Origin of the sequence: Blastococcus haudaquaticus (assembly GCF_900230285.1) — a bacterium.
GTDB lineage: Bacteria > Actinomycetota > Actinomycetes > Mycobacteriales > Geodermatophilaceae > Blastococcus_B > Blastococcus_B haudaquaticus.
The window spans coordinates 55,489-111,645 of the sequence record NZ_OCNK01000004.1 but is presented as its reverse complement, the minus strand read 5'-3'; the positions used below and the strand labels follow the sequence as shown (position 1 = coordinate 111,645).

The window sequence follows — 56,157 nt, the reverse complement described above, 5'->3', positions numbered from 1 at the left end:
GGACGAGGGCGCCGACCGGCTCGTCTCGATCCACCTCTCCTCGGAGCTGTCGGGCACCTGGGATGCCGCTCGACTGGCCGCCTCCCAGGTCGGGGAGCACATCGTGACCGTCGTGGACACCCGCTCGGCGGCCATGGGAGCCGGGTTCGCCGTCCTCGCCGCGGCCCGGTCGGCGTCGTCCGGGGCCGACGCGGCCGGGGTGGCGCGGTCGGCCCTGGAGACCGCGGCGGCGACCAGGACGCTGTTCGTGGTCGACACCCTCGAGCACCTGCGCCGGGGCGGTCGCATCGGATCGGCCGCCGCCGTCCTCGGGTCGGCCCTGGCGGTCAAGCCGGTGCTGCACGTCCAGGACGGGCGGGTGGTTCCCCTCGAGAAGGTGCGGACGTCCGGCCGGGCGCTCAACCGGCTCGTCCAGCGGGCCGTGGAGGCGGCCGGACAGGGGCCGGTCTCCATCGCGGTCCACCACCTGGCCGCGCCGGAGAAGGCCGAGCGTCTCGCCGCCGAGATCCGGGACCGGCTGCCGCAGCTGCGGGAGCTGCACGTCAGCGAGCTGGGGGCAGCGATCGGCGCGCACGTCGGGCCCGGAGCCGTGGGCATCGTCGTCGCGCCGTTCTGGCAGGAGCACGACGACGAGACGGGCGCAGACCGCGCGGAGGGCTGAACGCCAGGACCGGGAAGGCGCGGGCGGATCGTGACGGCCGTCCGCTCCTGCGTGCCGTCGACCGTCCACAGCGGGCAGGTCCGTCCACAGTTCCCCTGACGGGCCCTTTGCGGTGAGCGTCCGTCCCTAGCGTCCCGTCGGTGCGCTTCCCCTCTCGCCGCATCGACGACGACGCCGACGTGATCCGTGCGCGCCTGCGCCGGCTGCTGGACGAACGGGCCGGCTCCGGCGGCTGGGTGCCGGACGAGATCGACGACGAGGACCCGGCGGGCCGGCACGACGTCGGCGCGGACCGCGACTGGGCCGGAGAGGACTCGGCCACCGGCCCGATCCCCGCCGTCGACGCACGCGCCGAGCTGCCGGGCGGGGTAGGGCGCCATCGTGCTCCCGGGAGCGAGCAGCGCTGGGATCCCGGGCGCCCCGGAGCGCGGTCCCTCTGGATCGCGGGTGTCCTCGCCGCGCTGCTGCTGGTCGGCTGGACCTGGCTGCAACGTCCGCAGGTGGAGCGGGTCGACGGTGCGCCGGCTGCCTCCAGCGCTCCGTCGACCCCGCCGGTGGGCACGGTCGCGGAGGCGTCGGCGACCGTCGTCGTCTCGGTCGTCGGCCAGGTCGCCGCCCCGGGGCTGGTCTCGCTCCCTCCCGGCTCCCGGGTCGCCGATGCGATCGCCGCGGCCGGCGGTCTCCTTCCCGGAGCCGACCCCGCCTCGGTGAACCTCGCAGCGCCGGTGACCGACGGCGAGCAGTTGACGGTCGGCCTGCCCGCGGCCGCCGCGGAGGCGGATCCGGCAGGTGCCGGCGGTGCCCCTGAGCCCTCCGGCCGGGTCGACCTCAACCGCGCGGGGGTGACCGAACTCGACGCGTTGCCGGGCATCGGGCCCGTCCTGGCGCAGCGGATCGTGGAGCACCGCGACCGGCAGGGCCCGTTCCGGAGCGTGGAGGAGCTCGACGACGTGCCGGGGATCGGTCCGGCGATCGCGGCGGAACTGGCTGACCTGGTGACGGTGTGAGCCGCCCGGAGGGGCGCTGGACCTGGGTGGACGTCCGTCTCGCGCCGGCCGCCGCCGGTGTGTGGGCGACGACCCTGCTCGGCCCCGTGGCCGCGCCGTCGGCGCTCGGCTGGGTCTGCGTGGCCGCGTCGCTCCTGGCCGCGGTCCTCGCCCGGCGGCGGAGCCGGTCGACAGCCCTGGTCCTGACCCTGCTGGCCGGGGTGGCGGTCGCGTCGGCCACGGCGGCGGTCAGGAGCGCGGCACGCGAGGACTCGCCGCTGCGAGCGGTCGCCGCGGACCAGCGGACGGTGTCGGTGGTCCTGGAGCTCGACGGCGACCCCCACGTCCTCGGTGGCGCGGGGGCGCAGCGCGTCGTCCTGGACGCCACGGTGCAGCGCCTCGTCGACGGCGACACCACGTACCGCATCCGGGACGCCGTCGTGCTGTTCGGGATGGTGGAGGACTGGCGGCAGCTGCTCCCCGGGCAGCAGGTCCGCGTCCGGGTCGGAGTCTCGGAACCCCGGCCCGGCGAGCAGACGGTCGCGGTGCTCAGCGCCCGTGGATCACCCACGCCCGTCGGTGGCGCCGGACCCCTCCAGCAGACCGCAGGGAGCCTTCGCGGCGCGCTGCGCGACTCGGCGCACCGGGTGCTCGAACCCGCGGCGGCCGGGCTGCTGCCAGGACTCGTCGTCGGCGACACCACGACCATGGACCCGGTGCTGGAGGAGGACTTCCGGTCGGCCGGACTGGCGCACCTCACCGCGGTGTCCGGCGCGAACGTCGCGATCGTCCTCGCCGGCGTCCTCCGGCCCCTCCGCCGCCGGGCTGTCGACCGACGTGTGCAGGCGCTGGTCGCGGCCGTCGTCCTCGTCGGGTTCGTGGTACTGGCCCGCCCCAGCCCCAGCGTCGTCCGCGCTGCGGCCATGGGTGCGGTGACGCTGGTCGCGCTCGCCTCGGGGCGGCCCCGGGCCGCCGTTCCGGCGCTGTGCGCTGCGATCTGGGTGCTGCTGCTCGTCGATCCGGCACTGGCCACGGATCCCGGCTTCGCGCTGTCCGTCGCCGCCACGGCCGGCATCGTGCTGCTCGCTCCCGGCTGGTCGCGTCGCCTGCGCGGGCGCGGCTGCTGGGCGGTGCTCGCGGACGCGGTGGCCGTGAGCGCGGCGGCCGGAGTGGTGACGGCGCCGATCGTCGCGGGCCTCTCCGGAACGGTCAGCCTGATCTCGCTGCCGGCCAACCTGCTGGCCGCGCCGGCCGTCCCGGCCGCGACGGTCCTCGGACTGCTGGCGGCTCTCGTGGGCGTCCCCCTGCCGGTCGTCGCGGACGCCCTGGTCTGGGGTGCGGGGTGGCCCACCCGGTGGCTCGTCCTCGTGGCCGAGCGCGCGGCGGGCGTACCGGACGGCACCACCAGCTGGCCGGCGGGGACTCCAGGCGCGGTGCTGCTGACCGTCCTCCTGATCGCCCTCGGCTGGGCGCTGTGGCGCTTCGGGCGGCTGCGCGCGCTGGCGCTGGCAGTGCTCGTCGGGCTCGTCGTCGTCGGGTGGCCCGTGCGCCAGGCGGTCCGGGGCTGGCCGCCGGCCGGGACCGTCGCCGTCGGCTGCGACGTGGGTCAGGGTGACGCCTTCGTGCTGCCGACGGGTCCCGGAGCCGGAGTGCTGCTCGACGCCGGCCCGGACGTCGCGGCGATCGACCGCTGCCTCGACCGGCTCGGCATCGACGCGCTGCCGCTGGTCCTCATCTCCCACCTCGACGCCGACCACGTCGGCGGGCTCGCCGGCGCGCTCGGTGGCCGGGACGTCGGCATCGTGGCGACCGGCACCCTGTCGCCGGCCGACGACCGCCAGGCGGCCTTCGCGCACGACGTCCGGGCGGCCGGCGGCCGGCACGTCGTCGTGGTGCCGGGGGACCGACGCACCGAGGCCGGGGTCTCCGTCGAGGTCCTGGCGCCCGCCCCGGAGCGGGCGACGGCCGCGGCGGAGCCCAACGACCTGTCCCTGGTCGTCCGCGTGACGGTGGCCGGCCTGCGGATCCTCTTCACCGGCGACCTCGGGGCGGAGGCGGAGGCCCGGCTGGTGCGGGACCAGGTCGACCTGCGCGCCGACGTGTTCAAGGTGCCGCACCACGGCAGCGGGGACGCCGATCCGGCGTTCCTGTCGGCCAGTGGTGCGCGCGTGGCGCTGATCTCCGTGGGTGCCGACAACACCCACGGACATCCGACCGGGCGGTTGCTCGGCTGGCTGGCCAAGGCGGGCATGCGGGTGCACCGCACCGACCGGGAGGGCGACCTGGCCGTCGTCGGTACCGCGGACGAGTGGGGCGTCGCCGCCCGGGGGAGCGGAGAGGCCCCGGCCGCGGCGGACCGGTTCGAATGGCCGGCGGGGACGGCGCGGGGCAGGTCGCCAGGCCGGGGGAGTCCGCCCTCCGTGACACGATGCACCGGTGCCGGCCGAACCCGTGGAACCCACCTCCCGGCTCCGCGTCGTCATGGGCGAGGAGGAGCTGCTGCGCTCACGGGCTGTCGGCGCCGTCCGCACCGCCGTGCTCGCCCGCCACCCGGACGCCGAGGTCCACGAGCTGACCGCGGCGGGCCTGCCGACCGGCCAGCTCGCCGACGTCCTGGCGCCGTCCTTGTTCGGCGAGCACCGGCTCGTGGTGGTCCTGGGGGTGCAGGAGGCGGCCGGCGCGCTGTCCGACGCCCTGGTCGGATACGCCAAGGAGCCCGACCCCGACCTCACGCTGGTGATCGTCCACTTCGGTGGCAAGCGCAACGAGGCGCTGGTGAAGGCGTTCACCGGGGCCGGGGCGGCGCTCGACGAGTGCCCGAAGCTCAAGTCACCCGGCGACCTGGCAGGCTTCGCCCGCAACGAGGTCCGGCAGTTCGGCGGACGCATCACCGCGGACGCCGTCACCGCGCTCGTCGACGCCATCGGGAACGACCTGCGGCAGTTGTCGGCCGCGGCGAGCCAGCTGGTGTCGGACTTCGGCGGCACGATCGACGGCGACGCCGTGGCGCGCTTCCACCGCGGGCAGGCCGAGGTCACCGGCTTCACCGTGGCCGAGCGCGTGCTGGTGGGCGACCGCGCCGGCTCGATCGAGATGCTCCGCTGGGCGCTCGAACGGGGCGTGCCCCACGTGCTCATCGCCGATGCGATCGCCGACGGCGTTCGGACGGCGGCCCGCGTCGCCTCGCTGAGCACGACGAACCCGGGGGAGCTGGCCCGGACGCTGAAGATGCCGCCGTGGAAGATCAAGAAGGCGCAGGCGCAGTCCCGCGGCTGGAGCATCGACGGGCTGCAGCAGGCGATCGGCGTCGCCGCCGACCTCAACGCCGACGTCAAGGGCGCAGCGGCCAGCGCCGACTACGCGCTCGAACGTGCCGTCCGGCGGATCGTCACGATCCGGGCCGAGACCGGCCGGGGCGGACGCGCCGCGTACACCGGTCGCTGACCGCCCCAGGGCCGGAGAACGCGACGAGCCCCCGTCCCGCGGGGGGAAGGGGGCTCGTTCGCCGCGCGCCGGAGCGCGCGCACCGGCTCAGAGGCCGGCGACCTGCTTGGCCAGACCCGACTTGCGGTTGGCCGCCTGGTTCTTGTGGATGACGCCCTTGCTGGCGGCCTTGTCCAGCTCCTTGGCGGCCACCTGGAAGGCGGTCGCGGCGGCCGCGGCGTCGCCGGACTCCGCGGCGGTGCGGACGCGCCGGACGGCGGTCTTCAGGGCGGACCGGACGGCGACGTTGCGCTGACGCGCCTTCTCGTTGGTCTTGATCCGCTTGAGCTGGGACTTGATGTTCGCCACGCGTGAGCCTCGGTGTCTCGACAGGAGGGAGTTCTTCTGACAGTCGTTCGTGCGTCCGGGCGGCGAGCGCCACAGGACCGGCCTGCGAGATTACCAGCGTCGGAGCCCCGACCCCAACCCGGCGTCCGGCGACCCTCGGCACACCGGATTCCCGGCACGTGCCCGGACCGGGCGGGAGGCGTGGGACGATGGCGGCACTGTGACGACTCCTGCCACCACCGATCCGGCCCTCATCCGGAACTTCTGCATCATCGCCCACATCGACCACGGCAAGTCGACGCTGGCCGACCGGATGCTCGAGGTCACCGGACTCGTCGAGGGCCGGCACATGCGCGCCCAGTACCTCGACCGCATGGACATCGAGCGCGAGCGCGGCATCACCATCAAGGCGCAGAACGTGCGGCTGCCCTGGACCCCGCGGTCCGGCGCGCACACCGGCACCGAGTACGTCCTCGACATGATCGACACCCCCGGGCACGTCGACTTCACCTACGAGGTGTCGAGGTCGCTCGCCGCCTGCGAGGGCGCGGTCCTGCTGGTCGACGCCGCCCAGGGCATCGAGGCGCAGACGCTGGCCAACCTGTACCTGGCGCTGGAGAACGACCTCACGATCATCCCCGTCCTCAACAAGATCGACCTGCCGGCCGCGCAGCCCGAGCGGTACGCGGAGGAGATCGCACACATCATCGGCTGCGAGCCCGGCGACGTGCTGCGGGTCAGCGGCAAGACCGGCGTGGGCGTCCCGGAGCTGCTCGACCTGATCGTCGACCGCATCCCGGCACCCACCGGAGAGGCCGCGGGTCCCGCCCGGGCGATGATCTTCGACTCGGTCTACGACATCTACCGCGGCGTCATCACCTACGTCCGCGTCGTCGACGGACGGATCTCCGCCCGCGACAAGATCAAGATGATGTCGACCGGCGCCACGCACGAGCTGCTCGAGATCGGCGTCATCTCGCCCGAGCCCAAGCCGGTCGAGAGCCTCGGCGTCGGCGAGGTCGGCTACTTCATCACCGGCGTGAAGGACGTCCGCCAGTCCCGCGTCGGCGACACGGTCACGCTGCAGCACAAGCCGGCCGCCGAGTCGATCGGCGGCTACCGCGACCCCAAGCCGATGGTCTACTCCGGCCTGTATCCCATCGACGGCAGCGAGTACCCGCTGCTGCGCGAGGCCCTGGACAAGCTGCTGCTCAACGACGCCGCGCTGACCTACGAGCCCGAGACGTCGGCGGCGCTCGGCTTCGGCTTCCGCGTCGGCTTCCTCGGCCTGCTGCACCTGGAGATCGTCCGCGAGCGGCTGGAGCGCGAGGCGGGCATCAGCCTCATCTCCACCGCACCGAACGTCGTCTACCGCGTGGTCATGGAGGACGGCACCGAGATCACCGTGACCAACCCGAGCGACTGGCCCGAGGGCAAGATCTCCGCGATCTACGAGCCGATCGTCAACGCCACGATCATCGCGCCCAGTGACTACACCGGCGCGATCATGGAGCTCTGCCAGGGCCGTCGCGGCCAGCTGGGCGGCATGGACTACCTGAGCGAGTCGCGGGTGGAGCTCCGCTACGTGCTGCCGCTCGGCGAGATCATCTTCGACTTCTTCGACGCCCTGAAGTCGCGCACCCGCGGCTACGCATCCCTCGACTACTCCGAGGGCGGCGAGCAGGAGTCGAAGCTGGTGAAGGTGGACATCCTCCTGCAGGGCGAGGCCGTCGACGCCTTCAGCGCGATCGTGCACAAGGACAAGGCATACAGCTACGGCGTGATGATGGCCGGCAAGCTCCGCGAGCTCATCCCGCGCCAGCAGTTCGAGGTGCCGATCCAGGCCGCCGTCGGCTCCCGGGTCATCGCCCGCGAGACGGTGCGCGCCATCCGCAAGGACGTCCTCGCCAAGTGCTACGGCGGTGACATCACCCGCAAGCGGAAGCTGCTGGAGAAGCAGAAGGAGGGCAAGAAGCGGATGAAGATGGTCGGCCGCGTCGAGGTCCCCCAGGAGGCGTTCGTCGCCGCGCTCTCCACCAACGAGTCGACCGCCAGCAAGAAGTGAACGGCCGGATCGACGCGGTCTGCGTCTCCGGGCCGCGGCCGATCCGCCTCCCGCGGGCCGGGGACACCCAGAGCGCCATCGACAAGCGGCCGGTCGACGGCCGGGTCGCCGTCCAGCCGCTCGGCCTGGACGGCGACGTGCAGGTCAACCGCAAGTGGCACGGCGGCGAGGGGCAGGCGGTCTACGCCTATGCGCAGGAGGACGCCGACTGGTGGGCCGCCGAGCTCGACCGCGACCTGCCGGCCGGCCGGTTCGGCGAGAACCTGCGCACCAGCGGCCTCGACCTGACGCACGCCGTGCTGGGTGAGCGCTGGCGCATCGGAGACGTGCTCGTCGAGGTCACCGCGCCGCGCACGCCCTGTGCGAAGCTCCAGGCCCACTGGGGCGTCCCGCGGCTGATCAAGCGGTTCACCGAGCGCGGTGCGAGCGGCGCCTACCTCCGGGTCCTGGAGACCGGCGACCTCGGCGCCGGAGACGTCATCGAGGTCGTCGAGCGCCCCGACCACGACGTGACGATCGGCATGGCGTTCCGCGCCTTCACGACCGAGCAGCACCGGCTGGCCGACCTGGCCCCGGCGCGCGCCGCCCTGCCGCTGCGGAACCGACCCAAGGTCGATGCCGCCGTCGCCGAACGGGCCGGCACCCCGGCCTGACGACGGCGGCGCGCTACTGTCCGCCGCGGTACGCCGGTCGCTCCCGCCCCGGCCCACGGGAGGTCCACATGCGCCGCACGCTCGCCCCGGTGCTCGCCCTCGCGCTGCTCGCCGTCCCGGCGCTGACCGCCTGCACCAGCGACGGGGGGAGCGACGGGGAGTCGGCGACCGAGCTGCTCGCGGACGCCAAGCGCACCCTCGACGGGACCGACAGCCTGCACTTCGTCCTCAGCAGCGAGAACGCCCCGGAGACCGGGTCGGAGCTCGTCGGCGGCGAGGGTGACATCGCGCGGCCGGCGTCCTTCCAGGGAACCCTGCAGGTGCTCGCCATGGGGTCGACGCTCGACCTCGCGGTGATCTCGGTCGACGGCACCGTCTACGCCCAGCTGCCCTTCACGTCCGGCTACAGCGTCGTCGACCCGGCCCAGTTCGGCTTCGGCGATCCGGGCGCACTGATCGACCCCGGGACCGGCATCTCCCAGCTCCTGTCCGAGGCCGAGAACGCCGAGCTGGGGGAGGAGCGCCGGGTCGACGGCGAAGTCGTCCGCGAGGTGACCGCCGAGCTGCCGGGCGCGCTGGTGGAGCAGCTCCTCACCAGCGAGGACCCGAGCCGTGCCGTGCAGGCCCGCTTCTCCGTCGCCGTGGAGAGCGGGGAGCTGCTGCGCGCCGAGCTCACCGGCCCGTTCTTCGCCGCCACGGACGACGCGTCGTACATCCTCGAGCTGAGCGACTTCGGGGCCGATGTCGAGATCACCGCACCGGCCACCGGCTGAGCACCCGCCGGGCGCGCGGCCGGCGCCCGGGCTGCCGCTCGTCGTCCTCGCCACCCTGGCCGTGCTCGTCACGGCGGCCGATACCTACGTCGTCGTCCTGGCGCTCCCCGACATCCTCACCGGGGTCGGCGTCGGCCTCGACGAGCTGCAGCGGGCCACGCCCATCGTCGGTGGCTTCCTGCTCGGGTACACGGCGACGCTGCCGCTGCTGGGCCGCCTGGCCGACCTGCGCGGACGGGTGCCGGTGCTGGTGGGCTGCCTGCTGCTGTTCGCCCTCGGCTCGCTGCTCACGGCGACCGCGGACACCCTCGGTCCCGCCGTCCTCGGCCGGGGGCTGCAGGGCGTCGGTGCCGGGGGACTGGTGCCGGCGACCCTCGCCCTGGTCGCCGACCGCTGGCCGCCCGAGAGGCGGGCCCTGCCCCTCGGCGTCGTCGGGGCGGTGCAGGAGGCCGGCGCGGTGCTCGGTCCGCTCGCCGGTGCCGCGGTCCTGGCGTTCGCCGACTGGCGGGCCATCTTCTGGCTCAACCTGCTGCTCGGCCTGGCCCTGGCGGTGGGGGCCGTCGTCGCCGGGCAGGTCCGGCGACCGGATCCGATCGGCCTCGTCCTCGCGGTGCTGACCGCAGGTGCGGTCGGCCTGCACCTCGCCTCGCCGGCGGCGCTGGCGGAGGACGTCACGCTGGGGCTGGCCTACGTCCCGGTGGTCGAGTCCCTGGAGTGGACCACGCCGCTGCTCCTCGGCGCTCTGGTCGCCGGCGCCGCGCTGGTCTGGCGCAGCATCGCCCGCCCCCACGGCGCGGTCCTGCCCCTGCGCGGGCTGCGGCAGCTCGCCGGGGAGGTCGACGTGGTCGGCTCCACCCTGGCCGTGGTCGCCCTCGGCAGCCTCGTCTGGGCCTTCGCCGCGGCCGACCCGGCCACCCAGGTCGTCGCGCACGGAGCGGTGCTGCTGCCCCTCGCCGTCGTGGCCGGCGTCGCCTTCGTCCTGCACGAACGCCGCACCCCGGAGCCGGTGCTGCCCCTGTCGGCGCTCCGGCCGGTGGGCGCCTGGGGGGCGCTGCTGGTGAACCTGCTGGTCGGTGCGGCGCTGGTCGCGGCCCTGGTCGACATCCCGCTGTTCGCCCGCAACACCACGACGCCCGGCGACCAGCTCGGCGCCGCCCTCGTCCTGCTGCGCCTGCTCGTCGCCGTGCCGGTCGGCGCCGTCGTCGGCGGCTGGCTGTGCCGCACGGTGCCGGCCCGGCTCGTCGCCGCGGGCGGCATGGCCCTCACCGCGGTGGCCTTCGTCGCGATGACCCGGTGGGACGCCGGATCGCTGGACGGCGCCCTGTCGACCGTGGTGCTGGCCGCCGCCGGCCTGGGGTTCGGGCTGGCGATCGCTCCGGTCAACGCGGTGCTGCTCGCCGTCACCGAGGCCGCGGTGCACGGCAGCGCCAGCGCGCTGGCGGTCGTCGCCCGGACCGTCGGCATGCTCGCCGGACTGTCGCTGCTGACCGCCGTCGCCCTGCGCCGGTTCACCGCCGAGGTCGACGCGATCGGAACACCGTTCGAGCTCTGCCCGGACACCCCCGCCGACTGCGCGGTCTACGACGCCGCCACCGACGCGGCGGTCCTCACCCAGCTGCACACCGTCTTCGCGGGCGCGGCCGTCGCGGCCGGGCTGGCGGCGGTCGCCGCGCTGGTCCTGCTGCGGGAGGGCAGGTCCCGCCTCGTGAGACCCTGAGCAGGAGCCGCGAACCGGCTCCCGGACGAGGGGTGCCGTACCCGGACTGCGACAAGACGGCCCGCTGGAGGTCCGCGATGTCCTGGCTCGTCCTCGTCCTGTCCGGTGTCCTCGAGGCGGTGTGGGCCACGGCCCTCGACCGCTCCCAGGGGTTCACCCGGCTGGGCCCCTCGCTCCTGTTCGGCGGTGCCCTCGTGCTCAGCATGGCCGGGCTCGCCTACGCGATGCGCGAGCTCCCCGTGGGCACGTCGTACGCCGTCTGGGTGGGCATCGGTGCGGTGCTCACCGTCGTCTACGCGATGATCACCGGCGCAGAGTCGGCGTCCCTCGTCAAGCTGCTGCTGCTCGGCGGGATCGTCGGCTGCGTGGTGGGGCTCAAGCTCGTGCACTGACCGCTCCACGGGGCCCGGTTCCTCGTCTACCGTCCCCGCGAGGGGAGGCCGCGTGGACGCCGGACAGCTGCGGATCAGCCTGCTGGGCGCCTGCACGGCCTCGTCCGGGGACACGCCCCTCGACCTCGGCGGACGGCGGCAGCGCGCCGTCCTCGTCGTCCTGCTGCTGGCCCGCGGCGAGGTCGTGCCCGTCGAGCGGCTCACCGAGGCGGTGTGGGGTGACCACCCGCCGGCCGACGCCGCCGGTGCGCTGCAGGCCTACGTGTCCCACCTCCGTCGCCGGCTGCAGCCGGGCAGTGCGGCCCGGACCCGCTCGTCGATCATCGTCAGCGAGGGACGCGGATACGCCGCGCGGCTGTCGCCGGACGCCGTCGACGTCTGGCGCTTCGAGCGGCTGCTCGACCGGTCAGGGACGGCGTCGGCCAGGGAAACCGCACAGCTCGTCGGCGAGGCGCTCGCTCTCTGGCGCGGCCCGCCGCTCGCGGAGTGGGCCGACGAGCCGTGGGCCGAGGCGGAGATCGCCCGCCTGGCCGAACTGCGGGCGGTGGCCCGGGAACGCCTGATGGCCGCCCGGCTGGCGCTCGGGGAGGCGGCCCTGCTCGTCCCCGACCTGGAGTCGATGGCCGCGGAGGAGCCGCTGCGGGAGGAACGGTGGCGGCTCCTCGCGCTCGCTCTCTACCGGGCGAGCCGGCAGGCCGATGCCCTCGGCGCCCTCCGCCGTGCCCGCACCACCCTCGCCGAGGAGCTGGGCGTCGACCCGGGGCCGGCCCTGCGGGAGCTGGAGCAGCAGGTGCTGGCCCAGTCGCCCGCGCTCGCCGTCCCCGTGCAGCGGTCGGGAGAGCCCGAGCCGCCGCCCGCGGCCGGTCCACCGGACGACCTGCTCGACCGCGAGCGCGAGCTGGTTGCGGTTCGGGCGGCGCTGGACGACCTGGTGGCCGGCGAGCCCCGGTTGCTGCTCGTCGAAGGGCCGGCCGGCATCGGCAAGACGCGGCTGCTCACCGAGGCGCGGCGGCTCGCGGCTCAGCGGTCGGTCCGCGTCCTCACCGCCCGGGGCAGCCAGCTGGAGAAGGCGTTCGGCTTCGGCGCCGTGCGCCAGCTGTTCGAGCCGGAGCTGGTCGCACCCGAGCGGCGGGACGCGCTGCTCGCCGGGGCGGCCGCCAGTGCCCGGACCGTCTTCGACCTGGCGCCCGGGGAGTCGCCGGAGGGATCGTTCGCCGTCCTTCACGGGCTGTACTGGTTGGCGGTCAACCTCAGCGCCGACGGCCCGCTCGTCCTCGCGGTCGACGACCTGCAGTGGTGCGACAGCGCCTCGCTGCGCTGGCTGGCCTACCTGGTGCGCAGGCTGGATGCCGTCCCCGTCCTCGTCGTCGGCACCGTGCGCACCGGCGAGCAGCACCCGGACGAACAGCTGCTCACGGAGCTCTCGCTCGAGCCCGCGGCCGTCGTGGTCCGGCCCGCTCCGCTCTCGCCCGGGGCGATCGCCGACCTGGTGGAGCGCCGGCTCGGCGGGCCGGTCTCGCCGTTGTTCGCACTGGCCTGCTCGCGCACCACCTCCGGCAATCCGCTGCTGCTGCGGCAGCTGCTGCGCGGGCTCGAGGCCGATGCCGTGCGCCCCGACGCCGCGCACGCCGACGTCGTCGTCGCGGTCGGTTCGCGGGCGGTGTCGAGCATGGTGCTCATGCGGCTGCGCCGGCTGCCCGGCCCGGCCGCAGACGTGGCGCGGGCGGCCGCCGTGCTCGGGGACGGCGCATCGCTGCCGGCCGTGGCAGCGCTCGCCGGCCTGACGGAGGCGGAGACCGCTGCCGGACTGGCCGCGCTCGCCCGCTGCGAGATCGTCCGGGACGAGCAACCCATGGCGTTCGTGCACGCGCTCGTGCGCGACGCGGTCTACCGCGACCTGCCCTCCGCCGAGCGCGCCCTGCGGCACGAGCGGGCGGCCGCGCTCCTGCGGGACGCCGGCGCGAACGACGAGCAGGTCGCGGCCCACCTGCTGCTGGCCCCCGCACGAGGTGACCCGGCCACCGTCGAGGTGCTGCGCCGGGCAGCACGGACGGCGGCGGAGCGCGGCGCCTCCGACAGCGGCGTCACCCTGCTGCGGCGAGCGCTGGCCGAGCTACCGGTGGGGGAGCTGCGCTGCGACGTCCTGACCGAGCTGGGCATGCTCGAGTCGCGGATCGACGGCGCCGCCAGCACCGAGCACCTGCTCCAGGCATACCAGCTGGGGGAGGACCCGCGGGAGCGCGCCACGCTCGCCGTCGCCATCGCCCGGACCGAGGTCTTCGCCAGCCCTCCCGGGGTGGCCACGGCCTTCGCCCGGGAGGCCGCCCGTGCCCTGCCGCCGGACCTCGACGACCACCGGCAGGCGCTCCTGGCGATCGAGCGGACCGGCGGCTACATGCACGGGCTGGAGCCGCAGGTCTGGGCGACCACGGATCCCGGACGGCCCGTCGGCGACGGCCTGGGCGCGCGGATGCTGGCCGCCACGCTCGCCTTCGAGGCGACGGTGGACGGCGTCGACCGGGATCGCGCCGTCCGGCTGGCCCGCTCCGCGCTCGACGGGGACCGTCTCTGGGCAGTCGACGACGGGCTCCTCTGGGTGGTCGCGGCCAACGTGCGGATGCTGGCCGACGACGACCTCGGCGACTTCTGGACACGGGCGCGGGCCCTGGCGCACGCCCGCGGGTCGCTGTTCACGGCCATGTCGGTCAGCGTCTGGGAGGGCTACTGGCGCTGGCGTCGCGGTGAGCTCGACGAGGCCCTGGCGTGCCTCACCGCGGCACTGGACCAGGACCGGATGTGGGGCGGGTCCGGCATCGGGCTGCCGTACACGCGCTCCTTCCAGATCGGCTGCCACCTCGACCGCGGCGACGTCGCAGCCGCCCGTCGGGCAGCCGACGCAGCGGTCGAGGGGCCCGCCGCCGGGGATGGCGGCCGGCTGCTCGAGCACGCGGTGGCGCGCCTGCTCGCCGTCGAGGGCCGGCCGGCCGACGCGCTGGCCCGGCTCGACGCGATCCCGATGCCCGTCCCGGTGCGCAACCCGGTGTGGAACCCGTGGTTGACCACGGCGGCGATCGCCCTCGACCGGCTCGGCCGCCGGGGGGAGGCGGTGTCCCTCATGGAGGAGGAGGTGGACCGGCTGCGGCGATGGGGCGCGCCCACCTACCTCGGGACGGCGCTGTGCCGCCTCGGCGAGCTACGGGGCGACGACGGCCTGGACGACGTGCGGGAGGCCGTGGCGGTGCTGGCGCCGACCCACGCCGCGGTCGAGCTGGCGCGGGCGCGCTGCATGCTGGGTCTCCGCGTGCAGGTTCCCGACGAGGAGGCGGTCGAGCTGCTCCGCGCCGCCCTGGACACGGCGCTCGACCGCGGCGCCCTCGGCATCCAGCGCCGCGCCCGTGCCGGCCTGGCCCGTCGCGGCCGTCCGGACGAGAGCGGTCGGGACGCGCAGCGGTGCCCCACCTCGACCGAGCGCCGCATCGTCGAACTCGCCGCGGCAGGGCACGGCGTCCGGGACGTCGCCCAGCGGCTGTTCCTCACGCCCGGCACCGTGCAGGCGGTGCTGGAGTCGGTGTCCGGGAACGGCCTCAAGTTCCCCTCAAGTGGGCCGGCGGATGCTCGGTACCCGGCAACCGGGAGGATCCCGTGACGCAGCAGCAGGTCTCGACGGCGCCGCCGGCCCGCGCCGAGGGCCTGCGCGGGTTGTGCGGGGGCTCGGTCCAGCTGCCCGGCGACCCGGCCTACGACATGGCCCGCTCGCCGTGGAACCTGCAGATGCGCGACTACCCGGCGGCGGTGGCGTACCCGGCCTTCCCCGACGAGGTGGCCGAGGTGCTGGTGGCCGCGGCGGAGGCGGGTCTCCAGGTCGCCGCGCAGGGCACCGGCCACGGCGCTCCTCCGCTCGAGGGCCGGCTGGGGGAGGCCGTCCTGCTGCGCACCTCGGCGATGACGGAGCTGGAGATCGACGCCGACCGCCGCCGCGTCCGCGCCGGCGCCGGCGTCCTCTGGGGCGACCTCGCCGACGCTGCGGGCAGGCAGGGACTGGCCGCCCGTCACCCGTCGTCGCCCGACGTCGGCGTCGTCGGTTACACGCTCGGCGGCGGCATCGGCTGGTACGCGCGGAAACTGGGTCTGCAGTGCAACGCGGTCACCGCGGTGGAACTGGTGCTCGCCGACGGCACGCTGGTGCGGGCGACGGCCGACCAGGACGCCGAGCTGTTCTGGGCACTCCGTGGCGGGGCTGCCCCGTTGGGCGTCGTCACGGCCGTGGAGTTCGAGCTGTTCCCGCTGGAGACCGTCGTGGCCGGGCACCTCTCCTGGGACTGGACGGCGGTCGAGCGCGTCCTGCCGGCCTGGGTGGCCTGGTGCGCGGACGCGCCCGAGGAGGCCACGACGGCGTTCCGGCTCCTCGACGTCCCGCCCGACGAGCAGGTCCCCGCCGAGCTGCGGGGCCGGCGCATCGCGATGGTCGACGGCGCGGTGCTCGGGGACGACGCCTCCGCCGCGGAGGTCCTCGCGCCCCTGCGGGCGCTGGAGCCGGAGTTCGACACCGTCGCCCGCGTGCCCGCCGCGTCGCTGGTCCGGCTGCACCTCGACCCGGAGGGGCCGACGCCGGCCTACGCGAGCAGCACGCTGGTGTCCGGCCTGCCCGACGCCGCCATCACGGGCATCGTCGAGGCGGTCGGCCCCGGATCGGGCACCCGGCTGGCCGCGGCCGAGCTCCGTCAGCTCGGCGGGGCGCTGGCCCGCCCGGATCCCGACGGCGGCGCGCTGGCCGCGCTCGACGGCCAGTTCCTCGCGCTCGGTCTCGGCCTCGGTGGCGGGGACGACGACCAGTGGGCGCGCCAGCGCGCGGACGCGGCGCGGTTCCTGTCGGCGGTGGAGCCCTGGGCGACGGGACGGCAGTACCTCCCGATGCTGGACGCCCGCACGGAGACCCGGAAGGTCTTCGCGCCCGGCGTGCACGCCCGGCTCTCCGCCATCCGGCATGCGGTCGACCCGGGCGACCTCTTCCTCGCCGCGCACGACCAGACCTGAGACCGGTCTCAAGGGGGGCCTCAAGCCCGCCGCAGCCTCCCGTCAAGGGCTCGGATCCACGGTTGCTCCGCCAACCAGATCCGACCAGGAGGACCCCGTGACCGTCACCCTCGACGCCCCCTACGTCGACTCGGACATCTCGTTCGACGCCCTGCGCGCCGAGCTGACCGGCGACCTGCACACCCCGGACGAGCCGGAGTACGACGCGCTCGTCAGTCCCTGGAACCTCGCCGTCCCGATGCGGCCGGCCGCCGTCGTCGCCGTCCGGACGGCCGAGGACGTCGTCGCTGCCGTCCGGTTCGCCGGCGCCCACGGCTTCACCGCCGGCGTGCAGGCGACCGGGCACGGCGCGGAACGGTCGCTCGCCGGGCATGTGCTCGTCCTCACCCGCGGTCTGGACGAGGTCACCGCGCACCCCGAGGGCTGGGCTCGCATCGGGTCCGGCGTGAAGTGGTCCTCGCTGGTCCCCGAGGCGGCTCGCCACGGCCTGGCCGGGGTCAACGGCTCGACGACCGACGTCAGCATCGTCGGCTACACGACCGGTGGCGGCGTCGGTCCGCTGGCCCGCACCTACGGCATCAACGCCGACCGGGTGCGCGCCTTCGAGGTCGTCACCGGCGACGGCGTCTTCCGCCGGGTGACCGCGACCGAGTACCCGGACCTGTTCTTCGCGCTCCGCGGCGGCAAGGGCGCCGCCGGCATCGTGACCGCCATGGAGTTCGACCTCGTCCGCATGCCGGAGTTCTACGGCGGGGCGATCTACTTCGACGCCGAGGACGCCGCCGAGGTCATCGAGCGGTGGCGTGGCTGGGCGGACGAACTGCCCGAACTGGGGACGACGTCCTTCGCGATCTTCCAGCTGCCGCCGCTGCCGGAGATCCCGCCGCCGCTCGCCGGCCGGATGTCCCTGGCCATCCGGTTCCTGTGGACCGGGGAACCGTCGGAGGGCGCTCGGCTGCTGAACCAGCTCCGGGAGGTGGCGCCGGTGATCCTGGACGACGCCCGGCTGCGGCCCTACACCGAGATCGATTCGGTGCACGCCGACCCGGTCGACCCGATGCCGGTCGTCGACCCGGCGATCCTGCTGGACGCGTTCCCGGCCGAGGCCGTCGAGCGACTGCTCGCCGTCGCCGGCTCCGGGTCGGGGTCCCCGCAGGTGATCGTGGAGGTCCGCCACCTCGGCGGTGCCTACGCGCGGGAGGGGGCGCACCCCAGTGCCTTCAGCCACCGGGCGGCGAAGTTCAGCGTGCTGACCGTCGCGATGGCGATGGACGACGCCATGGCCGCCGCTGCCCTCGCGCACGCCGACCAGGTGTTCACCGCGCTGGCCGACTGGGACACCGGGGGCGTGTGGCCGAACTTCGGCATCCCGCACGACGCCGTCTCGGCCCGGCGCAGCTACGACGAGCAGACGCTGGCCCGGCTGCGCGAGGTCGTCGACACCTACGACCCGCGGGGCGTCCTGCAGGCGGGGGCCTACACCCGGGCGTGAGCGGCGGCGCGCGGTGCCCGGACGTGGAACCCACGTCCGGGCACCGTCGTGCGCTCAGGAGCGGAGTGCCGCCGTGAGGTCACGGCGCAGTTCCACGGTGTCGACCCCGCGGTCGGCGAGCACCTTCATGGCCAGCCCCTCGCCCTCGCGGAGCAGCCCGAGGGCGATGTGCCCGTCGGTGATGCTCTTCGACTTCATCGCGAGCGCCTCGCGGAGGGACAGCTCGATCACCTTCTTGGCCCGCGGCGTGAACGGGATGTGCCCCTTGGGGCCCCGCGAGCCGGCCGGCCGGTCCAGGGCGCCGGGACCGAAGCCGGCCTCGACGGAGCTGCGCACGGCGTCGAGGTCGATGCCGAGCGCGGCCAGCGCTTCGGCGTCCAGGTCGCCCGAGCCGACGTAGGCCGCGACGGTCTCGGCGACGTCGGCGCTGGTGAGCCCGTGCCGCGCCAGGACCGCGCCGCTGGGGGTGGGCTGTCTGAGCAGCGCGAGCAGCAGGTGCTCGGTGCCGATGCGGCCGGAGTGGAGCAGCCGGGCCTCGTACTGGGCGCCGACCACCGTCTGCCGCGCCTCGAGGGTGAACCGTTCGAACATCGGTCAGTCCTTCCGCCGGAGCGGCCCGCGACCGCTCGCGTACTTCTTGTGCACCGCCTGCCGGGTCACGCCCAGGAGCTGGGCGATCTGCTCCCACGTCCAGCCCTGGTCGCGCGCATTGCTCACCTGGAGCGCCTCCAGCCGCTCGACGAGCGTCCGGAGGGAGCGCACGGCCTTGAGCCCGATCGCGGGGTCCCGGCTGCCGGCGGCCGATGCCACCTGCGCTGTGTCCGTCATGTCTGTCAACCTAAGTTGCATACGGCCGTGTGTCAACCGCGATTGACACACGGCGTGATCGTCGTCCTCCCCCGGAGTTCGGGCGCGGACAAGCGTGGGTCCCCGGTCCGGGAGACGACCGGGCCGAGCTCCAGCCCGAACGGAGGCCGGTCATGGCCTACGGATTCGTCATGGACGTCCCCGCCCCGGTCCAGTTCTACGACGCGATGCACGCCGCGCTCGCGCGCCGCACGAGCGGCGGCGTCGACGGCCTGCTCCTGCACGTGGCGCGGCAGACGTCGGCCGGCTTCCAGATCATCGAGGTGTGGGAGTCCAAGGAGCTCTGCGACCGCTACACCGCCGAGCTGGTCGACCCGACGATCGCCGAGCTGACGGGTGGGAAGCCCCCGCCGATGGCTCCGGCGGTCGAGGAGTTCGAGCCGCGCGGGCTGGTGCTCCCGGCGGCGCACGTCTACGTCTGACCGGTCAGCCGGCCTCGGCCACGTCGAAGTGCGTCACGGTGGTCTCCCGGTCGACGAGGTAGCGGTCGTCCTCGGGGTAGAAGACGGCCCGGGAGATGTCCTCGCCGGCGAACCCGGAGATGACGTCCCGGGAGTTCCAGAAGCTGAGCGTCACGATCTCGGTGCGGCCGTCGTCGAGGTCGCGGGTGAGCAGGTGAGCCCCGCGGTTGCCCGGCGTCCGGCGGTACTCCGACATGCCGGTTCCCTCGACGTAGTCGACGTAGGCCTCCCGGTCCGCGGTGCGGACCCAGCCGCGCCACATCCGTGCGATCACGACGCCACCCCTCAGAGCGTGAAGACGATCTTCCCGGCCGTGCGGCCCTCGAGCATCCGCGCGAAGCCCTCGTGGGCCTGGCTCAGCGGCAGCTCGACGTCGATCAGCGGGCGGACGCCGGTGACGCTGCACAGCTGGATCAGCGACTCGAGCTCGGACCGGGTGCCCATCGTGGAGCCGACGACGGACAGCTGCGTGAAGAAGATCCGGTTCAGCTCGGCGCCGGGGTTGAAGCCCGTGGTGGCACCCGAGGTGACGATGACGCCGCCGGGCTTGAGCGACTTGACGCTGTGCGACCAGGTCGCGTCGCCGACCGTCTCCATGACGCCGTCCACCCGCTCCGGCAACCGGGCACCGCTCTCGAAGGCCTGGTCGGCCCCGAGGACGAGGGCGGCAGCCCGCTTCTCCTCGCTCCGGCCGGTGACCCACATCCGGTAGCCGGCGGCCCGGCCCAGCACGATCAGGGCCGTGGCCACCCCACCGCTCGCGCCCTGCACCAGCACGGTCTGGCCCGGCCGCAGCCCGGATCGGACGAAGAGCATGCGGTAGGCGGTGAGCCAGGCGGTGGGGAGGCACGCGGCCTCGGCGAAGGACAGGTCGGCCGGCTTCGGCAGCAGGTTCCGCCGCGGGACGGCGACCCGTTCCGCCAGCGTCCCCTGGTGGACCTCGGAGAGCAGCGATCGCTTGGGGTCCAGGGTCTCGTCGCCGCGCCAGTCGGCGCTGGAGATCACCGCGTGCACGACGACCTCGTTGCCGTCCTCGTCGATGCCGGCCGCGTCGCAGCCCAGGATCATCGGCATCTTCTCGGCCGGCAGCCCGACCCCCCGCAGGCTGAACAGGTCGTGGTGGTTGAGCGACGCGGCCTTCACCTGGATCGTCGTCCAGCCCTCGGACGCCTCGGGCTCCGGACGGTCGCCGACCTCCAGCACGGACAGCGGGTCCTTCGGGGCGGGCGTGGAGACGAAGGCAGCAAGCATGATCGGACGCTAACCGAGCCGATCCCGACCTGCGACGCGGGTGCCGTGCTGCTGCCGGGGGACATCCCGGGCGGAGGTCCGCAGGCGGGGCGCCGTCCGGCCAGGTACGGGTCGGCGGCGGCGACGCGAGCCCGTGCGCGATGGGGTAGGCGGCGGGGGAGCCGTCCGGGACGATCCCGGAGGTCGGGGCCGCCGCCCGCGGCCCGCTGCCGGGAGGACACCGACGATGACTGTCCCTGCACCGCAGCCGGGGCCGCTGGTCGACGAGGCGAACGCCGAGCAGTTCCGCGCCTGGAACGGCGACGAGGTGCAGCACTGGGTCACGCACATCGACCGCTACGAGGCGGCCAGCGCCCGGTTCGACCCGTGGCTGCTCACCGCCGCCGGCCTCACCGCGACCGACCGCGTGCTCGACGTCGGCTGCGGCGCCGGCCGCTCCAGCAACGCTGCGGCGCGTGCGGCGGTGGACGGGCACGTCGTCGGGCTCGACCTCTCCGCGCCCCTGCTCGCCCTGGCCCGCCGTCGCGCCGAGGCGGCCGGCCTGACCAACGCGACCTTCGTGCAGGGCGACGCCCAGGTGCACCCGTTCCAGCCCGCGGCCTTCGACGTCGTCCTCAGCCGCTTCGGCGTCATGTTCTTCGGCGACCCGTCCGCCGCCTTCGCGAACATCGCGACCGCGGTCCGGCCCGGGGGACGGCTGGCCATGCTGGTCTGGCAGGGGATGGACCGCAACGAGTGGCTGGGCGTCCTGTTCGAGACGCTGGCCGCGGGCCGACCGCTCCCCGCCCCGGCGGCAGGTGCGCCGGGGCCTTTCGGTCTCGCCGACCCGGACACCGTCCAGCGGGTCCTGACCGACGCCGGGTTCGTCGACGTCGACCTCGCGGACGTGCGGGAACCGGAGCGCGTGGGCGCCGACGTCGACGACGCCTACGCGTTCATGACCTCCCTCGGCCCGACGAAGGGACTCCTGGGCGGCCTCGACGAGCGCGCCCGGACGGCGGCGCTGGACCTGCTGAGGAACCGACTGGCCGACCGCGCGGGACCCGACGGCGTGCTGCTCGGCGCCGCCGCCTGGCTGGTCACCGCCCGGCGGGGCGACCTCGGCGCCCGATGAGGACCTCGAATCTGGGAGACGTCGGGTAGGCGGTCGGGTGCTTGACCTTGACACGGTGACAACGTGCCTACTGAGGGGCGAGGAGGTGGCCCCATGACCACGAACGGAACCACGCAGCACACCCGCCTGGCCCACGCGCTGGCCGCCGAGGACCCGTCGGTGCGGCTCCGAGCGGCCCTGGCCGTGGGGTCGCACCCCGACCCGGGCCTTCTGGAGACGCTGGTCGAGCGGTGCGCGGTCGAGCCGGACTTCTTCGTGCGGGACATGCTGTCCTGGTCGCTGACCCGTCTCCCGAGGGAGACCACCCTGCCCCGGATCCGTCGCGAACTCGCCTCCGAGCGCCCGCGGGCCCGCAGCCAGGCGTTGCACACCCTCTCCAAGATCGGCGACGAGAGGGCGTGGCCCTGGATCACGCGCGACCTGCTGCGCGACGCCGACGACCAGGTCGCGCGGACCGCTTGGCGCGTCGCGGCCGCCCTCGTGCCCGAGGACGAGAAGCGGGACCTGGCCGACGAGCTGGTGACGCACCTCGGCCGCGGGAACCGTGACGTGCAGCTGAGCCTGAGCCGGGCCCTGGTCGACCTCGGGAACGTGATCGCTCCCGCCCTGGAGGTCGCCGCAGCCAGCCCGAGGCCGGCGGTGGCCGCGCACGCCCGTGCGACCGAGCTGCTCCTCCAGGATCCGGAGACCGGCTTCGACGCCGCCATCGAGGAGGCAGCGCGAGTCGTCCGCCTAGGACCCGAACGGGCCGCCGCCGCGGCTGCGAGGACCGCGGAGTGCTGATCGGTGAGGTGGCCCGCCAGGCGGGCGTGAGCACCCGGATGCTCAGGCACTACGACGCCCTCGGGTTGGTGCGACCGACCGGTCGCACCGTCGGCGGATACCGCGAGTACTCGGCCGAGGACGTCCGCAGGATCTTCCACGTGGAGAGCCTGCGGTCCCTCGGGCTGTCGCTGAAGCAGGTCGGGCGCGCGCTGGAGGACCCCGCCTTCACGCCGTCCGCCCTGGTCAGCGACCTCATCCGGTGGACCGAGGACCGCGTGGCGCGGGAGCAGGAGCTGCTCGAGCGGCTCCGCACGATCGACGCGTCGGCGCCGCCCGGCTGGCAGGAGGTCCTGCGCATCGTCGAGCTCCTGCAAGGACTCGACTCGACCAGCGCGGCGCGCAGGCAGCAGGCCGTCCTGGCCCGGCCCGACGACGTGACGGTCCCCGCCGAGGTGCTGGCGGGGGCGCTCCTCGCCGAGTCCGACCCGAACGTCGCCGGCGCCCTGCGCTGGGCCCTGGCCCGATCGGACGGAGACGGCGGGGCGACGCTGGTCGCGGGGATGCGCTCGGACGACGTCGCCATCCGGCGGCGCGCGGTGCTGGCGATCGCCGAGGCGTCCGAGAGCCCCGCGGCGACCGCGGCGCTCACGGACGCGGTCGGAGACCCGGACGCGACGGTGCGCCGGCACGCGGCCCTGGCGCTGGGTAGGCGAGGCGGAACCGCGGCCGTGCCGACGTTGGTCGCCATGGTGGTGGAGGGCGCCAGCGACGTGGACGCGGCGGAGGTGTTGGCCGCGCTGTCCCAGGATCCCGGGTGCGCGGCCCGGGTCATGACCGCGCTGGAGGATGCTCTCGGGGAGCACACCGCCGACTCCGCGGTACGGATCCGTCTGATCCAGGCGCTGGTCGAGCTCCCGGGGGCCGGCGCGCTCCCGCTGCTGCGCCGACTGGCCCACGACGACGACCGGTCCGTCGCACTGGTCGCCTCGGCGTTCGTCGGGCTCCTCGAGGAGCGGGCCGTCAGCGGATGACGACGACGAACTCCCCGCGCGGCACGAACTCGCCGATCACCGGGGCTCCGGGTACCTCGCCGCCGAGCAGCAGGCCCCCCGAGGTCTGCGCGTCGGCCAGGAGCAGCGCCTCGTCCTCGGGGACCGCGGACAGGTCGGTGTGCGGGCGCACCCAGTCCAGGTTGCGGCGCGTCCCGCCGGAGACGTACCCGTCGGACAGCGCCTCGCGCGCACCGGTCAGGTACGGGACGGCGGCCGCGTCGACCACGGCCGTCACGCCACTGGCCCGGGCCATCTTGTAGAGGTGTCCGAGCAGACCGAAGCCGGTGACGTCCGTGCCGGCCCGGATCCCGGCGGCGACGGCGGCCCGGCCCGCCTCCCGGTTCAGCGCCGTCATCGACGCGACCGCCGCCTCCGACACCTCGCCGGTCGCCTTCATCCGGCTGTTGAGCACCCCGACGCCGAGCGGCTTGGTCAGCGACAGGGCCGATCCGGCGACCGCGGCGTCGTTGCGGATCAGCCGGTCGACGTCCACCAGGCCGGTGACGGCCATGCCGTACTTCGGCTCGGGGTCGTCGATGGAGTGCCCGCCGCCCACGTGGCAGCCGGCCTCCTGGGCCACCTCGAGGCCGCCGCGCAGCACCTCGGCGGCGAGGTCGGCGGGCAGGACGTCGCGCGGCCAGCCGAGCAGGTTGACGGCGACGACCGGGGTGCCGCCCATCGCGTAGACGTCGGACAGCGCATTGGCCGCGGCGATCCGGCCGAACGTGTACGCGTCGTCGACCACGGGGGTGAAGAAGTCGGTGGTCAGCACAAGACCCTGACCCCCCGCGATCCGCACGACCGCGGCGTCGTCGCCGTCGTCCAGGCCGACGACCAGCTCGGCGTTGGGCGAGGCGGGACCGGTCGCGGTGAGGCCCGCGACGACGGCCTCCAGCTCGCCGGGCGGGATCTTGCAGGCGCAGCCGCCACCGTGCGCGAACTGGGTGAGCCGGATCGTCGCGGGTGCGCTGGTCACGCGTCCGACGGTAGCCGCATCAGGGGTGGGGCGTGATCATGAGCCCGGTGCCCGTGGAGGTCGTCATGCGCATGCTGCTGCTCGGCGTCGTCGTCGTGCTGGTGAGCGGCTGCTCGGACGACGGTGCCGGGACATCCGCGGCGCCGTCCACCTCCGGTACCGCGACGACGACCGCCACCGCCACGGAGTCCCGGGCGACGGGGTTCGACCAGGAGCTGCACGACGAGCTGGTCGCCATGCTGGAGCGGGACCAGAGCGGCCGCACGGGCGGACCCGACGCCGAGGGCGACGCCGCCCGGACCGAACGGCTGAAGGAGATCCTCGCCGAGCACGGATGGCCCACCTACGACCTGGTGGGGCAGGACGGCGAGGACGCGGCGTGGGCCATCGCCCAGCACTCCGACCAGGATCCGGCGTTCCGCCGGGAGGCCCTGGAGCTGCTGCGGACGGCGGTCGCCGCCGGGCAGGCGTCGCCCGGGAACCTGGCCTACCTCGAGGACCGCGTCGCCGTCGCGGCAGGACAGCCGCAGACCTACGGCACCCAGGTCGGCTGCGGCCCGCAGGGTCCCGAGCCCGCGACCCCGCTGGCCGACCCGGCCGCCGTCGACGGGCTCCGGACCGCCGCCGGGCTCGAGCCGCTGGCCGACTACCTCGCGGAGATGGCCGAGATCTGCGCTGCGGACTGAAAGGGGCCGACGAACGGTCGCTCGCAGCGGGGCTCCATCAGGAGAGGCCGCCGGGGAGGACGACGAGCCGGGGCGGCGCCGGCGCGGGTTTCCGGTCCAGTGCCCGCCCGGCGGGGTGCCTGTCGACCGGGGGGACGCCGAGATCGGCGAGGTCGCGCCGCGGCGCCGTCTCACCGGTCGGGTCGACGGACTCGATGCGGTCCTCCCGGAACCAGCGCACCGCCTCTCGCTCTCGGCACCACGCCACCAGGAACCAGTGCCGGCCGCTGCGCGCGAGCAGCTGGGGCTCCACCTCGCGACGCGTGGTGCTGCCCCGGCCGTCGCGGTACTCCAGGAGCAGCACGCGCGAACGCGTGACCGCCTCCTCGACGGCCGCGCGCACACCGGCGGTCCGCCCGGCTTCCGCGCTCACGCCCATGCTGGTGGCGAGCAGTTGCCCTCGCCGGTTCGCGTCGGGCTCGAGCACGTCGAGGACCTTCTGCAGCGCCGCGTGGCCGTCGGCGGCGTACGGACCGGGAGGCTGGGCGGCCAGCGCGACGGCGACGGCCGCGGCCTGCTCCGGGGTGAGGGTGACGGGCGGCAGCGACGCGGTCGGGCGGCGAGGCTCGGTGCGATTCACGAGGCGGATGCTGGCAGGGGCCTCTGACAATTCGCGCTCGCGGCCGGACACGTATGGTCGACGACGGAGGCGTCAGGGTGTCTGGTGACCCCCGCGGCCTCTAAAGCCGACGTGGCCGAGTACCTCGGTCAGGCGGGTTCGATTCCCGTCCGCCTCCGCCAACCGCCCCGCCCACCTACGCTGCGGGGCGATGAGCGCCGATCCGCGCCGGCAGGTGCCGCGCACCGACACCCTCCTCGCCGACCCGCGTCTCCGAGCGGTCGGCGAGCGGCTCGGCCGCGGACTCGTCAAGGGGGCCGTGCAGCGCGTCCAGCAGCAGATCCGGGACGGCGAGCTCGCATCTCCCCAGGCCGTGGACGCCGTGCTCGCCTCGCTTCCCGGGACGGCGAGCAGCCTGCGCCCGGTCCTCAACGCCACCGGCGTCCTGGTGCACACGAACCTGGGCCGCTCGCCGCTGTCCCCGGCCGCCGTCGCGGCGATCACCGCGGCTGCCGGGACCACCGACGTGGAACTGGACCTGGCGACCGGGCGTCGCGGCCCGCGCGGCGAGGCGGCCATCACGGCGCTGCTCGACGCGGTGCCCGCAGCGGAGGCGGCGATCGTCGTCAACAACTGCGCGGCCGCCCTCGCACTGGTGGCCACCGCCCTGGGCCAGGGCCGCGAGCTGGTCATCGCGCGCGGCGAGCTGGTCGAGATCGGCGACGGCTTCCGCATCCCGGACCTGCTGGTGTCCACCGGCGCGCGGCTGCGCGAGGTCGGCACGACCAACCGGGTGACCCTGGCGGACTACCGGGGCGCCCTCGCCACGGACACCGGGGCCGTGCTCAAGGTCCATCCGTCGAACTTCGTCGTCCGCGGGTTCACGCGGGCCGTCGAGGTGGCCGAGCTCGCCTCCGCACTCGAGGACGTGCCCCTCGTCGCCGACGTCGGGTCCGGGCTGCTCCGCCCGCACCCGCTGCTGCCCGACGAGCCGGATCTGCAGAGCACGCTCGCCGCCGGTGCCGACCTCGTGCTGGCCAGCGGCGACAAGCTGCTCGGCGGTCCCCAGGCGGGGCTCGTCCTGGGCCGCGCCGACCTGGTGCAGCGGCTGCGCCGGCATCCGCTCTACCGGGCGCTGCGGGTGGACAAGACGACGCTCGCCGCGCTGGAGGCCACGCTGCGGGGGCCGCTGCCGCCGGTGCAGGAAATGCTGGCGGCCGACGTCGACGGGCTCCGGGCGCGCGCCCGGGCGCTCGCCGGGCGACTGGCGGAGGCGGGTGTCGACGCCGTCGCCGTCGACGCGGAGGCGCGCGTCGGCGGGGGAGGGGCGCCGGAGCACCCGCTGCCCAGCGCTGCGGTGTCGCTGCCGTCGTCCTTCGCCGAGCGGCTGCGACGGGGCAGCCCCCCGGTCGTGGGCTACGTCGAGGACGGCCGGACGCTGCTGAACCTGCGCAGCGTGCCGCCGTCCGGCGACGACGAACTCGGGACCGCGGTGCTGGCGGTGGTCGACGGATGACCGGCCCCGACGTGAACCACATGGACGTGATCGCGACCGCCGGGCACGTGGACCACGGCAAGTCGGCGCTGGTGCGGGCGCTCACCGGCATGGAGCCGGACCGGTGGGCCGAGGAACGCCGGCGCGGGCTGACCATCGACCTGGGCTTCGCCTGGACGACGCTGCGCTCGGGCCGCCGGATCGCGGTCGTCGACGTGCCCGGGCACGAGAAGTTCGTCGGCAACATGCTGGCCGGCGTGGGGTCGGTCCCGGCCGCGCTGCTGGTCGTGGCCGCCGACGACGGCTGGTCCGCCCAGACCGCCGAGCACGTGGCCGTCCTGGACGCGCTCGGCGTGCGGCACGCCGTGCTGGCGGTGACGAAGTCCGACCTCGCCGACCCGGCGCCGGTGCTGGCCGACGTCCGGGAGCGCCTGGCGGGGACCTCGATGGGCGACGTCCCCGCCGTCGCCGTCAGTGCCGTGACGGGGGACGGCGTCGGCGACCTCTCGGTCGCGCTGGAGACGCTGCTGGCGGCGCTGCCGCCGGCGGATCCGTCCGCGCCGGTCCGGCTGTGGATCGACCGCGCCTTCACCATCAAGGGCGCCGGCACGGTGGTGACCGGGACACTGGCCGCCGGCAGCGTGGCTGCGGGCGACCGGTTCCTGCTGGGCGACCGGGAGGTCGTCGTCCGCCGGGTGCAGTCGCTGGGCGCACCGGTGGAGCGGGCCGCGGCCACCGCCCGGGTGGCGCTCAACCTCCGGGACGTCGCGGTCGAGGACCTGTCCCGCGGCGACGTCCTGCTGACCCCGGCGGCGTTCCGACGGACCCAGGTGGTCGACGTGACGCTCACCGCCGAGCACGCGGACCGCCTCCCGGCGGAGCCGGTCGTCCACATCGGCTCCGCCTCCGTCGGTGCCCGGCTGCGCCCGCTCGAGGGCTCCGCGGTCCGGCTGCGGCTCGCGTCGGCACTCCCGCTCCGGGTGGGGGACCGGCTGCTCCTCCGGGACCCGGGCAGCCGGCTGGTCATGGGCGCCGACGTGCGGGACGTGGATCCGCCGGAGCTGCGCCGCCGGGGCTCGGCGCGCCGGCGGGCAGCGGACCTGGCCGCCCAGCCGAGTGGGGCGGCCGGCGCGGCGGCCGACCTGGCACGCCGCAGGATCGTCCGGGCCGACGACTTCGCCGCCATGGGCTGGCCCGTCCCCGACGGCGCGACCGGGCACGGTACGTGGCTGCTCGCGGCCGGGCTGGCCGACGACCTCGCCGCCCGCGTCCCCGACGTCGTCGTCCGCTACCGCCGCCTGCGGCCGCTGGAGCCGGGCCCGCCGGTCGAGGTGGTGCGCCGGGCCCTGGAGCTGCCGGACGCCGAGCTGGTGGCCGCGGTCGTCCGGCCGCCGCTGGAGCTGCGCGAGGGACGGGTGGTCGACGGGGAGGCGGCCCTGCCGCCGGAGGTCCAGCGAGCGGTCGACGCGATCAGGGCCCGGCTGGCCGCGGACCCGTTCGCCGCTCCCGAGGCCCCCGACCTCGCCGCGGTCGGGCTGGGCGCGCGGGAGCTGGCGGCCGCCGTCCGCAGCGGACAGCTCGTGCGCATCGCCGAGGGCGTCTACCTCGCCCCGGGCATCGAGGAGGAGGCACGGCGACGGCTGACGTCGGCCGAGCAGCCGTTCACGCTCAGCCAGGCCCGACAGGCGTGGGGGACGAGCCGCCGGGTCGCCGTCCCGCTCGCGGAGTGGCTGGACGCGCGGGGCGTCACGGAGCGGCTCCCCGACGACACCCGCCGCCTCCGCTGACGGTCAGCTGCGGATGCCGATGGCGGACCCGCGCACGTCGATGACGTCGAGGTGGCGCACCGTCGGCTCGACCGACGGACGCCGGCCGCCGAACGCCGCGTCCACCGCCGGGTGCACGCGCTCCTCGAAGGCGCGGGCGCACTGCTCCTCGCTCTCCCAGACGTCGATGTACCGGAGGCCGCCGTCGGGCCTGCGGATGCAGAGGTGCAGCAACGCGCCGTCCATCGGCTCGTCGCCGAGCAGGTCGGTGATCCGGGTGTACATGGCTTCGTCGATAGGGACGTCCTGCGTGTAGGCGTAGACCATGATCGGTTTCCTCAATCGGTCCGAACTGCCTTCGGACGGATTCTGGTAGCGTGGCCCTCGTGACTGGGGACGTCAAGAGCACCCGGCGCTACACCTCGACCGTCCGCGCGGAGCAGGCCGCAGGCACCCGCCGGGCGGTCCTGCAGGCGGCTCGCGACCTGTTCGCCGAGCGCGGCTACGCGGCGACCTCGATCTCCGCAATCGCCCTCCGTGCCGGCGTCGCCGTCGACACCGTCTATGCCGCTGCCGGCCGCAAGCCGGCCCTCCTGCGCGAGCTCGTCGAGACCAGCGTTTCCGGCACCGACCACGCGGTCCCGGCCGAGCAGCGCGACTACGTGCGCCGTGCTCGGGAGGCGGCCACGGTTCGGGAGAAGCTCCGCATCTACGCTACGGCGGTCGCCGAGATCGGCGTCCGCATGGCGCCCGTGCACCGCGCGCTCGCGGAGGCCGCGGTGAGCGATGCCGACTGCGCCGCGCTCCGTTCGGAGATCAGCGCCCGGCGGGCGGCCAACATGCGCCTGTTCGCCGCCGACCTGCGCGACACCGGCGAGCTGCGGGCCGACCTGACCGACGACGAGGTGGCCGACATCGTGTGGAGCATGAACTCCGCCGAGTACCGCGCCCTGCTGGTCGGGGAGCGCGGGTGGACCGCCGAGCGGTTCGGCAGCTGGCTGGCCGACGCCTGGGTGCGGCTGCTCCTGGCCTGAGATCAGTCTGCCGCGCGCACCCAGCGGGCGGAGCGCTTCTCGCGGAAGGCGGCGATGCCCTCCTGGCCCTCCTCGCCCGCGAAGAACCGGGCGGAGAGGTCGAGCAGGTCGTCGAAGGCCAGCGCGCCCTGCCGTTCCCGGAGCAGGCGCTTGGTCTCCGCCAGCGCCGTCGGCGATCCCGCCGTCAGATGTGCCAGCTGCGCCCGCAACTCGCCGGCGACGTCCGCGTCGGCGACCGTCACGTCGACCAGCCCGCCGGAGGCCGCGACCGACGCGTCGAACACCTGGCCCGAGAGCATGAGGCGGTGGGCCACGTGCGGCACCATGCGCGGCAGCACGACGGCGGAGATGACGGCCGGCACCAGCCCGAGCCGGACCTCGGAGAAGGCGAACGTCGCGGATCCGCCGGCGATGACGACGTCGCACGCCGCGGCGAGGCCGACCCCGCCGGCCCGCGCCGGACCGCGCACCACGGCCACTACCGGCTTCGGCGCGGACCAGACCAGCTCGAGGAGCTCGGGGAACTCGCGGACCCCCTGGTCGTCCGCGCTGCCGCCGGCCGCCTCCGACAGGTCCATGCCGGAGCAGAAGACCCGGCCGGTGTGGTCGAGCACGACCACCCGGACGGCGTCGTCGGCCAGGACGTCGGCCAGCGCCGTCCGCAGCTGCGCCCGCATCGCGCGGGACAGGGCGTTGCGGTTGGCGGGGGAGTCGAGGGTCAGCGTCGCGACCCCGCGCGCCACCTCCACCTGCACCACTCGATCGGAGATCACAGCGGCATCCTGCCGGTCTCCGGCGCCCGCGCGGCACACTGGGAGCAGATGAACACCGTCCTGCCGCTGCTGCCGGCCCCCGGACTGCCGGCCGGTGCACCCGGCCCCGACGCGCTGCCCGACAGCGCCCGCGAGCACCTGGCCACCACGCCGTTCGGGCTCTACGTGCACGTCCCGTTCTGCGCGACCCGATGCGGCTACTGCGACTTCAACACCTACACCTCCGACGAGCTCGGTCCGGGCGCCAACCGGGCGGAGTACGCCGGGACGGCGATCGCCGAACTGCGCCGGGCGGCGCGGACGCTCGGCCCCGACCTGCCCACGGTCTCCACGGTCTTCGTCGGGGGCGGCACCCCGACGCTGCTCCCGGCCGCCGACCTCGCCGCCGTGCTGGGCGAGATCCGCCGGCTCTTCCCCGTCGCCGACGACGTCGAGGTGACCACCGAGGCCAACCCCGAGACCGTCGACCGCGGGTACCTCTCCGTGCTGCGCGAGGCCGGCTTCACCCGCGTCAGCCTCGGCATGCAGTCGGCGGCCGAGCACGTGCTCGCCGTCCTCGACCGCCGGCACACCCCCGGCCGGGCCGTCGAGGCGGCACACGAGGCGCGGGCGGCCGGCTTCGAGCACGTCAACCTCGACCTCATCTACGGCACGCCGGGGGAGACCGACGCCGACTGGGCGGCCTCCCTCGACGCCGTCCTCTCCGGACCCGTCGACCACGTGAGCGCCTACGCCCTCATCGTGGAGGAGGGCACGCGCCTGGCCCGCCGGATCAGGAACGGTGAGCTGCCCATGCCCGACGACGACGTGCTGGCCGACCGCTACGAGCAGGCCGACGCCACCCTCCGGGGCGCGGGGTTCGACTGGTACGAGGTGTCGAACTGGGCGACCTCCGACGCCGCCCGGTGCCGGCACAACGAGCTCTACTGGGCGAACGCCAACTGGTGGGGCGTCGGTCCCGGCGCACACAGCCACGTCGGCGGGCTGCGGTGGTGGAACGTCAAGCACCCGGCCGCCTACGCCGACCGGCTGACCGCCGGGGTGAGCCCCGCCCAGGACGCCGAGCTGCTCGACGACGCCGACCGCGCGCTGGAGACGATCATGCTCGGGCTGCGCCTGCGTGAGGGCCTGCCGCTCGAGCTGCTGTCCGACGTCGGCCGCCGCCGGGCCGCGGACTCGGTGGCGCGCGGGCTGCTCGATCCGGCCGCCCACGCCGCCGGCCGCGCCGTCCTCACCGACCGCGGGCGACTGCTGGCCGACGCCGTCGTCCGCGACCTCACGGACTGAGCACTCCGAAAAGGAGCAGGCTGAGCCGTCAGGCTCCGCCGGCCCTTCGCGACGCCCGCGCCAGCCGTTCGACGAGGTCGTCCGGGATCGGTGCACGCGGCGAGAAGGTGATGCCGGTCTTGGTCGCCTTCAGGCCGGCCGCCACGATCTCTCCGGCGTGTTCGGAGATGGCGCCCGGAAGGAGATACAGCCCGCACTGCTTGCTGAACGCCGCATAGCTCGCGACGACCGAGCCGCCGATCCTGAACCCGGGCATGTCGTACGCCACGATTTCCTCCGCGTCCGGCAGGGCGCGAGCCAGTATCGCGCGCAACCGTTTCAGCGAGGGCTGGAAGGGCTCGGGCGCCGCGGCGATGTAGGCGTCGTGGTCGGCGGTCGTCGTCATGGCTGTGTCCCCCTTCGAACGGCTTCCCAGGGTCTCGTTCCACCTGTCGATCATCAGCTTCCATCGTCCGCGCGGTTCCCCGTCCTGCGAAGAGGCGGCCGCCACCGTTGGAGGAGATCTCCCAGGCCGTGGCCTACCGTTCGGCCGGTCCGGGGAGCATGCTCCGCCGACATGGGACGACGGTTCGCGATCCGCCGGCGAATCCAGTCGCTGGACCCGCGCACGGACTTCGCGGAAATCTACCGGCTCATGGGCACCCGCGAGTTCCCGTGGGACATGAACCAGGCGCTCAGTTTCGCGCTGTTCCGCACCTACGCCGTCCCGCGCATCGGCGGGCTCCTCGCCCGCACCGGTGAGTTCACCCAGCGGACGCAGCAGCGCTACGACGACACGGTGCTGATCCTGGACGCCGTCCTCGAGCACGGCGCGGCTTCCGACGAGGGCCGGGCGGCGATCCGCCGGATGAACCAGATGCACCGGTCCTACGACATCGGCAACGGCGACCTGCGGTACGTGCTGGCCACCTTCGTCGTCCAGCCCATCCGGTGGATCGATGCCTTCGGCTGGCGCCGGCTCACCGAGATCGAGCGCATCGCGAGCGCGGAGTACTACCGCGACCTGGGCCGCCGCATGGGCATCCGGGACATCCCGGCGACCTGGCAGGCCTTTGCGCACCTGCTGGACGCCTACGAGCGCGAGCACTTCGGTTTCGACGCCGGCGCCCGCGACGTCGCCGACTCCACCCTCGCCCTGCTCGCCACCTTCCCGCCGAACGACCGGCTGCCGGAGGCCGTCGTGCGGAGGATCTCGATGGCCGTCATGGACGGCCCCCTGCTCGACGCGTTCGGCTTCGAGCACCCGCACCCGGTCGTCCGCCGACTGGTCCGAGGTGGGCTCACGGCACGAGGACGGGTGGTGCGTCTCCTCCCGCCGCGCCGCGAGCCGTACTTCGCCCGGCAACTGCCGCAGATCCGCAGCCACCCGCACGGGTACGACGTCGCCGAGCTCGGCACGTTCCCGCCGGGATGCCCCGTGCCGCACCCCCGGGCGGAAACGACCGCGCGCTCACCCGAAAGGGCGGGGTAGCAGCGCCCGTTCTCGGCTATGGTGCGGAGCTCCGGCAACGGCGCCGGGCAGAGCGTGGGGGTGATCGGCGTGGACGCGTACGCGTTCCGAGATGCCGGCGCCCCGCGCGGCCCGCAGGCCACCGCCGTCCCCGCCTTCTCCGGCGGGATGCTGCTCGCCCTGGCGATGAACCGGCGAGCACGCGGCCTGCGAGGACTCGACGTCCTCCGCCGCAGCCAGGACCGGGCCCCGCCGCAGTTCTCCTGACTCCCTCGCGGAGTCGCAACCGCCCGTCCTGACGCGCCACCACCCGGTGACCGCGTCTTCCCGCGTTGCCCGAAGGAGTTCCGCATGTCCTCCAGCCTCGACACCGCCACCACGCCCGCCGGCGCGCACGACCGCTTCCGCGCCCTCCTCGACGAGCACCGGACCGACTGCGTCCGCCAGCGCGAGGCCGCTCTGGCCGAGTGCGCCCAGTCCGTGCCCGACCCGGTGGCACAGCGCCGCAGCGCCGACCTGCTGGTCACCCTTGGGGAGATCGACGCCGCCCTCGCCCGCATCGAGGCCGGCACCTACGGCCGCTGCACCGGCTGCCAGCGGGAGATCCCGGAGGAGCGCCTCGAGCTGCGGCCCTTCGCCGGCACCTGCGTGGCCTGCACCTCCGCCCGCTGACGGCCCGCTGACGTCCCGCTGATGGCGTCTGACATCCGTCAGACGCCATCAGCGACGTTCCGCACTACCTCGTGAGGTCCGCACTCGCGACCCTCGTCACGTGACCTCACCGCCCGCCCTGGACATCACCGGACTGACCGTCCGCTACGGCGACACGCTCGCCGTCGACGGCCTCGACCTCACCATCCCCAGTGGCCAGACCGTGGCCCTGCTCGGGGCCAACGGCGCCGGCAAGTCCTCGGTCGTCAACGCCGTCCTCGGGCTGCTGAACCCCGCCGCGGGATCGGTCGGCATCCTCGGCCGGACGCCGGCCGACGCGGTGCGGGCCGGCTGCGTCGGCGCCATGCTGCAGCACGGCGGACTGCCCAGCGAGGCGCGCGTGGGGGAGGTCCTCGACCTCGTCCGGCGCAGCTTCCCCACGCGCTGGCCGCTGGACGACCTGGTCGTCACCGCCGGCATCGACGGCCTGCTCGAGCGATCCGTGGACGCGCTGTCCGGCGGGCAGCGGCAGCGCGTGCTGCTCGCCCTCGCGCTGGCCGGCGCACCGCCGCTGCTGCTGCTCGACGAGCCCACCTCGGCCATGGACGTCGAAGGCCGCCGGGCCTTCTGGACGACGATGCGGGGGCTGGCCGACGCCGGCCACACCGTCGTCTTCGCCACCCACCACCTCGACGAGGCCGACGCCGTCGCCGACCGGGTGGTCGTCGTCGCGGCCGGCCGGGTGGTCGCCGACGGGTCCACCGCCCAGGTGAAGGCCCGCGTCACCGGCCGCACCATCTCGTTCACCGCGGCGCCCGACCGCCGGCTCGAGAGCCTCCCTGCCGTCACCGGCGTGGCCCGCCACGGCGGCACGGTCACCGTGGCCACCACCGACGCCGACGCCACGCTGCGCGCGCTGCTGGCCGACGGCGGGCTGCCCGACCTGGAGGTCCGCGGCGCCACCCTGGAGGACGCCGTCCTCTCGCTCATCTCGACCGGCCACACCCACCCGATCGGAGCCGTCCGATGAACCCGCTGCTCGCCTTCCAGCTGCGCCGTGTCGGGCGCAACAAGCAGTACCTGTTCTTCACCGTGCTGCTGCCGGCCCTCTTCACCATCTTCATCACGAAGATCATCGGGGGGCAGATGGGCGACGCGGCCGGGTACGACGAGGTCGCGGCCTCGGTGATGGTCTCGATGATGGCCTACGGCGCCCTCGGTGCGGCCCTCGGTGCGACCATCCGGATCTCCTTCGACCGGGCGTCGGGCTGGCTCCGGCAGTTGCGGATCACGCCCGTGCCCCAGACCCAGGTGTTCGCCGTTGACGTGGCGGTCGGCGCGATCCTGGCGCTGCCGAGTCTCGTCGTGGTGGCCCTCGTCGGCCGGTTCGTCAACGGGGTGCAGCTGGGCACGGGGACGTGGGCGGTGCTCGTGGGGGTGCTCTGGGCGGGGTCCATCGCGTTCGTGGCGCTCGGGCTGCTGATCGGGCTGAGCCTGGAGGAGAAGGCGGCCGGCGGGGCGATCGGGATCCTGGGCACCATGCTGGCCGCGCTCGGCGGCCTGTGGTGGCCGGTGGAGATGTTCCCGGAGCCCATGCAGGTGCTGGCCTGGTTCACGCCCTCGTACTGGTACGCCGAGATGGGCCGCGACGTCGCGGCGGGAACCGCGCCGGCGCTCCTTCCCGTGGTCGCGCTGACCGCCTTCACCGCGGTCTTCGCCGCGCTCGCGGTGACCGTGGCCCGCCGGCGGCCGCTGCACGCGGTCTCCGGCTGACGCGGGCTACGGTCCGGGCATGGACGTGCGGAACCGTCTGCAGCAGCTGGGCTGGGCGCTGCCCTGGCTGCTGTTCCAGGTCTTCCCCATCGCCCACCTGCTCACCGCCCCGGGCCCGACCGGGGTACGCATCGCCGCGGGTGCGGCCCTGGTCGTCTTCACGGCCGCGTACCTGACGGTGCTGGGCAAGGCGTTCGCGCCGGGCTGCTCGCCGTCCTACCGGGGGCTGGCCGTCGTGGCGGTGCTCGGGGTGGGGCTCGGCCTCTGGCTGGGGACGCCGTTCGCCGGGCTCATGATCTACCTGTCCGCCGCGGTGGCCGTCACCCTGCCGGAGCGCTGGATCTGGCCGGCGGTGGTGGGCGCCACCGCCGTCTGCGCCGGCGTGCTCACCGCGGGCGGCATGCTGGGCGAGCTGTTCTTCCTGCCGCTGCTGTGCCTGCTGACCGCCTTCGCGCTGCGTGGCACGCGCTATCTGATCGGCGTCAACTCCGAGCTGACCCAGGCCCGGGAGGAGCTGGCCCGCAGTGCGGTCGCCGAGGAACGGATGCGGTTCGCCCGCGACCTGCACGACCTCTTGGGCCACAGCCTGTCGCTCATCGCGCTGAAGAGCGAGCTCGCCGGCCGGCTGGCCGAGCGGGACCCGGCGCGGGCCCGCCAGGAGATGGCCGACGTCGAGGCCGCCGCCCGCCGGGCGCTGGCGGAGGTGCGTGACGCGGTGAGCGGCTACCGGCAGGTCAGCCTCGCCCAGGCGCTGGCCGAGGCCCGGTCGGCGCTGTCGGCGGCCGGCATCACCCTCCGGGCCCAGGCGCCCTCCGAGCCGCTGCCGGCGGCCGTCGACGCCGTCCTCGGCTGGGTGGTCCGGGAGGCGACCACCAACGTGCTGCGGCACAGTGGTGCCCGGTCCATGACCGTGGACCTGGCGGTGACCGACGACGGCGCGGCCCTGACGGTGACCGACGACGGTCGGGGCGGGGACGCACCGCGCGGCACGGGCCTGGCCGGCCTCGCCGAGCGGGTCGAGGCGGTCGGTGGGCGTCTGGAGGCGGGGCCGGCGCCGGGTCGGGGCTTCCGCCTCCTCGCCGTCGTCCCGGCGCACGTGCCCGCCGATCCGGCGGTGGTCCGGTGATCCGGGTGCTGATCGCCGAGGACCAGTCGCTCGTCCGCGGCGCCCTGCGCGCGCTGCTGGAGCTCGAGGAGGACCTCGAGGTGGTCGCCGAGGTGGGGCGGGGCGACGCGGTCGTCGCCGCCGCTCGGGAGCACCGTCCCGACGTGGCCCTGCTCGACATCGAGATGCCCGGCGGCGACGGCATCGAGGCCGCCCGCGAGCTCGCCACCGCCGTCCCGGGGTGCCGGGCGGTCATCCTGACGACGTTCGGGCGGCCGGGCTTCCTGCGCCGGGCCATGGAGGTCGGCGCGGCCGGCTTCCTGGTGAAGGACGCACCGGTGGCCGAGCTGGCCCGCGGCATCCGGGCGGTGATGGCGGGGGAGCGGGTGATCGACCGCGATCTGGCCGCCGCCGCACTGGCCATCGGTGCGACGCCGCTGTCGGCGCGCGAGGCCGACGTGCTGCGCGCCGCCGCGGACGGGGCGACCGTCGCCGACATCGCCGGACGGCTGTTCCTGTCCGAGGGGACGGTGCGCAACTACCTGTCGTCGGCCATCGGCAAGACCGGGGCCCGCACCCGCGTGGAGGCCGCGCGGGAGGCCGCCGACAAGGGCTGGCTCTAGCCGCTCCCGGCGGGGAGGACGTCGTAGGTCAGGTGCGTCGCGTTCGGGGTGGTGAGCACGCTCCGCTGCACCAGGGTGCGCCGCGATCCGCCGGTGAACAGCGGGGTGCCGGTGCCCAGCACGACGGGCGCGAGGTGGACCCGCAGCACGTCGAGCAGCCCCGCGTCGAGCGCCGACCCGATCGTGGCACCACCGCCCATCAGGACGACGTCGAGGTCCGTGCCGCGCTCCGCCGATGCCGCCTCCGCGCGCTCCCGCGCGGCCCCGACGGCGTCGGTCAGGCCGGTGGTGACGAAGGTCCAGTCGAGGTCGGCGCGGCGCACCGACTCCGGCGGGGAGCTGGTCACGACGACGAAGGCCGGCGTCCCGACCTCGCCGGCTCCATAGCCGGTGTCGTCGTTCCACCCCTGCGGACCGTCCACGATGTCGAAGAGCCGCCGGCCGAGGACGACGGCGCCCGAGCGGGAGGTCGATTCCCGCAGGAGCCGGCGGTCGTCCGGGTCGTCGGAGAACGCCCAGGTGTGCAGTGCCTCGCCGCCCGTGCCCAGGCCGTTGTCCGGGCGGGGGTCGGGCCCGGTGACGAGACCGTCGAGGGAGATGGAGATGTCCGCGATGATCCTGGTCATACCGGATGAGACAGGACCGGCCGCCGGACCTCATCGCTCCCACCGGGAGTCGTGCGGCTAGACCCGCCGGGGGTTGGGCACCGGCGGCTGGGCCGGGATCGACGCGGTCTCCGGGCCGGACGGCGCCTGCACCGGGGTCAGCGCATCCAGGTCGAGCACGCGCACGTGGATGACGTTGCGCTGCTGCAGCGCCGCGCGGAGGGCGCGGTGCAGGCCGTCCTCCAGGTACAGCTCGCCGTGCCACTGCACCGCGTGCGGGAAGAGGTCGCCGTAGAAGGTGGAGTCGTCGGCCAGGAGGGCGTCGAGCGCCAGTTCCTTCTTCGTCGTCGTCAGCGTGTCCATCCGCACCTGACGGGGCGGGATCATCGCCCAGTCCCGGGTGGACAGACCGTGGTCGGGATAGGGGCGGCCGTCACGTACCGCTTTGAAGATCAGGGCACCGACCTCCGCTCTCTGCCCCGGGGAGGGGGCCGACCCGACCCACCCTAGCGGCCGGGGTGCGACGGGTGGCCCGGCCACCGGGGAGGGTGAGACCACCCTCCGAGATGCGCGACGGAGTGGCACCGCAGCCGTATGCTGGGCTGGCACTCCTGCTGTGCGAGTGCCAGCCCCGAGGACGGGGCGCGGACGCCGCACGGCACGTCGACCGGTACGGGGAGGTGTCACCGTGGCGCACGACGAACGCCGCCTGGAGGTGCTCCGGGCCATCGTCCAGGACTACGTCTCGACGAACGACCCGGTCGGGAGCAAGGCCCTGTCCGAACGGCACGACCTCGGGGTGTCCCCGGCCACCATCCGCAACGACATGGCGGTGCTGGAGGAGCAGGGCTACATCACCCAGCCGCACACCAGCGCCGGCCGCGTGCCCACCGACAAGGGGTACCGGCTCTTCGTCGACCGGCTGTCAGCGGTCAAGCCGCTGTCGGTCGCCGAGCGGCGGGCGATCGAGCGCTTCCTCGACGGCGCCGTCGACCTGCACGACGTCCTGAGCCGCAGCGTCCGGCTGCTGGCCCAGCTCACCCGCCAGGTCGCCGTCGTGCAGTACCCGACGCTGTCGCGCAGCGCGGTCCGCCACCTCGAGGTCGTGCAGCTGGCGGCCGCGCGCCTGATGCTGGTGCTCATCACCGACACCGGGCGGGTCGAGCAGCGCGTCGTCGACACCCCCGTGGACGTCGACGCCACCGCCGTGGCCGAACTGCGCACGCTGCTCAACTCCGCCTTCGTCGGCGTCAAGCTGGTCGACGCCGGCGACAAGGTGCCCGACCTGCTGGAGACCGCCCCGCCCCACCTGCGCGGCCTGGTCGCCACGGTCAGCGCCACGCTGATGGAGACCCTCGTCGAGCCCAGCGAGGACCGGCTGGTCATCGGCGGGACGGCGAACCTCGCGCGGGGCAACGCCCTCGACTTCCCGGGCACCGTCCGGCCGCTCCTGGAGGCGTTGGAAGAACAGGTCGTGGTCCTGCGGTTGATGAGTCAGGTGGACGCGAGCACGGTGCTGGTGCGCATCGGTGAGGAGAACGCCCACGAGGCGCTCACCGGGGCATCGTTCGTGTCCGTCGGCTACGGCTCCGCCGACCGGGCCCTGGGTGGGCTCGGCGTCGTGGGGCCGACGCGCATGGACTATCCGATGAACATGGCCGCGGTTCGCGCCGTGGCCCGCTACGTCGGCCATCTGTTGGCCGAGAGCTGAGGGGCGAGACTTTCTCGATGGCGACCGACTACTTCGGCGTGCTGGGCGTGTCCCGCGATGCCAGTGACAACGACCTCAAGCGCGCCTACCGGAAGCTGGCGCGCGACCTGCACCCCGACGTCAACCCCGACCCGGGGGCCAAGGAGCGCTTCCAGGAGGTCACCCGCGCCTACGAGGCCCTGACCGACCCGGAGAAGCGCCGCATCGTCGATCTCGGCGGCGACCCGTTCGACCCGAGCGGCGGTGGCGGGGCCAGCGGTTTCGGCGGCGCCGGCTTCGGCGGCCTGGGCGACATCATGGACGCCTTCTTCGGGGGCGCCCAGACGCGCGGGCCGCGCAGCCGCACCCGTGCCGGCCGGGACGCGCTGATCCCGGTGGAGCTGGAGCTGGACGAGACGGTGTTCGGCATCACGAAGGACATCACCGTCGACACCGCCGTCCTGTGCACCGTCTGCACCGGCGCGGGCACCGCACCGGGCACGCACCCCACGACCTGCACCACCTGCTCCGGCCGGGGCGAGGTGCAGAGCGTCCAGCGCGGGTTCCTGGGCCAGGTCGTCTCCAGCCGGGTCTGCCCGACCTGTGCCGGCACCGGCCAGGTCATCCCCGACCCCTGCCGCGAGTGCGGGGGCGACGGTCGGGTGCGCTCGCGCCGCACGCTGCAGGTCAAGGTCCCCGCGGGCGTCGAGGACGGCATGCGGATCCGGCTCACCGGCCAGGGCGAGGTCGGCCCCGGCGGCGGACCGGCCGGCGATCTCTACGTGGAGATCCACGAGCGGCCGCACGACGTCTTCACCCGTGACGGCGAGGACCTGCACTGCCGCGTCACGCTGCCGATGACCTCCGCCGCCCTCGGCACGACGCTCACGCTCAAGACGCTGGACGGCGAGGAGGACCTCGACATCAAGCCCGGCACCCAGTCCGACAGCATCCTCACGCTGCGGGCCCACGGCGCGCCGCGGCTGCGCGGCACGGGCCGGGGCAACCTGCTGGTCCACGTCGAGGTGGCGACGCCGACCCGCCTGGACGCCGAGCAGGAGAAGCTGCTGCGCGAGCTCGCCGCGCTGCGCGGGGAGGACCAGGCCGACTCGCACCGCGAGGCGCAGGGCGGCCTGTTCTCCCGGGTTCGAGACGCCTTCAACGGACGCTGACGTGACCACCTCCGACCTCGGCGTCCCCGAGCTCGACGGCGCGCCGCTGTTCCTGCTGGAGGAGCTGCCCGAGGGCGAGCAGCTCCTCCTGGACGGCGCAGAGGGCCGGCACGCCGTCGAGGTGCTGCGGCTGGCGCCGGGGGAGCGCGTCCGGGTCGGGAACGGGCAGGGCACGGTCGCCGAGGGCGAGGTCGTGTCCGCCGGTGCCGACGGGCTGCGGATCGCGGTTCGGGCACGCTTCGAGGTTCCTCGCCGCAACCCGGAGTTCGTCCTCGTCCAGGCGCTGCCCAAGGGTGACCGCGGACCGCTCGCCGTCGACCTGGCCACCGAGCTGGGCGTCGACCGGATCGTGCCCTGGGCCGCCTCGCGATGCGTGACGCGGTGGCGTGACGACCGGGTGGCCAAGGGCGTGGCGAAGTGGCGGTCAGCGGCGCACGCGGCGACCAAGCAGTCGCGTCGTCCGCACGTCCCCGAGGTGACCGACCTGATGACCACGCGCGAGATCTGCGGGATGCTCGCCGACGCCGACCTGGCAGTGGTGCTGCACGAGCAGGCCCGCCGTCCGCTGTCCGGCCTGCAGATCCCGCAGAGCGGCACGATCGCTGTCGTCGTCGGCCCGGAGGGCGGCCTCACCGACGGCGAGGTCGTGGCCTTCCGCGCCGCCGGCGCCGAGGCCGTCCGGCTCGGGCCGGAAGTCCTGCGCACCTCGACGGCCGGCGCCGCCACCCTGGCCGCGCTGAGCATGCGCACCCGCTGGGCCTGACCGCGCCTGCTCAGGCGCCGGCGGGATCGACGACGCGTCAGTTCCCGGAAGGCGTCGCCGACCGGTCGACGGTCCCCTTGATCTCCGTCAGCCAGTCGTCCACCAGCGCCGCTACTATGCGCGGTCGGTCCAGATGGGCGTTGTGACCGGCGCCGTCCAACGTCGCGAAGGTGGCGCGGGGGTAGTGCGGAGCGACCGTGAGGGCGTCGACGTAGCCCACGACGTGGTCCTGCCGACCGGTGACGACCAGCGTCGGCCCGGGGAACGGGACGGCGCCGTCCTCCGGCTGCCGGCTCAGGGCGTAACGGCGCGAGATCGTCGCGGCAGCCACCGGATCGGCAGCGCGAAGGCCGGGGAGGACGTGTTCCTGGAACAGCCGCCAGTTCTCCGGCGACTGGACGACCGCCATGCTCGCGTAGTCGTCCGTGTCGTCCTCCGGCAGTGCCGCGAGAAGAGCGGGGTCCTCCCGCAGCACCGCCTTGACCGGGAGCGCCCTGCGCTCCGGGTCGGCGACGATCACTGGGCACAGCAGGCAGAGGCCCAGGACCTGGGTCCCGAGCTCGGCGACCAGGCCACGAGCGAGCAACCCGCCATAGCTGTTCCCGACGACGGCGAAGGGCCGGCCGGCCATGGCCTCGTGCACGAAGCCGGCCAGGCGCGCCAGCATGGCGTCGGAACCGTCGATTCCCGGGTCGGCCGGGGTCCGTCCCATCCCGGGGAGGTCGACGTAGACGCGCTCCCAGCCCCCGTTCTCCTCGATGGTCGGATCGAGGGGCAACAGGATGCGGTGATCGACCGGGAATCCGTGGATCAGCAGGATCGGGATCCCGGTACCCCGGCGGAGGCTGTGCACGGGCGGAGAACCTACCTGCGCGCGCCGGTTGGCCCCACCGGTTGCCGCGAGCACAACCGCCCCCATGCGTCCGGGGGCGGTCATCCGGCACCGGATGACCGCCCCCGGACGCATGGGGGTGCATTCGCTGATGCACGCGGGCGATCCGCCCACGTCCGCGAAGGCCGTCTAGCAGCAGCGCGAGATCGGGTTCTTCTCCGCGGCGTCGGTACGGGCCCGCTCGAACTCGTACCGGCTCATCGGGGTGTGCCCGTGCTCCGTGCAGTGGGCCACGTAGTCGTCCCAGCGGGCCTCGCCGGTGAACTCCTTGAGGTACCAGCGCACCCCTTCCCAGGCGCGGGTCAGCGCGGCGGTCACTTCTCCTCCGCCTCGCTGCGCCCGGACCCGGCGCCGACCAGCCGCTCGTGCTCGGCGATGGCCCGCTTCTCCTCCGCCGTCGGGAACAGCCCGGCCGGCTCGACGATCTTCGACGGCACCGCCGGCTCCTCGGTCGTCGGCAGACCGTTGGCGCGGATCGCCTTCGCGATGATCACCGCGGCGTGCGCGGCCACGACCAGCGTCAGCAGCGCGAAGACCGACTGCAGGATGCCGTTGAGCGTGGAGTTGAAGATGACCTGGTCCATCTGGCCCTGGTCCTGGGCCGGTGCCAGCACCTCTCCGGCGTTCTGCGCGTCGCGGTAGACCCCGGCCTGCGTGAAGTAGCCGACCCGCGGGTCACCGGAGAAGACCTTCTGCCAGCTGGCGGTCATGGTGACGACCAGGTCCCACACCAGCGGGATCCCGGTCACCCAGGCGTAGCGCAGCTTCCCGTGCTTGACCAGCAGCACGGTGCACAGCGTCAGCGCGATCGCGGCGAGCAGCTGGTTGGCGATGCCGAACAGCGGGAAGAGCTGGTTGACCCCGCCCAGCGGGTCGGTGACGCCGATGTAGAGCACGGAGCCCCAGAGCCCGACGACGACGGCGCTGGCGATGATGTTGCCCGGCCGCCACGACAGGTCGCCGAACTTCTTCCAGACGTTGCCGATCGTGTCCTGCAGCATGAACCGGCCCACGCGGGTGCCGGCGTCGACGGCGGTGAGGATGAACAGCGCCTCGAACATGATCGCGAAGTGGTACCAGAACGCCTGGCCGCCGCCGCCGAACGCCTGGCTGAACACCTGGGCCAGGCCCACCGCCAGCGCAGGCGCCCCACCGGTCCGGGAGATGAGCGTCTCCTCCTGGACCGCCGCGGACGCCGCGGCCAGGTCCTGCGCGGAGGTGTCGAAGCCGAGACCCTGCACGAAGGTGGCCGCGGACTCGACCGTCCCGCCGGTGGCACCGGCCGGGCTGTTCATCGCGAAGTAGAGGCCCTGGTCGATCACGCACGCGGCGATCAGTGCGCTGACGGCGACGAAGGACTCCATCAGCATGCCGCCGTAGCCGATGAGCCGGACCTGGCTCTCCTTGGCCACCATCTTCGGCGTCGTCCCGGACGAGATCAGCGCGTGGAAGCCCGACAGCGCCCCGCAGGCGATGGTGATGAACACGAACGGGAACAGCGAGCCGGCGAAGACCGGGCCGGTGCCCTCGCGGGCGAAGTCCGTGACCGCCTCCGCCTGGAGCACCGGGCGGGCGATGATCAGGCTCACCGCGAGCAGGACGATGACGCCGATCTTCATGAACGTCGACAGGTAGTCGCGCGGGGTGAGCAGCAGCCAGACCGGCAGCACCGAGGCGACGAAGCCGTAGACGACCAGCGCGAGGACGAGCCACTCCTTGGAGAGGGTCAGCGTCTCACCGAGGCCGCTGTCCTCGATCCAGCCGCCGGAGACGATCGCCAGCAGCAGCAGGGCGACGCCGATGCCGGTCGCCTCGAGCACCCGTCCGGGTCGGAGCCGGCGCAGGTACACGCCCATGAACAGCGCGATCGGGATGGTCAGCCCGATGGACCAGACCCCCCACGGCGACTCGGCCAGCGCGTTCACCACGATCAGCGCCAGCACCGCGAGGATGATGATCATGATGGCGAAGACGGCGATCAGCGCGGCGATGCCGCCGACGAGCCCGATCTCCTCGCGGATCATCTGGCCGAGGCTCTTCCCGTTGCGGCGCATCGAGAAGAACATGACCGTCAGGTCCTGGACGGCGCCGGCGAAGATGACGCCGACGACGATCCAGATGGTGCCCGGCAGGTAGCCCATCTGCGCCGCGAGCACGGGGCCGACCAGTGGTCCGGCGCCGGCGATGGCCGCGAAGTGGTGGCCGAAGAGCACCCGGCGGTCGGTGACGTCGAAGTCACGGCCGTTCTCCAGCCGCTCGGCCGGGGTGGCCCGCTTGTCGTCGGCCCGCAGCACCTTGTAGGTGATGAACCGGGAGTAGAAGCGGTAGGCGATCGCGTACGAGCACAGGGCGGCGAACAGCAGCCACAGCGCCGAGATCGTCTCCCCTCGGGCGATGGCCAGCACGCCCCAGCAGACGGCTCCGACGACGGCGACGACCGTCCAGATGGCGACCGTCTTCATCGATCGGCCACCTCCGGCAGCCGGACCGGCCGGCGAGCTCCCGCCGGTGTCGGCGGTGGTGATGGTTCCGGACATGAGCGCCCCCTCGCACTCCTGCCAACGCCCCTGACGGCGCCTGCCGGTTGGCAGCTTAGGGAGCCGACACCGTTCCGGCCCCCCGGGGGAACCGAACCGTTATGGGGGGGCGGAGGCCGGCGACCGGGCGGGGCGGTCGCCGACCACGCGGTGCACGGCGAGGAGGAGCGCGCACCGGAGCGGGCGAGGCTCAGCGCAGCGCGGCGCGGGCCCGCTCGCTGACCAGGTCGACGGCGAGGGTGAGGAGCACGATCGCGGCGAGCACCGTCGTCACCGCCGCCCAGTCGAAGGCGGCGATCCGTCCCGACAGCAGCACCCCGATGCCACCCGCGCCCAAGAGGCCGACCAGCACGGTGTCCCGGATCGCCACCTCCCAGCGGTACAGGGCCAGCGCGAGCACCGGCCCGCCGAGCGCAGGGAGCACGCCGTACAGCCAGGCGCCCAGGGGTGGTGCCCCGGAGGCGCGCAGGGCTGCCCGGGGACGGCCGTCCACCTCCTCCGACGCCTCGGCGACCAGTCGGCCCAGCACCCCCAAGGCGTAGACGCCCAGCGCCAGCGCGCCGGGCAGGACACCGGGCAGCAGGACGAAGAGCAGCACCAGAGCCCAGACCGGGGGAGGGACGGCCCGCAGCAGCAGGAGGATCAGGCGGACGGCGAGGCCGGCGGCCCACCGCGCGGGCCCGGTCCCCGGCCGTCGGGCGGCCACCCCGGAGAGCAGGACGGCGCCGGCCGTGGCGACGGCGATCGCGATGACCGACATCTGCACCGTGTCCACCGCGGCCGACCCGATCGCGGTCAGGAGGTCGCCCTCGGTCGCGGGCGGCCAGGCTGCATCCAGCACGTAGGACAGCTGGTCGACCGTGCGCGCCGAGGTGAGGGTCGCCGGTGACAGCGCCAGGAACCACCACGACCAGGCGACGAGCGCGAGGGACCCCAGCCCGGCGACGACGAGCACCCGGTCGCGTGCGGGCCGGGAGCCATCGGCGGACCGCGGTTCGGCCACCCGGCGGCGCACCGCCCGGCCCCCGACGTCGGCCAGGACGCAGAGCGCCGCCAGCGCGTAGACCGCGGCCCACACCTGCTCCCAGCGCAGCGACGCGAACGACAGCGCCAGCTGGTAGCCGAGCCCACCGGCACCGATGAGGCCCAGGACGACGGCCGACCGGACGGCGCACTCGAGCCGGTAGAACGAGTAGGAGAGGAGCCCGCCGGCCGCCTGGGGGAGGAGCCCGTAGAGCGCCGCGGTGCCGCGGCCTGCGCCCGATGCGAGCAGCGCCTCGTACCCGCCGCGGGGCACCTCGTCGAGCAGGTCGGCGAAGACCTTCGCGGTGACCGCGCCGTAGGGGATCCCGATCGCCAGCACCCCGACCCACGGGTCGAGGCCCAGCACGTTGACCAGCAGCAGCCCCCACACCGCCTCGTGCAGACCGCGGGGCACGGCGAGCACCCCGCGCACCGCCGTCCAGCCCGCGCGGCGCCGTCCCCAGGTGGTGCGCGACACCGCCACCGCGCCGAGCGAGCCCAGGACGACGGCGAGTGCGGCACCGAGCGCCGCATAGGCGACGGTCACGAGCGTGGCCTCGGCCAGCACGCGCAGGAACTCGGCGTCGTGCGCGGGGGAGAGCGCGGCGGCGGCGAAGCGGCCGAACTGCCGCAGGCCCGAGGGGTTGAGCACCGGGCCGGAGAACAGCCCGGCGCCCGCCAGCGACCAGCCGAGGACGACGAGCCCGCCGAGCCCCCATGCCCACCGACGCCGGTCGCGGTGCAGGGGCGGGGCCGCCAGCACGGCGGTCACCGCACCACCCCGTAGAACGCCTCGAGCTCCGGGAGGGTCAGCGACGCGGCGGGGGCGTCGAGGACCACCCGGCCGGCGGCCAGGCCCACGACGCGGTCGCAGTGCCGGAGTGCCAGGGCCGGGTCGTGCAGGGAGGCCAGGAGTGCCCCGCCCCGGTCGGCCGCCAGCTCGCCGAGCAGCCGCATCGCCTCGTCGGCCAGCGCCGGGTCCAGCGCGGACGCCGGCTCGTCGGCGAGCACGAGGTCCGGGCGCTGCACGAGCACCCGGGCCAGCGCCACCCGCTGCCGCTCGCCACCCGAGAGCCGGTCCGTCCGCTCGAACATCCGGTCGGCCAGCCCCACCTGCTCAAGCGCCGACCGGACGTCGTCCAGACCGTGCGGCTGCACGAGCGACCGGAGCGCCCGGGCCGCCGACCAGCTGCCGAGCCGGCCGGCGTTGACGTTGTGCACCACCCGGAGCGGTCCGACCAGCTCCAGGTGCTGGTGGATCGTGCCGGTCCGTGCGCGCAGCCGGCGCAGCTCCCGGCCCCGGAGGGCGGCAGGGTCGCCGCCGTGCACCCGCACCCCGCCCGCCGTCGGTGGCACGGAGCCGTTGACGACGCCGAGCAGCGTCGACTTCCCGGCGCCGGACGCCCCGACGACCGCGACCCGCTCGCCCGCGGCCACCGCGAGGTCCACCCCGTCGAGCGCGGGGGTGCTGCCGAAGCGGACCTCGATCCCGGTGAGCCGGAGGACCTCGGTCAGTTGATCAACCCGAGGTCGCGACCGATCTCCTCGATCTGGTCGTAGTTCGCGGCCTCGGTGGGGATGAACGACCCCGCACCGAACAGCTCGAGCACCTCGGCGTCGCCCGGGTCGTCGGCCGACAGCCCGGTGAACCAGTCGGTCAGGCGGTCCGGCAGGTCCTCGCCCAGCCGGTCGACCGCCGAGGGGCCGAGCAGCCAGTGGTAGTCGGAGTAGGCAGGGGTGCGGGCGTACCGCACCACGGCCGGGTCGACCGCTCCTTCCGCCGTCCGGCTCGTCCAGACCTGCTCGTTGAGCACGCCCGCCTCGTAGGTGCCCGAGGCGACCAGGGCCAGGGTCGCGTCGTGCGAGCCGGAGAACCCCGGCCCGCCCGGGAAGCCGTCGGGGTCGACGCCCTGCTCGCGCAGGAAGAAGGCAGGCATGAGCCGGCCCGACGTGGAGGTCTCGCTGCCGTAGGTGAACCGGCGCCCGGCCAGCAGTGCGAGGTCGTCGGACGGCGTCAGCCCGGTGGCGGCGTTGACGACGAAGACGGAGTGGAAGTCGGCGTCGATGTCCCGCTGGGCGATGGGCACGGCGCCGGCGGTCTGCAGCCGGGCCTGGACACCGGTGAGCCCGCCGAACCACACCAGGTCGAGGTCGCCGGTGCGGAAGAGCGAGACCGCCGCCGCGTAGTCGGTGACCGGTGCGTAGGAGACGTCGAGGTCCAGGGCCCCGGACAGCGCGTCGGCGACGATGCCGTAGAGGCGCTGCAGGACCTCGGGGTCCTGGTCGGGGATCGCGCCGATGCGCAGCGGGCCCGACGGGTCGGACGGCCCGGACACGGGGGAGGTGCGGCCGCAGGCGGCGAGGGTGGTGGCGAGCGCCAGGCCGGAGGCGGCGAGGAGCGTGCGGCGGGAGAAGGCGTGGACTGCAGAGGCGGGGAGTGCGTCGGCGGGACCACCCGACCGGGCGGCGCGAGCGAGGCTCACTACGTCCTCGGATGGGGTCGGGGTGCGGGCACGGGAGACCTCCGGGTGAGAGCGGGCAGAGGGGGCCATCGTGCCCGCCCGATGATCGTCGCGCTGCCGGGCGGCGGCACGGTCACGTTCTGGGAACGGTGACCACCTCCTCTCGTGAGGAGTCGTCCGCGTGTGCTTACTGTGACGTCTGCGACAGGCCGGCCGAGACCGGTCGGCCGCACCACGTCCGCCGTAGGCGGATGCCGGACCGCTGCCCCGCGTGGGCCCCCGCGCACGGGTCGGGCGGCGCCGACGCGGTCCCACGCACGACAACTGGAGAGACATGCGCGCCAAGCTGAACACCGTCGCCGCTGCCACCGCAGCGGTCTTCGTCCTCGCCTCCTGCGGCTCCGGCGACGGGGACGCGGACCAGGCCGCCTCGGGGGACCGTTCCGGGGAGGGCACCGGCGACTCCTGCACCATCGACGGCGAGGTGCCCATCGGCGCCGTCCTCAGCCTCACCGGTGCCGCCGCCAGCTACGGAGAGTCCCAGCAGCGGGGACTCGAGCTGGCCGCCGCGCAGCTGGCCGAGAAGGGGGGCGTCACCTACGACCTCACCATCGAGGACGACCAGACCGACCCGCGTCAGGGCATCACGCTGTTCGACCAGTTCGTCTCCCAGGACGTGAGCCTGATCATCGGCCCGACCTTGTCGAACGCGGCGGTGCAGTCCGACCCGATCGCCCAGGAGGCCGGCGTGCCGGTCCTGGGCATCTCCAACACCGCCGCGGGCATCACCGACATCGGCGACTACATCTTCCGCAATTCGCTGACCGAGCAGGCGGTGATCCCGCAGACCATCGCGAAGGCCACCGAGGAGTACGGCCTCAAGAACGTCGTGGTGATGTACAGCAACGACGACGCGTTCACGGAGTCCGGCTACGAGGCCTTCGCCGGTGCACTGGAGGACGAGGGCGTCGAGGTGGCGGAGGAGATCACCTTCTCCAAGTCCGACACCGACTTCCGTGCGCTGCTGACGCAGGCCCAGGAGAGCGACCCGGACGCGCTCGTGGTCTCGGGCCTCATCGAGGCCGCCATCCCCCTGGTCACCCAGGCCCGGGAGCTCGGCATCGACGTGCCGATCATCGGTGGCAACGGATTCAACAACCCGCGCCTGATGGCCGACGCGGGCGACGCGGCCGAGGGTGTCGTCGTCGGCGCCGCCTGGAACTCCTCCTCGGACAACCCGGAGAACCAGGCGTTCCTGGAGGACTTCGAGGCCGAGTACGACGCGGCGCCCGACCAGTTCGCCGCGCAGGCGTACGCGGGCCTGATGCTCGTCGACCAGGCCGTGCGGGCGAACTGCTCGGCCGACCGCGAGGAGATCAAGGCGGCGCTCGGCGAGCTGGAGGGCGTCCCGACGGTGCTCGGCGAGTTCTCCATCGACGAGAACCGGGACGCCGTCCACCCGGCCGTCGTGCAGGTCGTCCAGGACGGGGCGTTCGCCGTCCTGGAGTGACCCGGCATCCTTGTCCGGCCGGGGAACCGGCCGGGCAAGGCGCCCGGGGCCTGCATCCACGACGACCTAGGGACCGCTGTGCAGCAACTGCTCAACGGCATCTTCATCGGCTCGATCTACGCGCTGTTCGCCATCGGGTTCACGCTGGTGTTCGGCATCCTGGACCGGCTGAACCTGGCTCACCCCGCGGTCTTCGCGGCGTCGGCATTCGTCGGCATCGAGCTGGTCGAGCGGGGAGGGCTCTCCCTGTGGGCGGCTCTGCCGATCGTGTTCGTCTTCGGCGCGGTGCTCGGGCTGCTGATCGAGCGGCTGGCGTTCCGCCCTCTCAAAGGTCGCGCCGACGCACACTTCGCGGGGCTCATCTCCTCCATCGCGCTGGCCGGGATGGTCATCGCCCTGCTCCAGTGGCGGTACGGCCCGGACACCCGACGGTTCCCGGCCGGGTCGTTCCCCGACACCCGGTACGAGGTGGCCGGCGCGCAGGTGACGCTGGTGCAGGTGGTGATCCTGGGCGTCTCCCTCGCCCTGATGGTGGGCCTGACCTACATGGTCACGCGGACCCGCCTGGGCCGCGGCATGCGGGCGGTCGCGGAGAACCCGGACGCGGCGCGCGTGCTGGGCGTGAACGTCGACCGGATCACCGCCGTCACGTTCGCCATCTCGTCGGCCCTCGGCGCCGTGGCGGGCGTCCTGTTCGCGATCAACGTCAACACCGCGCAGCTCGGCATGGGCTCGGCGATCGAGCTCAAGGGGCTGGCGGTCATCATCGTCGGCGGGATGGGCTCGCTGCCCGGGGCCCTCATCGGCGGGCTCGCCCTGGGCCTGGCCGAGGTCTTCGCGGTGCAGTACATCGGGTCGTCCTGGCGCGACGTGATCGCCTTCGGCCTGCTGTTCCTCATCCTGCTGCTGCGTCCGCAGGGCCTGCTCGGCGCCCGGAAGGTCCGGGAGGTCTGATGCTGCTCGAGTACGCGACCACGCTGACCTTCATCGCACTCGGGGCGATATTCGCCTATTCGTTCTACGCCGTCCTGATCGCCGGCCAGCTGAGCTTGGGGCAGGCCGGGTTCGCCTCACTCGCGGCGTTCTCCGCCGCCAGCCTCGCCCCCAGCGGGGACGACGTCGGCGACGTGCCGGCGCTGCTGATCGCCGTCGTGCTCGGCATGGCCGTGGGCGCCCTGGCCTCCGTCGTCCTCGGGCTGCCCACGATGCACCTGCGCGGCGTCTTCCTTGCCATCGCCACCCTCGGGTTCGCCGAGGCGGTGCGCATCGTGCTGCTCAACCAGGAGTGGACCGGCGGCGCGCAGGGGCTCGCCGTGCCCCGCATCCTCACCGTCGGGATGGCCTGGACGGCGCTCGCCGTCGTCGCCTACTGGTTCTGGCGGATGGGGCGGTCCCGGTACGGCCGTGCGCTGGAGGCCATCCGCGAGGACGAGCTCGCCGCCCGGTCGATGGGCATCGACGTGGGGCGGCACCGGCTCGCGGCGTTCGTGACCTCCGGTGCGGTCGCCGGCCTGTACGGCGTCCTCTACGCCTACTACGTCCGGCTCATCGCGCCGGGCGACTTCGACTTCGTCGCTGCCGTCGAGGGCCTGGTGACCGCCGTCCTGGGCGGCTCGACCATGTTCCTCGGCCCGTTGCTGGGCAGCGGCTTCCAGACCATGATCCCGGAGATCCAGCGCGCGGTCGGGGTCGAAGCGGGATGGATCCGCCCCTTCCTCGCCAGCCTGCTGCTCCTCGTGGTGATCCTGTTCCTGCCCGGCGGCCTGGCCAGCCTCATCCCGCGGCGCACCCGGATGCCGCAGTCCGACGGCGGGGACGGCGACCGCGGCGCGCACCTGGCCGCCCGGCGTCACCCGGCCGCCGGCGAGACGGTCGCGACGCTGGCCGGGCTGGGCAAGGAGTACGGCGGCGTCCACGCCGTCCGGGACATCGACCTGGAGATCCGCGCCGGCGAGGTCGTCGGGCTGATCGGTCCCAACGGGGCCGGCAAGACGACCCTGGTGAACATGATCAGCGGCCTGGTGCCGCCCAGCTCCGGGAGCGCCACGGTGCTCGGGGCGAGCATCGGCCGGACGCCGGTGCACAAGCTGGCCGGGGCGGGTGTGAGCCGCACGTTCCAGCACTCCAAGCTGTTCAACCGCCTCTCGGCGCTGGAGAACGTGCTGGTCGGCGGCCACCTCGTCAGCCGGCCCACGTTCCTGCGGCGGCTGCTGTGGCTGCCCTCGTCGCGTCGCGACGAACGGGCGGCCCTGGAGCACGCGGCCCGGTGCCTGAACCGCGTGGGACTGGGCGACCTGGCGGGCAACCGGGCGTCGTCCCTGTCCTACGGCGACCAGCGCCGGTTGGAGATCGCGCGGGCCTTGGCCTCCGAGCCCTCCCTGCTGATCCTCGACGAGCCGGCCGCCGGCATGAACCACGTCGAGGCGGCGAAGCTGTCGGCGCTCATCACGTCGCTGGCCGCGGACGGCCTGACCATCCTCTTCATCGAGCACAACGTCGGCATGGTCCTCGAGACCTGCACGCGCGTGGTGGTGTTGAACTTCGGGGAGGTGATCGCCAGCGGTACCCCCGAGGAGATCGCTGCTGACCCGGCGGTCATCGAGGCCTACCTCGGCACCGAGGACCACGAGCCGGTGACGGGGTCGATCGCCGAGGGCACCCTCGACGACCCGACCGGTGGCGCCGCCCAGAATGCTCCGGCGGGCGCGGTCACGAACGTGGGCCCGAGTGCAGCCGGCACGCTGGAACCACCGGACACGACATCGAGGGATGCGACGTGAGCGACCCCATCCTCAGCGTCGAGGACCTGCGGGTCAGCTATGGGCGAGTCCAGGCCGTCCGAGGCGTCTCGTTCGAGGCCGAGCAGGGATCCCTCGTGACGCTCGTCGGCGCGAACGGCGCAGGGAAGTCCTCGGTGATCAACGCCGTCTCCGGGATGCTGCGCCCGGCCGGAGGGCGCATCACCTTCCGGGGACAGGACATCACCCGGACGCCTGCGCACGCTCTCGTGAAGAGGGGCCTGGTGCAGGTTCCCGAGGGACGCCAGATCCTGGCCACCCTCACCATCGAGGACAACCTGCAGATGGGGGCCTGGCACACCGGGGGAACGGCGCAGAAGTCGATCACGGCGATGTACGACCGTTTCCCGGTGCTGGCCGAGCGCCGCGCACTGCCCGCCGGGGCGCTGTCCGGCGGTGAGCAGCAGATGCTGGCGATCGCCCGGGCCCTCGTCGCAGAGCCCGCGGTGATGCTCATGGACGAGCCGTCGATGGGGCTGGCCCCGAAGATCGTCGACGAGGTGTTCCGCGTCATCGAGGAGATCCGGGCGTCGGGCACCACCGTCGTGCTGGTCGAACAGAACGCCCGCCGGGCCCTCCGTGCCGCCGACCACGGGTACGTGCTGCAGACGGGGGAGGTGGTCCACTCCGGTCCCGCCGCGGACCTGCTCGCCGACGAGCGGATCGTCGAGGCCTACCTGGGGGTCGACACCGACTCCCGACGGCGGGACGGTCCCACCCAGCACGGCGGGCTCTAGGGTCGACGCCGTGACCGACTGCCTCTTCTGCCGCATGGTCGCCGGCGAGATCCCCGCCGACGTCGTCCACGAGACCGACCGCGTGCTCGCCTTCCGCGACATCAACCCGCAGGCGCCCACGCACGTCCTGGTCATCCCCAAGGAGCACCACGCGACGGCGGGCGCGCTGGTCACCGCCGACCCGGAGCTGCTCGCCGACGTGGTGGCCGGCGCCCACGCCGTCGCGACGCAGGAGGGGCTGGTCGCCGACGGGAACGCCGAGCCCGGCTACCGGCTGGTCGCCAACACCGGCCCGCAGGCGGGGCAGACCGTGCACCACGTCCACCTGCACGTGCTGGGCGGCCGGGGCCTCGGGTGGCCGCCCGGCTGACCCCTGCGAGGATCGCGGCATGACCGACGTCGACAGGCCTGGACCCCTCCGCATCGAGCGGGACGGCGATGTCGCCGTCGTCGTCCTGGACAACCCGCCGCTCAACCTGTTCGACGGGCCGACGTTCGACGCGCTGGAAGCGGTGGCCGCCGAGCTGGTCGGCCTCACGGACCCGGCGCGCCAGGACCGGGCGCGGGCGGTCCTGTTCGAGGCCCGCGGCAAGGTCGTCTCCGGCGGCGTGGACGTGACCTACTTCCGGGACATCGCCGAAGGCCCCGACCCGGCGCAGCGGGGCGCGGAGCTGTGGGCGCGGCTGCTGACGGTCTCCCAGACGATCGAGGACCTGCCCGTCCCGACGGTCTTCGCCGCCCACGGGCTCACGCTCACCGCAGCGTTCGAGCTGGCGCTGGCCTGCGACGTCCTGTTCGCCGCGGAGAAGGCGTCGTTCGGCCTGGTGGAGATCGTCGTCGGCCTCACGCCGTCGATGGGTGGGCCGCAGCGGCTGGCCGAACGGGCCGGGCCGGCACGGGCGCGGGAGCTGGTCTTCACCGGCGAGCGCTACCCGGCCGCCGTCCTGGAGCGGTGGAACGTGGTCAACCGGGTGCTGCCCGACGAGGGCTTCGCCGCCGCGGCGCGGGCGTACGCCCACCGGGTCGCCGCGGGGCCGACGGTCGCGCACGCGGCCACCAAGCAGCTCGTCGCGGCCACGGTCCGCAACGGCGCCCGCGCGGCGGACGCCCTGGTCCCCGAGGTGTCCGGCGCCCTGTTCGCCACCGAGGACCTGCGCGGCGCCGTCGCCTCCTTCCTCACCGAGGGCCCCGGCAAGGCGACGTACTCGGGCCGGTAGTAGCGGCCAGGTGACCGGACACATGCCCCGGAGCCGGGTACTCCCGGGCGAAGCGAGGATTCCGGTGGCTCTGCGCGGGTAGACTCGACCGGTCCGTTCGTCTCCTTTCAGGAAGGCAGGGTCGAGGGTTCTTGCCCGACACCTCCCCAGGCGTCCCCGCGCCGGGTGCCCACATGTCCCGTGAGGCGTCCGCGCAGGCCGCCGCCGCGGACGTCGCCCGAGCCGGTTCGCCCGCTCCGTCCGGTCAGGCCCCTCCGCCGGTCCGGGCCACCATCACCGTCCCCGACTCCGTCCCGATGGTCGCCCTCCTCGGGTCGGCCGACGAACTCCTCCGTCTCGTCGAGACCGAGGTCGACGCCGACGTGCACGTGCGCGGCAACGAGATCGCCGTCACCGGGCAGCCGGCCGACAACGCCTTCGCCGTCCGCGTCTTCGACGAGCTGATCGCGCTCATCGGCACCGGTCAGCAGCTGCGCCCCGACTCGGTCCGCCGGGTCATCGCGATGCTGAAGAGCGGCGGGTCCGAGCGCCCGGCCGACGTCCTCAGCCTCGACATCATCAGCCGCCGGGGCCGCACCATCCGGCCCAAGACGCTGAACCAGAAGCGCTACGTCGACGCCATCGACGAGCACACCATCGTCTTCGGCATCGGCCCGGCCGGTACCGGCAAGACGTACCTGGCCATGGCCAAGGCCGTGCAGGCGCTGCAGACCAAGCAAGTCAACCGGATCATCCTGACCCGCCCGGCGGTCGAGGCCGGCGAACGCCTGGGCTACCTGCCCGGGACGCTGAGCGAGAAGATCGACCCCTACCTGCGGCCCCTGTACGACGCGCTGCACGACATGGTCGACCCGGAGTCGATCCCGAAGCTGATGGCCTCGGGCACGATCGAGGTCGCCCCGCTGGCCTACATGCGCGGGCGCACGCTCAACGACGCGTTCGTGATCCTCGACGAGGCCCAGAACACCACCGCCGAGCAGATGAAGATGTTCCTCACCCGGCTCGGCTTCGGGTCCAAGATCGTCGTCACCGGTGACGTCACGCAGGTGGACCTGCCCGGTGGTGCGCAGAGCGGGCTCAAGATCGTGCGCGAGATCCTCGACGGCATCGACGACGTGCACTTCGCCAACCTGACCAGCACCGACGTCGTCCGGCACCGGCTGGTCGGGAACATCGTCGACGCCTACGAGCGGTGGGACGCCACCCGGCAGCCCACCGCCGCCCGGCCGGGTGCGAGCGCACCGGTCCGGACGTCCCGACCGCGCCGCCAGGGGAGCTGACCGGCGTGCCCGTCGAGGTGGCGAACGAGTCCGAGATCGCCGTGGACGAGGCCGAGCTGGCCGCCATCTGCCGGTTCGTGCTCGGCGAGATGCAGGTCAACCCCATGGCCGAGCTGTCGGTGCTCTGCGTCGACGTCGAGTACATGAGCAGCCTGCACGAGCGCTGGATGGGGGAGAAGGGCCCGACCGACGTCCTCGCC

General features: G+C 74.2%; 56 protein-coding genes, 1 tRNA gene, 1 pseudogene and 1 riboswitch (2 of these 59 cut by a window edge). Of the genes and pseudogenes, 40 read left to right on the top strand and 18 right to left on the bottom strand.

Annotated elements, in window-relative coordinates; translation table 11 throughout:
• The 4 genes and pseudogenes from CRP30_RS16660 to holA all read left to right on the top strand — a co-directional run.
• On the top strand, positions 1-661 hold the 3' portion of the coding sequence (locus CRP30_RS16660) for a DegV family protein (protein WP_097185131.1). The gene continues 230 nt to the left of window position 1, outside the view; only the last 661 of its 891 coding nucleotides appear in the window; its start codon lies beyond the left edge, outside the window; it ends in the stop codon at positions 659-661.
• Positions 662-801: 140 nt separating this feature from the next.
• On the top strand, positions 802-1,668 hold the full coding sequence (locus CRP30_RS16655; RefSeq protein WP_097185130.1) for a ComEA family DNA-binding protein: 867 nt from the start codon (positions 802-804) through the stop codon (positions 1,666-1,668).
• Positions 1,669-2,099: 431 nt separating this feature from the next.
• Positions 2,100-3,713: pseudogene (locus CRP30_RS23105) on the top strand (ComEC/Rec2 family competence protein); the annotation flags it as partial.
• Positions 3,714-4,083: 370 nt separating this feature from the next.
• Positions 4,084-5,091, top strand: a complete 1,008-nt coding sequence (holA, locus tag CRP30_RS23100; protein ID WP_235003491.1) for a DNA polymerase III subunit delta — start codon at positions 4,084-4,086, stop codon at positions 5,089-5,091.
• Positions 5,092-5,178: 87 nt separating this feature from the next.
• Here holA and rpsT read toward each other — a convergent pair whose 3' ends face one another.
• Positions 5,179-5,439, bottom strand: coding sequence for a 30S ribosomal protein S20 (rpsT, locus tag CRP30_RS16645; protein ID WP_097185129.1), 261 nt, complete (start codon positions 5,437-5,439; stop codon positions 5,179-5,181).
• A gap of 199 nt (positions 5,440-5,638) precedes the next feature.
• Between rpsT and lepA the strand changes: the two genes are divergently transcribed.
• From lepA to CRP30_RS16605, 8 genes are all read left to right on the top strand, one after another.
• Complete coding sequence (gene lepA, locus CRP30_RS16640; RefSeq protein ID WP_097185128.1) at positions 5,639-7,483, top strand: translation elongation factor 4; 1,845 nt, start codon at positions 5,639-5,641, stop codon at positions 7,481-7,483.
• Positions 7,480-8,136 (top strand): MOSC domain-containing protein, encoded by a 657-nt coding sequence (locus tag CRP30_RS16635; protein WP_097185127.1) that lies wholly within the window; start codon positions 7,480-7,482, stop codon positions 8,134-8,136. The genes lepA and CRP30_RS16635 overlap by 4 nt, the downstream gene beginning before the upstream one ends.
• A gap of 68 nt (positions 8,137-8,204) precedes the next feature.
• Positions 8,205-8,909: an LppX_LprAFG lipoprotein gene (locus CRP30_RS16630; RefSeq protein ID WP_097185126.1), complete on the top strand. Its 705-nt coding sequence runs from the start codon at positions 8,205-8,207 to the stop codon at positions 8,907-8,909.
• The gene (locus tag CRP30_RS16625) at positions 8,878-10,626 is read left to right on the top strand and encodes an MFS transporter (RefSeq protein ID WP_097185125.1); all 1,749 of its coding nucleotides are present in this window, start codon (positions 8,878-8,880) and stop codon (positions 10,624-10,626) included. The genes CRP30_RS16630 and CRP30_RS16625 overlap by 32 nt, the downstream gene beginning before the upstream one ends.
• Positions 10,627-10,692: riboswitch (guanidine-III (ykkC-III) riboswitch) on the top strand. It begins immediately after the preceding gene.
• Positions 10,693-10,703: 11 nt separating this feature from the next.
• Positions 10,704-11,018 (top strand): DMT family transporter, encoded by a 315-nt coding sequence (locus CRP30_RS16620; protein ID WP_097185359.1) that lies wholly within the window; start codon positions 10,704-10,706, stop codon positions 11,016-11,018.
• 52 nt (positions 11,019-11,070) lie between these two features.
• Positions 11,071-14,664, top strand: coding sequence for an ATP-binding protein (locus CRP30_RS16615; RefSeq protein WP_097185124.1), 3,594 nt, complete (start codon positions 11,071-11,073; stop codon positions 14,662-14,664).
• Positions 14,661-16,052: an FAD-binding oxidoreductase gene (locus tag CRP30_RS16610; RefSeq protein ID WP_097185123.1), complete on the top strand. Its 1,392-nt coding sequence runs from the start codon at positions 14,661-14,663 to the stop codon at positions 16,050-16,052. Before CRP30_RS16615 ends, CRP30_RS16610 begins: the two co-directional genes overlap by 4 nt.
• A gap of 97 nt (positions 16,053-16,149) precedes the next feature.
• On the top strand, positions 16,150-17,544 hold the full coding sequence (locus CRP30_RS16605) for an FAD-binding oxidoreductase (protein ID WP_097185122.1): 1,395 nt from the start codon (positions 16,150-16,152) through the stop codon (positions 17,542-17,544).
• A gap of 54 nt (positions 17,545-17,598) precedes the next feature.
• Here CRP30_RS16605 and CRP30_RS16600 read toward each other — a convergent pair whose 3' ends face one another.
• On the bottom strand, positions 17,599-18,135 hold the full coding sequence (locus tag CRP30_RS16600) for a Clp protease N-terminal domain-containing protein (protein ID WP_097185121.1): 537 nt from the start codon (positions 18,133-18,135) through the stop codon (positions 17,599-17,601).
• Positions 18,136-18,138: 3 nt separating this feature from the next.
• Positions 18,139-18,372, bottom strand: a complete 234-nt coding sequence (locus tag CRP30_RS16595; RefSeq protein WP_097185120.1) for a helix-turn-helix domain-containing protein — start codon at positions 18,370-18,372, stop codon at positions 18,139-18,141.
• A 152-nt stretch (positions 18,373-18,524) separates the two neighbouring features.
• Between CRP30_RS16595 and CRP30_RS16590 the strand changes: the two genes are divergently transcribed.
• Positions 18,525-18,833, top strand: coding sequence for a hypothetical protein (locus CRP30_RS16590; protein ID WP_097185119.1), 309 nt, complete (start codon positions 18,525-18,527; stop codon positions 18,831-18,833).
• Between the two features lie 4 nt (positions 18,834-18,837).
• On the opposite strand, the gene CRP30_RS16585 is transcribed toward CRP30_RS16590, so the two are convergent.
• Together CRP30_RS16585 and CRP30_RS16580 are read right to left on the bottom strand one after the other, a co-directional pair.
• The gene (locus tag CRP30_RS16585) at positions 18,838-19,146 is read right to left on the bottom strand and encodes a hypothetical protein (RefSeq protein ID WP_200814816.1); all 309 of its coding nucleotides are present in this window, start codon (positions 19,144-19,146) and stop codon (positions 18,838-18,840) included.
• A gap of 11 nt (positions 19,147-19,157) precedes the next feature.
• Positions 19,158-20,123 carry a zinc-binding dehydrogenase gene (locus tag CRP30_RS16580; protein ID WP_097185118.1) on the bottom strand — a complete coding sequence of 322 codons (966 nt, stop codon included), beginning with the start codon at positions 20,121-20,123 and terminating at the stop codon, positions 19,158-19,160.
• A gap of 226 nt (positions 20,124-20,349) precedes the next feature.
• On the opposite strand from CRP30_RS16580, the gene CRP30_RS16575 reads away from it, so the two are divergent.
• The 3 genes from CRP30_RS16575 to CRP30_RS16565 all read left to right on the top strand — a co-directional run bounded on the left by CRP30_RS16575 (position 20,350) and on the right by CRP30_RS16565 (position 23,033).
• The gene (locus tag CRP30_RS16575; protein WP_097185117.1) at positions 20,350-21,237 is read left to right on the top strand and encodes a class I SAM-dependent methyltransferase; all 888 of its coding nucleotides are present in this window, start codon (positions 20,350-20,352) and stop codon (positions 21,235-21,237) included.
• 93 nt (positions 21,238-21,330) lie between these two features.
• Complete coding sequence (locus CRP30_RS16570; RefSeq protein ID WP_097185116.1) at positions 21,331-22,020, top strand: HEAT repeat domain-containing protein; 690 nt, start codon at positions 21,331-21,333, stop codon at positions 22,018-22,020.
• On the top strand, positions 22,014-23,033 hold the full coding sequence (locus CRP30_RS16565) for a HEAT repeat domain-containing protein (RefSeq protein ID WP_097185115.1): 1,020 nt from the start codon (positions 22,014-22,016) through the stop codon (positions 23,031-23,033). Before CRP30_RS16570 ends, CRP30_RS16565 begins: the two co-directional genes overlap by 7 nt.
• On the opposite strand, the gene selD is transcribed toward CRP30_RS16565, so the two are convergent.
• Positions 23,023-24,030 carry a selenide, water dikinase SelD gene (gene selD, locus CRP30_RS16560; RefSeq protein WP_097185114.1) on the bottom strand — a complete coding sequence of 336 codons (1,008 nt, stop codon included), beginning with the start codon at positions 24,028-24,030 and terminating at the stop codon, positions 23,023-23,025. The two genes, CRP30_RS16565 and selD, sit on opposite strands and share 11 nt — an antisense overlap.
• Positions 24,031-24,068: 38 nt before the next feature.
• On the opposite strand from selD, the gene CRP30_RS16555 reads away from it, so the two are divergent.
• Complete coding sequence (locus tag CRP30_RS16555; RefSeq protein ID WP_143278484.1) at positions 24,069-24,716, top strand: DUF6624 domain-containing protein; 648 nt, start codon at positions 24,069-24,071, stop codon at positions 24,714-24,716.
• A gap of 37 nt (positions 24,717-24,753) precedes the next feature.
• On the opposite strand, the gene CRP30_RS16550 is transcribed toward CRP30_RS16555, so the two are convergent.
• The gene (locus CRP30_RS16550) at positions 24,754-25,335 is read right to left on the bottom strand and encodes a helix-turn-helix transcriptional regulator (RefSeq protein ID WP_097185112.1); all 582 of its coding nucleotides are present in this window, start codon (positions 25,333-25,335) and stop codon (positions 24,754-24,756) included.
• A 65-nt stretch (positions 25,336-25,400) separates the two neighbouring features.
• On the opposite strand from CRP30_RS16550, the gene CRP30_RS22545 reads away from it, so the two are divergent.
• From CRP30_RS22545 to selB, 3 genes are all read left to right on the top strand, one after another.
• Positions 25,401-25,496 (top strand) — tRNA-OTHER (locus tag CRP30_RS22545).
• 29 nt (positions 25,497-25,525) lie between these two features.
• Complete coding sequence (selA, locus tag CRP30_RS16545) at positions 25,526-26,830, top strand: L-seryl-tRNA(Sec) selenium transferase (protein ID WP_097185111.1); 1,305 nt, start codon at positions 25,526-25,528, stop codon at positions 26,828-26,830.
• Positions 26,827-28,596: a selenocysteine-specific translation elongation factor gene (gene selB / locus CRP30_RS16540; protein WP_235003490.1), complete on the top strand. Its 1,770-nt coding sequence runs from the start codon at positions 26,827-26,829 to the stop codon at positions 28,594-28,596. The genes selA and selB overlap by 4 nt, the downstream gene beginning before the upstream one ends.
• Before the next feature lie 3 nt (positions 28,597-28,599).
• Here selB and CRP30_RS16535 read toward each other — a convergent pair whose 3' ends face one another.
• A complete protein-coding gene (locus CRP30_RS16535; protein ID WP_097185110.1) occupies positions 28,600-28,902 on the bottom strand; it encodes a hypothetical protein in 303 nt (100 codons plus the stop codon).
• A 59-nt stretch (positions 28,903-28,961) separates the two neighbouring features.
• On the opposite strand from CRP30_RS16535, the gene CRP30_RS16530 reads away from it, so the two are divergent.
• Complete coding sequence (locus CRP30_RS16530; protein ID WP_097185356.1) at positions 28,962-29,609, top strand: TetR/AcrR family transcriptional regulator; 648 nt, start codon at positions 28,962-28,964, stop codon at positions 29,607-29,609.
• A 2-nt stretch (positions 29,610-29,611) separates the two neighbouring features.
• On the opposite strand, the gene CRP30_RS16525 is transcribed toward CRP30_RS16530, so the two are convergent.
• The gene (locus tag CRP30_RS16525; RefSeq protein WP_097185109.1) at positions 29,612-30,382 is read right to left on the bottom strand and encodes an enoyl-CoA hydratase-related protein; all 771 of its coding nucleotides are present in this window, start codon (positions 30,380-30,382) and stop codon (positions 29,612-29,614) included.
• A 48-nt stretch (positions 30,383-30,430) separates the two neighbouring features.
• On the opposite strand from CRP30_RS16525, the gene hemW reads away from it, so the two are divergent.
• Positions 30,431-31,669: a radical SAM family heme chaperone HemW gene (hemW, locus tag CRP30_RS16520; RefSeq protein WP_200814815.1), complete on the top strand. Its 1,239-nt coding sequence runs from the start codon at positions 30,431-30,433 to the stop codon at positions 31,667-31,669.
• A gap of 28 nt (positions 31,670-31,697) precedes the next feature.
• Here the strand turns inward: hemW and CRP30_RS16515 are convergent, their stop codons facing one another.
• Positions 31,698-32,054, bottom strand: coding sequence for an iron chaperone (locus CRP30_RS16515; protein ID WP_097185354.1), 357 nt, complete (start codon positions 32,052-32,054; stop codon positions 31,698-31,700).
• A 171-nt stretch (positions 32,055-32,225) separates the two neighbouring features.
• On the opposite strand from CRP30_RS16515, the gene CRP30_RS16510 reads away from it, so the two are divergent.
• From CRP30_RS16510 to CRP30_RS16480, 7 genes are all read left to right on the top strand, one after another.
• Positions 32,226-33,140 (top strand): oxygenase MpaB family protein, encoded by a 915-nt coding sequence (locus CRP30_RS16510; RefSeq protein WP_097185108.1) that lies wholly within the window; start codon positions 32,226-32,228, stop codon positions 33,138-33,140.
• Positions 33,141-33,158: 18 nt separating this feature from the next.
• Positions 33,159-33,386: a hypothetical protein gene (locus CRP30_RS16505; RefSeq protein ID WP_097185107.1), complete on the top strand. Its 228-nt coding sequence runs from the start codon at positions 33,159-33,161 to the stop codon at positions 33,384-33,386.
• A gap of 84 nt (positions 33,387-33,470) precedes the next feature.
• Positions 33,471-33,791 (top strand): TraR/DksA family transcriptional regulator, encoded by a 321-nt coding sequence (locus CRP30_RS16500; protein ID WP_097185106.1) that lies wholly within the window; start codon positions 33,471-33,473, stop codon positions 33,789-33,791.
• Between the two features lie 100 nt (positions 33,792-33,891).
• Positions 33,892-34,800 (top strand): ATP-binding cassette domain-containing protein, encoded by a 909-nt coding sequence (locus CRP30_RS16495; protein ID WP_097185105.1) that lies wholly within the window; start codon positions 33,892-33,894, stop codon positions 34,798-34,800.
• Entirely contained in the window at positions 34,797-35,543 is a 747-nt protein-coding gene (locus CRP30_RS16490) for an ABC transporter permease (RefSeq protein ID WP_097185104.1), read from the top strand. Before CRP30_RS16495 ends, CRP30_RS16490 begins: the two co-directional genes overlap by 4 nt.
• Positions 35,544-35,562: 19 nt before the next feature.
• Positions 35,563-36,669, top strand: a complete 1,107-nt coding sequence (locus CRP30_RS16485; protein ID WP_097185103.1) for a sensor histidine kinase — start codon at positions 35,563-35,565, stop codon at positions 36,667-36,669.
• Positions 36,666-37,271, top strand: a complete 606-nt coding sequence (locus CRP30_RS16480) for a response regulator transcription factor (RefSeq protein ID WP_097185102.1) — start codon at positions 36,666-36,668, stop codon at positions 37,269-37,271. The genes CRP30_RS16485 and CRP30_RS16480 overlap by 4 nt, the downstream gene beginning before the upstream one ends.
• Here the strand turns inward: CRP30_RS16480 and CRP30_RS16475 are convergent.
• Together CRP30_RS16475 and CRP30_RS23455 are read right to left on the bottom strand one after the other, a co-directional pair.
• The gene (locus tag CRP30_RS16475) at positions 37,268-37,897 is read right to left on the bottom strand and encodes a dihydrofolate reductase family protein (protein ID WP_097185101.1); all 630 of its coding nucleotides are present in this window, start codon (positions 37,895-37,897) and stop codon (positions 37,268-37,270) included. The two genes, CRP30_RS16480 and CRP30_RS16475, sit on opposite strands and share 4 nt — an antisense overlap.
• A 57-nt stretch (positions 37,898-37,954) precedes the next feature.
• A complete protein-coding gene (locus tag CRP30_RS23455; RefSeq protein ID WP_439647024.1) occupies positions 37,955-38,605 on the bottom strand; it encodes a type II toxin-antitoxin system VapB family antitoxin in 651 nt (216 codons plus the stop codon).
• Here CRP30_RS23455 and hrcA point away from each other — a divergent pair.
• The 3 genes from hrcA to CRP30_RS16455 are packed head-to-tail and all read left to right on the top strand — an operon-like array spanning position 38,565 to position 41,501.
• Complete coding sequence (hrcA, locus tag CRP30_RS16465) at positions 38,565-39,587, top strand: heat-inducible transcriptional repressor HrcA (RefSeq protein ID WP_097185100.1); 1,023 nt, start codon at positions 38,565-38,567, stop codon at positions 39,585-39,587. The genes CRP30_RS23455 and hrcA overlap by 41 nt on opposite strands.
• Positions 39,588-39,604: 17 nt before the next feature.
• Positions 39,605-40,738: a molecular chaperone DnaJ gene (gene dnaJ / locus CRP30_RS16460; RefSeq protein WP_097185099.1), complete on the top strand. Its 1,134-nt coding sequence runs from the start codon at positions 39,605-39,607 to the stop codon at positions 40,736-40,738.
• A 1-nt stretch (position 40,739) separates the two neighbouring features.
• The gene (locus tag CRP30_RS16455; protein WP_200814814.1) at positions 40,740-41,501 is read left to right on the top strand and encodes a 16S rRNA (uracil(1498)-N(3))-methyltransferase; all 762 of its coding nucleotides are present in this window, start codon (positions 40,740-40,742) and stop codon (positions 41,499-41,501) included.
• A gap of 37 nt (positions 41,502-41,538) precedes the next feature.
• On the opposite strand, the gene CRP30_RS16450 is transcribed toward CRP30_RS16455, so the two are convergent.
• The 6 genes from CRP30_RS16450 to CRP30_RS16425 all read right to left on the bottom strand — a co-directional run bounded on the left by CRP30_RS16450 (position 41,539) and on the right by CRP30_RS16425 (position 48,436).
• Entirely contained in the window at positions 41,539-42,354 is an 816-nt protein-coding gene (locus CRP30_RS16450; protein WP_097185098.1) for an alpha/beta fold hydrolase, read from the bottom strand.
• A 168-nt stretch (positions 42,355-42,522) separates the two neighbouring features.
• Positions 42,523-42,711 carry a YbdD/YjiX family protein gene (locus CRP30_RS16445; RefSeq protein WP_097185097.1) on the bottom strand — a complete coding sequence of 63 codons (189 nt, stop codon included), beginning with the start codon at positions 42,709-42,711 and terminating at the stop codon, positions 42,523-42,525.
• Positions 42,708-44,855: a carbon starvation CstA family protein gene (locus tag CRP30_RS16440; RefSeq protein WP_235003489.1), complete on the bottom strand. Its 2,148-nt coding sequence runs from the start codon at positions 44,853-44,855 to the stop codon at positions 42,708-42,710. The genes CRP30_RS16445 and CRP30_RS16440 overlap by 4 nt, the downstream gene beginning before the upstream one ends.
• Positions 44,856-45,120: 265 nt before the next feature.
• Complete coding sequence (locus tag CRP30_RS16435) at positions 45,121-46,725, bottom strand: PhnE/PtxC family ABC transporter permease (protein WP_097185095.1); 1,605 nt, start codon at positions 46,723-46,725, stop codon at positions 45,121-45,123.
• Positions 46,722-47,402 (bottom strand): phosphonate ABC transporter ATP-binding protein, encoded by a 681-nt coding sequence (locus tag CRP30_RS16430; protein ID WP_235003488.1) that lies wholly within the window; start codon positions 47,400-47,402, stop codon positions 46,722-46,724. The genes CRP30_RS16435 and CRP30_RS16430 overlap by 4 nt, the downstream gene beginning before the upstream one ends.
• Positions 47,403-47,464: 62 nt before the next feature.
• Complete coding sequence (locus CRP30_RS16425; protein ID WP_235003487.1) at positions 47,465-48,436, bottom strand: putative selenate ABC transporter substrate-binding protein; 972 nt, start codon at positions 48,434-48,436, stop codon at positions 47,465-47,467.
• Between the two features lie 313 nt (positions 48,437-48,749).
• Between CRP30_RS16425 and CRP30_RS16420 the strand changes: the two genes are divergently transcribed.
• From CRP30_RS16420 to ybeY, 8 genes are all read left to right on the top strand, one after another.
• Positions 48,750-49,925, top strand: coding sequence for an ABC transporter substrate-binding protein (locus CRP30_RS16420; RefSeq protein WP_097185093.1), 1,176 nt, complete (start codon positions 48,750-48,752; stop codon positions 49,923-49,925).
• 78 nt (positions 49,926-50,003) lie between these two features.
• On the top strand, positions 50,004-50,879 hold the full coding sequence (locus CRP30_RS16415; RefSeq protein WP_097185092.1) for a branched-chain amino acid ABC transporter permease: 876 nt from the start codon (positions 50,004-50,006) through the stop codon (positions 50,877-50,879).
• Positions 50,879-52,705, top strand: a complete 1,827-nt coding sequence (locus CRP30_RS16410; protein ID WP_097185091.1) for a branched-chain amino acid ABC transporter ATP-binding protein/permease — start codon at positions 50,879-50,881, stop codon at positions 52,703-52,705. The genes CRP30_RS16415 and CRP30_RS16410 overlap by 1 nt, the downstream gene beginning before the upstream one ends.
• Entirely contained in the window at positions 52,702-53,460 is a 759-nt protein-coding gene (locus CRP30_RS16405) for an ABC transporter ATP-binding protein (protein ID WP_097185090.1), read from the top strand. The genes CRP30_RS16410 and CRP30_RS16405 overlap by 4 nt, the downstream gene beginning before the upstream one ends.
• Before the next feature lie 10 nt (positions 53,461-53,470).
• Entirely contained in the window at positions 53,471-53,830 is a 360-nt protein-coding gene (locus CRP30_RS16400) for a histidine triad nucleotide-binding protein (protein WP_235003486.1), read from the top strand.
• Between the two features lie 19 nt (positions 53,831-53,849).
• Positions 53,850-54,677: an enoyl-CoA hydratase/isomerase family protein gene (locus CRP30_RS16395; RefSeq protein WP_097185089.1), complete on the top strand. Its 828-nt coding sequence runs from the start codon at positions 53,850-53,852 to the stop codon at positions 54,675-54,677.
• Between the two features lie 173 nt (positions 54,678-54,850).
• Positions 54,851-55,957 carry a PhoH family protein gene (locus CRP30_RS16390; protein WP_200814813.1) on the top strand — a complete coding sequence of 369 codons (1,107 nt, stop codon included), beginning with the start codon at positions 54,851-54,853 and terminating at the stop codon, positions 55,955-55,957.
• A 5-nt stretch (positions 55,958-55,962) separates the two neighbouring features.
• On the top strand, positions 55,963-56,157 hold the 5' portion of the coding sequence (gene ybeY / locus CRP30_RS16385) for an rRNA maturation RNase YbeY (RefSeq protein ID WP_097185348.1). The gene runs 306 nt beyond the window's last position; the window shows 195 of its 501 coding nt (coding positions 1-195); its start codon is at positions 55,963-55,965; its stop codon lies beyond the right edge, outside the window.

Coding starts and splice junctions, on each gene's coding strand:
- CRP30_RS16630 (WP_097185126.1), top strand. CDS start 8,205: ATGCGCCGCACGCTCGCCCCGGTGCTCGCCCTCGCGCTGCTCGCCGTC.
- CRP30_RS16625 (WP_097185125.1), top strand. CDS start 8,878: ATGTCGAGATCACCGCACCGGCCACCGGCTGAGCACCCGCCGGGCGCG.
- CRP30_RS16620 (WP_097185359.1), top strand. CDS start 10,704: ATGTCCTGGCTCGTCCTCGTCCTGTCCGGTGTCCTCGAGGCGGTGTGG.
- CRP30_RS16600 (WP_097185121.1), bottom strand. CDS start 18,135: ATGTTCGAACGGTTCACCCTCGAGGCGCGGCAGACGGTGGTCGGCGCC.
- CRP30_RS16595 (WP_097185120.1), bottom strand. CDS start 18,372: ATGACGGACACAGCGCAGGTGGCATCGGCCGCCGGCAGCCGGGACCCC.
- CRP30_RS16590 (WP_097185119.1), top strand. CDS start 18,525: ATGGCCTACGGATTCGTCATGGACGTCCCCGCCCCGGTCCAGTTCTAC.
- CRP30_RS16580 (WP_097185118.1), bottom strand. CDS start 20,123: ATGCTTGCTGCCTTCGTCTCCACGCCCGCCCCGAAGGACCCGCTGTCC.
- CRP30_RS16575 (WP_097185117.1), top strand. CDS start 20,350: ATGACTGTCCCTGCACCGCAGCCGGGGCCGCTGGTCGACGAGGCGAAC.
- CRP30_RS16570 (WP_097185116.1), top strand. CDS start 21,331: ATGACCACGAACGGAACCACGCAGCACACCCGCCTGGCCCACGCGCTG.
- CRP30_RS16555 (WP_143278484.1), top strand. CDS start 24,069: ATGAGCCCGGTGCCCGTGGAGGTCGTCATGCGCATGCTGCTGCTCGGC.
- selA (WP_097185111.1), top strand. CDS start 25,526: ATGAGCGCCGATCCGCGCCGGCAGGTGCCGCGCACCGACACCCTCCTC.
- selB (WP_235003490.1), top strand. CDS start 26,827: ATGACCGGCCCCGACGTGAACCACATGGACGTGATCGCGACCGCCGGG.
- CRP30_RS16535 (WP_097185110.1), bottom strand. CDS start 28,902: ATGGTCTACGCCTACACGCAGGACGTCCCTATCGACGAAGCCATGTAC.
- hemW (WP_200814815.1), top strand. CDS start 30,431: ATGAACACCGTCCTGCCGCTGCTGCCGGCCCCCGGACTGCCGGCCGGT.
- CRP30_RS16515 (WP_097185354.1), bottom strand. CDS start 32,054: ATGACGACGACCGCCGACCACGACGCCTACATCGCCGCGGCGCCCGAG.
- CRP30_RS16510 (WP_097185108.1), top strand. CDS start 32,226: ATGGGACGACGGTTCGCGATCCGCCGGCGAATCCAGTCGCTGGACCCG.
- CRP30_RS16505 (WP_097185107.1), top strand. CDS start 33,159: ATGGTGCGGAGCTCCGGCAACGGCGCCGGGCAGAGCGTGGGGGTGATC.
- CRP30_RS16500 (WP_097185106.1), top strand. CDS start 33,471: ATGTCCTCCAGCCTCGACACCGCCACCACGCCCGCCGGCGCGCACGAC.
- CRP30_RS16490 (WP_097185104.1), top strand. CDS start 34,797: ATGAACCCGCTGCTCGCCTTCCAGCTGCGCCGTGTCGGGCGCAACAAG.
- CRP30_RS16485 (WP_097185103.1), top strand. CDS start 35,563: ATGGACGTGCGGAACCGTCTGCAGCAGCTGGGCTGGGCGCTGCCCTGG.
- CRP30_RS16475 (WP_097185101.1), bottom strand. CDS start 37,897: ATGACCAGGATCATCGCGGACATCTCCATCTCCCTCGACGGTCTCGTC.
- CRP30_RS23455 (WP_439647024.1), bottom strand. CDS start 38,605: ATGGCCCGGAGCACCTCCAGGCGGCGTTCGTCGTGCGCCACGGTGACA.
- dnaJ (WP_097185099.1), top strand. CDS start 39,605: ATGGCGACCGACTACTTCGGCGTGCTGGGCGTGTCCCGCGATGCCAGT.
- CRP30_RS16440 (WP_235003489.1), bottom strand. CDS start 44,855: ATGAAGACGGTCGCCATCTGGACGGTCGTCGCCGTCGTCGGAGCCGTC.
- CRP30_RS16420 (WP_097185093.1), top strand. CDS start 48,750: ATGCGCGCCAAGCTGAACACCGTCGCCGCTGCCACCGCAGCGGTCTTC.
- CRP30_RS16410 (WP_097185091.1), top strand. CDS start 50,879: ATGCTGCTCGAGTACGCGACCACGCTGACCTTCATCGCACTCGGGGCG.
- CRP30_RS16395 (WP_097185089.1), top strand. CDS start 53,850: ATGACCGACGTCGACAGGCCTGGACCCCTCCGCATCGAGCGGGACGGC.
- CRP30_RS16390 (WP_200814813.1), top strand. CDS start 54,851: ATGTCCCGTGAGGCGTCCGCGCAGGCCGCCGCCGCGGACGTCGCCCGA.